We start from the raw sequence: 56,329 nt of genomic DNA, 5'->3' as shown, positions 1-56,329 counted from the left end.
TAGCCGCGGGCATTTGTGTACTCCCCCGTGCCGCCGGTGATGGCCGTTTTCCATGGCGGTGGAGTGCCCTGGCGCGAAACGGAGAGTGTGTTTTGCCAGGTAATCTGCCCCTTATCGAGGTTGTAAACGCCCGAACACAGCTGAGTGGCCGGATTCGCCTGGGTGGGATTCAAGGGGCCACCGACCTGGGTGCACATAACTGCGGAGAAGCCGGACTTGTGTCCGTCGCGCATGAGGTTCTCGGTGATCAGGACCTGATTGCCTACTCCGGTTGTGTGATCCCCATTGCTGAGCCTCTTGTTCTTCTGCATCTCGCCGTGCAGATGGATTACATCGTAGCTGCCCGATTCTTTATCGCTCTTGGGCTGGGACACTGAGGACATGGAGGCGTGGCATCCGATATCCGTCAGTGCGAGGACCGAAGCGGCCATGAGGCACCATCTTGAAACGCGCATGATTGTTTCCTTTTCTGGCGGCGATTGCTTACTGCGTGACGAGCGAGCATCACGGTATACGGTGGTCAATTCGTAAACGCAATGTGTGAGGGGGAGCTCTTCGTGTCGTAGTGGGCCGTCGGCACATCATGCGTCGCGGCATCACGCCGGGGTCGTGCGCTGTCCGCACGAGAGGCGGGCTGGCTGGTGAGGCGACAGCCTGTGCTTCAACACCAGAACCGGTCTCGGACGGAGTAATGACGTGACATCAACGTCCGCAGACAACGGACGTGCGCTGTTTTCCCCTCCGCGCCGGTGCTCGAACCGGACGGGGCCGGAGATCGCCTGAAAAGCGGAGGGTCGCTGCGTCCAGTCGAGGGCTCGACACGGAATTCTCGCGGAGGGGCGAACCTCGAAAGCGCCTCCACCCGGAACCCGGCTCGGTATTTCTGGGCTGTTTTCGGCCGGGGTGGGGTTCCGGTGGTCGCGGTGGCGGTGGATGCGCGCCTGAGTCAGGCTGAGAGGGTTACAGCCTCGCGGGACCGTCGGTACGCCTGAGAGAGGTGGGTCGGCGGGTCCGGGTGCCATGCCACCGATCTCTGAATCCTGCGGGGCAAATCCGGCGAAGAACGGGGGTAGTAGCTCATGCCCGCCCCAGAATCCCGATCCACCGGTGCGGAGATCACACCCGGGGCGCCCGCCTGGAAGACGGCGCTCACGTCCCTGTTGGACATCCAGCCGCCGTCCGTCCCGGAGCAGCCCCAGGTGATGACCGCGCTCGTGCAGTTCCCGCCGGGTGATCCCGGAACCCCTCCACACCGGCATTCGGGGCCGGTGTTCGGCTACATGGTGGAGGGGGAGATGCTTTTCGAACTGGAGGGTGAGCCCGAGCGCGTCATTCGCGCGGGAGAGGCGTTCTGGGAGCCTGGTGGCGACGTGATCCACTACCAGGACGGCAACAATCGCCAGGACATCTGGAGCCGCTTCGTGGTCGTGATGATGATGGTGCCGGGCCAGCCCATGCTCACGCTCGTGGACGAGGAGGAGCTGGCCGGCCGACGGCATCTGCGCGCGCCCCGTTCCGGCTGATGCCGACTCCCCTCACGCGTTGGTGTCCCTCGCGTGGCGAAGGAGCCACTTCATGAAGATCGTGGTCATCGGTGGCACTGGTTTCGTGGGGTCCCGGCTCGTGGACAGGCTGAGAGCCGCCGACCACGAGGTCGCCGCGCACGGCAGGTCCAGCGGACTCGACCTCCAGTCGGGAGAAGGACTGCAGGAGGCGCTCGGGTCGGCCGACGTCGTCGTGGACACCATTGACGCGCCCGGCTTCGACGGGACGGCGTCCGCGTTCTTCCGCGTCACCACGGAAAATCTCCTGCAAGCCGCCGAGCGGGCAGGCATCGGGCACATCGTCCTGCTGTCGATCGTCGGCATCGACCGTGTCCCCGACGTCGCGTACTACAGGGCCAAGGTCCTTCAGGAGGCCCTTGTGGTGGAAGGCCCCATTCCGTACTCGATCGTGCGCGCCACCCAGTTCATGGAGTTCATCGACAAGATCCTGGGGTGGACCAGCGACGGCAGCACCGTCCGCCTGCCCACCACCCGGCTGCAACCGGTCGCGGTGGCGGAGGCCGTCGACACGCTCGCCGATGTCGCCACCGGGCCGCCGCTGAACGGCACGATCAGCGTCGCGGGCCCCGATGTCTTTCCCCTCGACGAGCTCGGTCGACTGACCTTGCGAGTGCGGGACGACCGTCGCAGCGTCGTCACCGACGAGTCCGCGGGTCTGTTCGCAGCCGTCCCGACGGAAGCGATCATCGCTCCTGCCGATGCGCGCATCGGCAGCATCCGCTATACGGACTGGCTGGGGTGACGCCGCACGGAACAGGACTCAAGACGAGCGGTTCTCAGCGCTGCCCGGTCGCCATGCGCTGTCGCACGGCCTCGTAGGTGAAGAGGGCTGCCGACACCGCCACGTTGAGCGAGTCCACCTGACCGAACATCGGGATCTTGGCCTTGGTGTGACGGCCGGCGAGCCACTGGTCCGACAGTCCGTACTTCTCGCTGCCCATCAGGATCGCCGTGGGCCCGGTCATGTCGACGTCCGCCATCAGGACGTCGGTGTCCGGCGTCGTCGCGACGACGTTCACCGAGTGCTCGGCCAGCCAGTGCACGACCTCCTCGGAGTCGGCCGAGGCGATCGGGACGGCGAACACCGTGCCCTTGCTGGCCCGGATCACATTGGGATTGCCCCAGTCGGTCACGGGGTTGGCGGAGATGACGGCGGTCACTCCCGCCGCGTCCGCGGTGCGCAGCATCGAGCCCAGGTTGCCGGGCTTCTCGACGCTCTCGCAGATGAGGAACAGGGCCCGTTCGTCGACCGCGATGCGGGAGAGGTCGGTCTCGATGTCCGGGACGACGGCGAGCCAGCCGTCCGGGCCCTCCCGGTAGGCGGCCTTGTCGAAGGCCTGCCGGCTCAGGCTGAACAGGGCGGCCCCGCGTTCGGCCGCGCGAGCAAGGACGTTCCGCGGGTCGGATCCGCCGGTCAGTGCCGGGCAGTAGTACAGCTCGCGGGGACGGACGCCGGCCCGCAGGGCGAGATCCAGTTCCTCATAGCCCTCGACGAGGGTCACTCCGGAGCTCTGCCTGTTCCGTCGGCGACGGAGGGCGGCGAGTTCCTTCACATGAGGGTTGCTCGGGCTGGAGATTTCCTTGGGCGAACCAACCCGCGGGATGGACGGCATCGGCGGTGGGAATCACGGCGCCTTTCCGGCCCCGATCCTCCGCCCCCTTTCTCGTGTTTCTGTGCATTGCGCGCGGTCGTGGCCAGGTTACCCGGTCCGGGACGGCCGGCCGGGGGAGGAAGCGGGGGCTCAGGGGTGCGCGTGACGGGGCCTGGTGGGTGGTGTGGGGGTGCTGCCGGGTGGTGTTGGGACCGGTGGTGGGCGTGGGTGGCACGTCGGGGCAACCAGTCGGTAAATCATCCAGAGCACTGAGAACCAGAGACCCTCAGGCGTCCTCTTAGTGAACGGTTAGCATCGCGTCACTGTCGTCGGCCGGGATGGGGTGGGTGTCGTGTCGCAGGCGGAGCAGGAGCCCGGCCTCCGTATCGCTGTCGCCGTCGTGACCATGGGGAACCGGCCCGCCGAGATCGACGCCCTCCTCACCTCGGTCGCCAAGCAGGACCTCGCCCCCTCCCGCATCGTCGTCGTCGGGAACGGCTGCCCCCTGCCCGAGTTCGCCGAGCGTCTCGGACTGCCGGGGGAGGTGACGTGCGTCGAGGAGGAGGAGAACCTCGGCTGCCCGGGCGGCCGCAATGTGGCCCTCGCCCGGCTGCGAGAGTACGGGGACGTCGACGTCGTGGTGGAACTCGACGACGACGGGCTGCTGATCGACGCCGACGTGCTGCGGCGGGTGCGGGATCTGTACGCCGCCGATCCGGGGCTCGGCATCGTCGGATTCCGTATCGCCGACGAGCACGGCGAGACCCAGCAGCGCCACGTGCCAAGGGTCGGTGCGGCCGATCCGTTGCGCGGTGGACCGGTGACCGCCTTCCTCGGCGGCGCGCACGCGCTGTCCATGGCGATGCTCGCCGAGACCGGCGACTGGCCCGCGGAGTTCTTCTTCGCCCACGAGGAGACGGATCTCGCGTGGCGGGCCCTCGACTCCGGCTGGACCGTGCTCTACGCACCGCAGTTGCTGCTCCGGCACCCGAGGACCTCACCCGCCCGGCACGCCATCTACTACCGGGTGACGGCGCGCAACCGCGTGTGGCTCGTACGGCGCAGGCTGCCCCTTCCGCTCATCCCCGTCCACCTGGGCGTGTGGATCGCCGTCACCCTCCTGCGGACGCGATCGGTCGGCGGGCTGAAGGCCTGGTTCGGCGGGTTCGTCGAGGGGCTGCGGACCTCGCCCGGTGAGCGGCGGCCCATGCGGTGGCATACGGTGTGGCGACTCACCAGGCTCGGCCGACCGCCGGTCATCTAGCCCACGGCGCGGTCGGACGACGGGGTGCCCGGTCCATGGCGCGGTCGGACGGCGGGGCCGTGAATGTACTGGACGGCTGATTCGCGCACCCTTCGCGCATCCGGCCAACGACCGGTCATGAATGCGGCGTTCGCCGCGCTCGCGCTGTGGCGCGGAGCTCCGCTCAGCGGTCTGCCCTTGGAGACCGGCGGGCGCGCTCTTGTGCAGCGACTGGAGGAGACGCGGCTGCTTGTCCTGGAGTGGCGGTACGACGCCGAACTGCACCACGGAGGCTCCCGACTGGACGGACTCGGACCGGAGTTGGCCGCGTTGGTCGCCGAACACTCGTTGCGGGAGGGCTTCCATCGTCTGCTGATGCTCGTGCTGCACCGCACCGGACGCCCGCCGAGGCCCTGGCCGTCCACCTCGACCTGCGTGAACGCCTCATCGAGGAACTCGGCACCGACGGCGCGGCGCAGGCTCGGCCTGGTGCGGGTGCTGCCGGACCGGGGCGACGCCGGCCGGGTCGCGCAGGGGTGCGAACTGCTGTGCCTCGCCATCCGTCGCGGTGACCGGTACACCGAGGGTCTCGCCCGTCACCAGCGGGGGCTGCTCCACCGGGCGGAAGGCGACATCGAGGAGGCCCGTCGGCAGTGGGAGTCCGCCCTCTCGGCCCTGAAGGAACGGACAGCCCAGTAGCCGGTGAGCTGAGGGAGCTGCCGGCGCGGGGGTGAGCCGGGGACTGCGTCAGGAGTGCGGCGCGGGTCTCGTGCCCGCCCGACGGCCGCGTACGCACCGTCACTTGGCGTCCGCGTAGCACTCGACCACGGCCGTCGTGAACGGAATGCGCACCGGTGTCTCGCCGAACGTCAGCCGCATCGCCAGGTCCGAGGCCTCCTGGATCGCCGCGACCACCGTGTCCGCCTCCTGTGCCGGACAGTGCACGATCACTTCGTCGTGCTGGAAGAAGACCAGCTCGGCGGCGAGATCCGCACACGAGCGGCGCAGCGCGGCGAGCATCAGCAGGGCCCAGTCGGCCGCGCTGCCCTGCACGACGAAGTTGCGCGCGAAACGGCCCCGGGCGCGGGAGTTGGTGGAGGCGTAGCCGGGCATCCACGGGTGTCCTTCCCCGGACGTCTCCACCGGGCCGTCCTCCTGCGGAATGCCCGCCTCCTCCGTCGCGTCCTCCGACGTCCCGGCGGCGGGCGGGGATGTACGCCCGAGCCAGGTCCGCACCAGCCGGCCTTCCTCGCCCGCACGGGCCGCGTCGTCCACGTACGCCACGGCTCTGGGGAAGCGGCGGCGCAGCGCGGCCAGGTTCTTCAGGCCGTCGCCGGACGTCTGGCCGTAGATCGCGCCGAGCACGGCCAGCTTGGCCTGGCCCCGGTCGCCGGAGAACGCCCGGTCCGACACCGACTGGTAGAGGTCCGCCTCGCGACCGGCGACCTCCATGAACGCCGGGTCGCGCGAGATCGCGGCCAGGATGCGCGGTTCCATCTGGGCGGCGTCGGCGACGACCAGTCGCCAGCCGGGGTCGGCGACGACGGCACGCCGGATGACCTTGGGGATCTGCAGGGCCCCGCCGCCATTGGTGACCCAGCGGCCGGTGACCGTGCCGCCCGGCAGGTACTCGGGCCGGAAGCGGCCGTCGCGTACCCAGTCCTGCAGCCAGGACCAGCCGTGGGCGACCCAGATGCGGTACAGCTTCTTGTACTCCAGCAGGGGCTTCACGGCGGGGTGGTCGACGGACTCGATCTCCCATCGGCGGGTGGAGCGCACCTTGATCCCGGCCTGTGCGAACGCCTTGACGACGTCGGCGGGCAGGTCGGGTCTGACACGGCGGCCGAAGGCGGCCGACACCTCGTCGGCCAGCTCGGCCAGCCGCCGGGGTTCGCCGCCGCCCGCGTACCGCTCGCCGAGCAGTTCGTGCAGCAGGTCGCGGTGGACGTCCGCGCTCCACGGCAGCCCCGACCGGTTCATCTCGGAGGCCACCAGCATTCCGGCCGACTCGGCGGCGGTGAGCAGGCGCATCCGGTCCGGGTGCGCGGTGGCCTCGTGCCGGCGCTGCTGGTCCGCGTACACCTCGACGAGGTCGCGGAGCGGAACGTGGACGGGTCTCGGTTCGAACAGGGAGGACTGCGAGCCGGGCTCGGGCGAGCGCGACGGGGGATCGGGCGGTACGGGGCCGCCGCGCAGCCGGGCCAGCGCGGCGGCGGTGGACCGGGGCTCGCCGAGGCGTCCCTCGTGGCCCAGGAGGAGGGTCTCGGCGGCCTCGACGTCGTAACACCGGTCGACCCGCACCCCCGTGGCGAGCAGACGCGGCTGGACGTCGGCGGTGGACCGCCACACCCACCGGGTGACCTCGGGCCGTGCCCGGACGGCCTCCCCGAGATCCTCCTCCCTGACCACGGGCCCGGCGAGCAGCCCGTCCGGGCCGAGAGCGGCGACCTCCACGCCACCGTCCTCGGCCGGAGCGAGAGCCCAGCGCCCGGTCATACTGCGAGTCTGGCAGGGGGGTCTGACAACGGGCCGGGAGGAGCCGTCCGAGGGGCTCAGCTGTTCTCTTCGAGCTTCTTGCGGATCTTGTCGAGCTCCTTCACCACATGCGCTTCGGTCGCCGCCTTGCCGACGCCGAGGCCGCTCAGCGGGCCCACGCCGTTCTCCTGCTCGAGGAGCGCGAGGAGGATGTGCTCGGTGCCGATGTAGTTGTGGCCGAGGCGGAGCGCCTCGCGGAAGGTGAGCTCGAGGGCCTTCTTCGCGGCGGGGGAGTAGGGCAGGAGCTCCGGCGCGTTCTCGTGACGGGGCGGGAGCGCCGCGGCCGCCGCCTCGCGCACCGAGTCCAGGGAGACGCCCTGCGCGGTGATCGCCTTGGCCGCGAGCGCCTCCGGCTCGGTGAGCAGCCCGAGGACGATGTGGTCGGGGACGGTCTCCGCGTTGCCCGCGGCCTTCGCCGCGTTGTGCGCGGCCATCACCACATTGCGGGCGCGCGGGGTGTAGCGGCTGAACCCCTGGCCGGGGTCGAGGTCCGCGGACTCCTTGGGTACGAAGCGCTTCTGGGCCGCCTGCCGGGTCACGCCCATGCTCTTGCCGATGTCGGTCCAGGACGCGCCCGAACGCCGGGCCTGGTCCACGAAGTGGCCGATCAGATGGTCGGCCACGTCGCCGAGGTGCTCCGCCGCGATCACCGCGTCCTGGAGCTGGTCGAGTGCGTCGGTGTGGACCTTCTTGATGGCTTCGATCAGGTCGTCGAGACGCAGGTTCGCTGTGTAGGGCTTCTCCGTCATATGTCAACCGTAAGTTGACACTCAGGCACTGTCAACCCGAAGTTGACACCTTGCACCCGTGTCCGTGCCACGATCGGACGCGTGAGTACGACGACCACCGTGGACCGCGCCTTCCGGGCCGCCCTCTACGAAGACACCGACGCGGCGCTCGACACCGGCGCCTCGCTGCTCGCCGCCGACCCCGCGGCCGACGTCGAACTCGCCCGGCGAGGTGAGCAGTTCGTCGCCGCGGCCTGGCGTCGCGGCTGGCAGCCCGCCGACGTCGTACGCATCGTGCGCCGTGAACTGGACGACCTCCATGTGCACCTGGTGTCCGCGCTGATCGTCGAGGAGGCGGGCGAGCGGCCGGCCCCCGGTCCCCGCTGGGCCGCCCAGCTCCACGACCTCGACCCGGAACGTCCACGGGCCGCCGACCGCTTCTCGTACGCCACCGCCGTCCTCGAGCTCTACCGCCTGCTCCTGCGGCTGCCGGCCCTCGAATCCCTCGACCTGCCGCGGCAGCAGGCCGGACCGCAGCAGCCGGAGTCCCGCATGCTCACCCGGATCCGCGCCCTGCTCGCCAAGGCCGAGGCGACCGGCTATCCCGAGGAGGCGGAGGCGCTCAGTGCCAAGGCGCAGGAGCTGATGGCGCGGTACAGCATCGACGAGGCGCTGCTCGCCGCCCGTACGCACACCGGGGACGCGCCCGGCGCCTGCCGGATCGGCGTCGACGCGCCGTACGAGACGGCCAAGGCGGTCCTCCTGGACGCGGTGGCGACCGCGAACCGCTGCCGCGCGGTGTGGCACGAGGCCCTGGGCTTCTCCACGGTCATCGGCTTCGAACCCGACCTCGGGGCGGTCGAGCTCCTCTACACCTCGCTGCTGGTGCAGGCCACCACGGCGATGACGAAGGCCGAGGCGGCGCAGCGCAAGGGCGGGCGGAAGCGCACCAAGACGTTCCGGCAGTCGTTCCTGGCCGCGTACGCGCACCGCATCGGCGACCGCCTGCGGACCGTGGCCGAGGGGCAGGTCGCGCAGAGCGAGGGCGACCTGCTGCCGGTGCTCGCGGCCCGGGACGTGGCCGTCGCGGACCGCATGGAGCAGATGTTCCCCGCCACGGTATCCACCCGGCTGCGCGGGGCCGGTGACGTGGCCGGATGGGAGCAGGGGACCGCGGCCGCCGACCGGGCCCAGGTCACAGGGCGGCCCCGGCTCCCCTGAGCGAGGGGATCAGTCCCCCGCGACCTGGACGGGGCTCACGGAGGCGTCCGGGGTGTTCGGGCTCTTGAGCGCCACATCGCCGTACGACCACGGGTAGCTCCCGGCATCGGCGGCGCCCGGCACGGTGATCTTCACCGTCCTCATCGGAGCGCTGAGCGAGCCGCCGTCGCCGCGGACGTACGTGATGGTGAAGGTCGCCGCCTCACCCTTCTGCAGCGTCACCTTGGCCGGCTTGGCGCCCTGCTCCTCCGCGACGTCCCAGGCGGACTTGCCGTCCTTGAGCTCGATACCCGGGAAGCCCTCGAAGGTGCACTTCTCCGAGTCGTTGTTGGTGATGGTGACCGGGACGTTGCCGGTGTCGCCGGCGCTGGTGGCCGCGTTGCCGGGGCCGACCTTGACGGCGATCCGGCAGCCCGCGGTGTTTTTGCCGCCGTCGCCGCTCGCACTGTCGCAGGCGGTCAGGGCGAGGGCCGCGGTGAGGGCGGTGAGGGCGAGGGGGACGTGGAACGTGCGCATCAGGGTCCTCTGGCTCGTGACGGTGTCCATGGATCATCACGCAAGTGCGCGGCGGTGCGTCGCGCGCCCCCGTAAAGCCCCGGGCGCCATGGCCGCGGATGTCACGATCATCCGGCTTTGTCCCATGCGTGAAGGAGGGATCTGCCGGCTGCCGGCGCCGCAGGAGGCCTGTCGGGGTGCGGACATCGTGCGGCGTTCAGAGGAAACGGAGGAGCGTACGGACCGCGAGGGCGGGGCGTGCGTCGTGCGAAGGGTCCCAGGGCTGCCGGGCGAGGTCAGGAGCCCAGGCCCGCCGTCGGCAGTCCGCTCGGGAGGCTGCCGCCCTCGGCCTTGGCGTAGGTCTCCGTCCCGACGCCGCCCTCCCAGGTCACCTTCATACTCGCGGAGTTCACGGAGTCGACCATCCCGGTCCGGCGGTTCTTGCTGCCGTCCGTGCACGTGAGGTGGATCATCTGCGTTCCCGCCTTCTCGCCCGCGGTCCCGCTGCACACGGTGCCGCCCGTGGCGAAAAGCCCGGCCTGCTTGCCGGTGATCACCAGTGCCACCGCCTTGCCGCCGGTCGTGGCGAGCCAGCTGCCCTCCAGCTTGCCGGCCTTGGCGCCCGGCGTACCGGCGCTGCCGGTGTCCGCCGGGGACGCGGACGCGTTCGGCGTGGAGGTCGCACCGTTCGCCGAGTCGCTGCCCCCGGAGTCGCTGCTGCAGCCCGTCAGTGCGAGCGCGGCCACAAAACCCGCGGCGGCCACCGCGATGCGCGGCTGCGGACGTGTGACATGGGTCGCTGTCACTGAAGTCTCCCAAGGTTGCCGATGAGGTCGTCATGGAGACGGCCGCAGCAAGCTACCAGGAGGTCTTGTGAAGGCCCGGGAGGCGAGCGGCGTGCGCTTGCTCACCCGGACCGGCGCGCAAGAGGCCGAAGGTACGGAAGTGACCGTGCGCCGGGCAGCCCACGCTGTCCCGGTCGCGGGCACGGGTGGCACGCGGGTCGTGCGGCTGCCTGCGCAGTTCCCGCCGGGCCGCGGATGATGTTCTCCGGTTCGGTTCGCCGCTCCGGGCACCGCGTGATGACCTCTCGGCGCCTCTCGTTCTTCGCGATCTCTGCCTTTCTTCGCCGAATCGACCCCTCGCCCCCCTCGGGTCTTCACGTCACGGGTGCGCACGCTCCGCAATACACGTAGGAGATTCCCTACGCTTGACGAGTAGGGAATCTCCTACCTATCGTGGCCGCATGACCGTCACACACGCCTCATTCGTCACCCTTCCCGTCACCGACCAGGACCGTGCGCTGCGCTTCTACACGGACGTCCTCGGCTTCGAGGTCACCGCGGATCTGGACCTGCCGCAGGGGCGGTGGCTCCAGGTCGCGCCCAAGGGCGCACAGACCGTCTTCACGCTCTCCGGCCCCGGGATGGGCGATTTCGAACCCGGCTCGACCCGGGGGATCATGTTGGTCACGACCGATGTCGATGCCGACTGCGCGCGGCTGGCCGAGGCGGGGGTGTCCGTGCAGGGCCCGGACGGCCTCCCCTGGGGCCGGATGGCGTCCTTCCAGGACCCCGACGGCAACGGTCTGATGCTGCTGACGGAGGCTCACGGATAGGAAGAACCGGTATGACCACGACCGGGGCCGGGGCGGACACCGCCGCCGAGGACCGCGTCTTCGCCGCGCTCGCCAACGGCACGCGCCGCGAGGTACTGCGCCTGCTGCGCGAGGACGGGCCGCAGCCGGTCCAGGCCCTGGCCGACCGTTTCGACATGCGCCGCCCGAGCCTCTCGGAGCACCTCAGGGTGCTCCGGGAGGCCGGACTCGTCTCGGAGCAGCGTTCCGGCCGGCAGCGCATCTACCGTCTCGAGGCGGCGCCGCTGGCCGAGGTGCAGGACTGGCTCCATCCGTACGAGCGGTTCTGGCGGCAGCGACTGCGCGGGCTCGGCGAGCTGCTCGACCGCATGCCCGACGATGACCGGCCATGAGCACCGCACCCGACGACGACCTCACCACGATCCGCGTCGACCAGTTCCTGCCGCATCCGCCGGGCAAGGTCTGGCGCACCCTGACCGAGCCCGAGTTGCTCGCCCAGTGGCAGATGCCCGGCTCCGAGAACTTCCGGCTCGAGGTCGGCCACCGCTACACGATGACCTCGGTTCCCCGGCCGAACACCAACTTCTCCGGCACCGTCGACGTGCAGGTTCTCGCGTTCGAGCCCGAGCGGATGCTGCGCGTCCGGTGGGCCGACGCCGATCCCGCCAATCCCGCGGACTGGACCATCACATGGACGTTGGAACAGGAAGGCCGCGGTACGCGTCTCTTCCTAGTGCATGAAGGGTTCGACCCGGACGACCCGGCACAGATGAGGGCGCGGACGATCATGGACGGGGGCTGGAGGTCGCATGTTGTGCGAGCTCTGGGGCAGACGCTTGACCGGCTGTAGTCAGTCGGCGGTCAGGCTGTAGTCAAGGGACTGTAAAAGCTGTAATCGCAGGAACACCCCGCGTGCACGTGCATCTGCCCAAGCATCTGCATGTGAACGGAGTTATGATCCGGAGCAGTTGACCACTGCATCAATGGCCACACCAGCCAATGCACGACCGGGGAGCGACCTGTGGACCACGACGTGTACGACGTGGACGACGTGTACAACGGCATGGCTGCGACCGAGCTGCATCATGTGGCCTGGCAGAAGAGCCGGCACAGCAACTCGCAGGGGTCATGCGTGGAGTTCGCCCGACTTCCGGGCGGGGAAGTGGCGGTGCGCAACTCCCGCTTCCCCGACGGGCCCGCGCTGGTCTACACCCGCGCGGAGATCGAGGCGATGCTCCTGGGCATCAAGGACGGCGAGTTCGACCATCTGATCGCCTGACCCACGCGGTCGGGGTCAAGGTCGGGCTCCGCCGGCCGCCGACTACCCGCGGCCCGCGGTGCGTTGACGCACCGCGGGTTGCGACACGCGTAGATCGGTGACCCAAAAAAAGCCGTACGGTGTCATTCCGCGCGCGCGGACACGGACGGCAGCCGGAACAGCGCCCAGACCACCTTCCCGCTCAGCGTGCCCGCCAGCGGGTGCCAGCCCCAGCTGTCGGCGAACGAGTCGACCAGGAACAGCCCGCGGCCCGACTCCGCCGAGAAGTCCTCGGAGTCACCCGCGACAGGGCTGTCGTGGCTGGGGTCGCGCACGGCGCAGACCAGGCGGGAGGTCCAGCGCATCAGATGCAGCCGCACGGCCGCTTCCTGGTCGCACGTGCGCGAGGCGGGCGAGGGCAGCGCATGCCGCAGGGCGTTGGTCACGAGCTCGGAGACCACCAGGCAGACGTCGTCGAGGTGTTCGGCGACATCCCACTGGCCGAGAGTTCTGCGGGTGAACTGCCGTGCCTCACGGACCGCTTCGAGACGGGCCGGCAGGGCGCAGGAGGCGGCGCTGGACACGGCCGCGGGGTCGAGCGGCGGAAGTCCCTGCCGTAAGGGCTCGAGCATGGTCGATCCATTCGTCCCCATGCGAGGCACTCCCGGGTGTTCGCGGTCGTGGCAATGCAGCGGTGGCGCGGGACCATGGTTTCGGATGAGCCAGGCAGATGCAAGGGCAGATGCACGTGCACGCGCCAGAATTGGACGTCCCCGTACCGCTTTCTGCTTATTTCTTCTGTCACTTTCTTCCCGCTTGCTTGCCTCTTCCTGATCTCTCTCGGTGTCTCGGCTTTGACTGCTTTCCATTTCTGTAACCGTACGAGTACTGCTCGAAGTGTTTTAGTGGCAGACTGCGCGGTCGGAAGGACGGTTGGGGAGGCTGACGAACGTGAGCGCTGGGGACTCGAGTGGGTCGGTGGTGCGGCGCATTCTGCTGGGATCCCATCTCAGGCGCCTGCGGGAGGCGCGCGGCATCACCAGGGAGCAAGCCGGCTACTCGATCCGGGCCTCGGAGTCGAAGATCAGCCGCATGGAGTTGGGACGGGTGAGCTTCAAGACACGGGATGTCGAGGATCTGCTGACGTTGTACGGGATCACCGACGAGGCCGAGCGCACATCCCTGCTCTCCCTGGCGAAGGAGGCCAATGTCGCCGGGTGGTGGCACAGCTACTCCGACGTCCTGCCCAGCTGGTTCCCCACCTACGTCGGGCTGGAGGGGGCGGCGCACCTGATCCGCTCGTACGAGGTCCAGTTCGTGCACGGGCTGCTGCAGACCGAGGCGTACGCGCACGCGGTCGTCGCCCGGGGCATGAAGGGTGCGAGCGCCGCGGACATCGACCGGCGGGTGGCGCTGCGCCTGGAGCGGCAGAAGTACCTCGTGGCGGAGAACGCCCCGGAGTTCCATGTCGTGCTCGACGAGGCGGCCCTGCGGCGCCCGTACGGGAACCGGCAGGTGATGCGCGACCAGCTCCAGCATCTGATCGAGATCTCGGAGCGCCCCAACGTACGGCTTCAGGTCATGCCGTTCAGCTTCGGCGGGCACTCCGGCGAGAGCGGTTCGTTCACCATCCTGAGCTTCCCCGAGTCCGACCTGTCGGACGTCGTGTATCTGGAGCAGCTCACCAGCGCCCTGTACCTGGACAAACGCGAGGACGTCGCCCAGTACGAGGGCGCGATGAAGCAGCTGCAGCAGGACAGCCCGGGACCCGGCGAGAGCCGGGATCTGCTGCGGGGGCTGCTCCAGCTTTCCTGAGAGTCCTCGTGGAGTATCCCGGGGCGTCCCCCAACTCCCTTTAAACACAAGTACGATGACGCGTGATCAAAGAACGACGTGATCGCACGTGCGAACGGGTGTCTGCTTCGACTGCAAGGGATTGAGGGGTCATATGTCGTCCTACTTCACCGATCTGTCCCAGCAGTACATCGGCGGGGAGTGGCGTCCGGGCACCGGCTCCTGGGACATCATCGACTTCGACCCGTACGACGGCGAGAAGCTGGCGTCGATCACGATCGCCACGGTCGGCGAGGTGGACGAGGCCTACCGGGCCGCCGCGGCCGCCCAGCGGGAGTGGGCCGCCACCAACCCCTACACCCGCCGCGCGGTGTTCGAGAAGGCGCTCAGGCTCATAGAGGGCCGCGAGACCGAGATCAGCGACGCGATCATCGCGGAGCTGGGCGGCACGCGCCTGAAGGCCGCCTTCGAGCTGCACCTCGCCAAGGAGTTCCTGCGCGAGTCGATCCAGCTGGCGCTGCGTCCCGAGGGCAAGATCCTGCCGTCGCCGATCGACGGCAAGGAGAACCGGCTCTACCGCGTGCCGGTCGGCGTCGTCGGTGTGATCAGCCCCTTCAACTTCCCGTTCCTGCTGTCGATCAAGTCCGTCGCCCCGGCGCTCGCGCTCGGCAACGGTGTCGTTCTCAAGCCGCACCAGAACACACCGATCGTCGGTGGCTCCCTGGTCGCGAAGATCTTCGAGGAGGCGGGCCTCCCGGGTGGTCTGCTGAACGTCGTGATCACGGACATAGCGGAGATAGGCGACGCCTTCATCGAGCACCCGATCCCGAAGGTCATCTCCTTCACCGGTTCCGACAAGGTGGGCCGGCACGTCGCGACCGTCTGTGCGTCGCTGTTCAAGCGCTCCGTCCTCGAACTCGGCGGCAACAGCGCGCTCGTGGTCCTGGACGACGCGGACGTCGACTACGCCGTCGACGCGGCCGTCTTCAGCCGGTACGTGCACCAGGGCCAGGTCTGCATGGCCGCCAACCGCGTCCTGGTGGACCGCTCGCTGCAGGCGGAGTTCACCGAGAAGTTCGTCGCCAAGGTGAAGTCCCTCAAGGTCGGCGACCCGCGCGACCCGCAGACCGTCATCGGCCCGGTGATCAACTCCTCCCAGGCGGAGGCCCTCTCGGGCGCGGTCGAGCAGGCCATCGCCGAGGGCGCGACCGCGCTGGTGCACGGCGCGACCACCGACAACCTCGTCGAGCCGTCCGTCCTGACGGACGTCCCCGCCGACTCGGCCCTCCTCCAGCAGGAGATCTTCGGCCCGGTCGCCTTCCTGATCCCGTTCGACGGTGAGGAGGAGGCCGTGCGCATGGTCAACGACACCCCGTACGGCCTCAGCGGCGCGGTCCACACCGGCGACATCGAGCGCGGCGTCAACTTCGCCAAGCAGATCGACACGGGCATGTTCCATGTGAACGACGGCACCGTCCACGACGAGCCGCTCGTCCCGTTCGGCGGCGAGAAGCACTCGGGCATCGGCCGCCTGAACGGCGAGACGACCCTGGAGTCGTTCACCACGCTGAAGTGGATCTCGGTCCAGCACGGCCGCAGCGGTTTCCCGTTCTGATTTTCGTCCGCTCCTCCCGGCCCTTGCGGACAGAAACTGACCGCAAGGGTCCGTAGCTTCGTGGGTGTCAGGCAGGGACGAACTGCCGGAACCCACGAAAGGCGGACGGTCATGGTCACTCACGTGCGCGCCGAGGCGCAGGGCGACGAGCGCGGAGCGCTGCTCTCCTTCCTCGAGGAGCAGCGCGGCGGCGTCCGCCGGGCCCTGCTCGGTCTGACCGAGGAACAGGCGGCGAGCCGGCCGAGCGCCAGTGAGCTGTCGCTCTCGGGCCTGCTCAAGCATGTCGCCGAGGTCGAGCAGAGCTGGATCGCACGGGCCAAGGGCGAGGAGCCGGCGGTCAAGCGGACGGAGGCCAACTGGCACGAGTGCTTCCGCCTCATCGGTGACGAGACGGTCGAGTCGCAGCTCGCGTACTGGCAGAAGGTCGCGGACGAGACCGAGGTCTTCATCCGTTCGGCGCCGAGCCTCGACGACACGTTCCCGCTGCCGGACGAACCGTGGTTCCCGCCGGACGAGCGGGTCTCGACACGCTGGGTACTGCTCCACCTGATCCGCGAGACCGCCCGGCACGCCGGCCACGCCGACATCATCCGGGAGTCCCTGGACGGCAAGACGGCCTTCGAGCTGGTGGCCGTGGAACAGGGCACGTCCTGGGGCTGACCCCGAACACCGTGCGCCGTGTCCCCGTCCCATGACACCACCGGCCGTCCTCGCCCCGCGCGGGGACGGCCGGTGCCGGACGTCAGTGGTGGAAGCTGGTGGCCTTCTGCTTGTCCCGGGTCAACGGGTGCGGCTGCCGCCGCAGCCCGGGCAGCAGGCGGCTGAGGTCCTCCAGGAACAGATCGGCGAGGTCCGTCGAGAAGCCGTTGCGGCACACGATCCGCAGGACGGAGAGGTCCTCGCGGTTGGCGGGGAAGGTGTACGCGGGCACCAGCCAGCCGGACTCACGCAGGCGCCGGGAGACGTCGAAGACGTCGTACTCCTGGACATCCGGCGCGGTGGTGAAGGCGAAGACCGGCAACTGGTTTCCCCGGGTGAGGAGGCGGAAGTCGCCGAGCGCCTCCACCCGCTCGGCAAGTCCCTCCGCCACGGTCCGGGTGGCCTGCTGGACCGCTCGGTATCCGTCCTGGCCGAGCCGCAGGAACGTGTAGTACTGGGCGACGACCTGGGCCCCGGGCCGGGAGAAGTTGAGCGCGAAGGTCGGCATGTCGCCGCCCAGGTAGTTGACCCGGAAGACGAGTTCCTCGGGGAGCGCGTCCGTGTCGCGCCACAGCGCCCAGCCCACGCCCGGGTAGACCAGCCCGTACTTGTGCCCGGAGGTGTTGATCGACGCCACCCGCGGCAGCCGGAAGTCCCACACCAGATCCTCGTCGAGGAAGGGCGCGATCATCCCCCCGGACGCGCCGTCCACGTGCACCGGGATGTCCAGTCCCGTGCGCTCCTGAAGGTCGTCCAGAGCCGCGCACAGCTCGGCGATCGGCTCGTAGGACCCGTCGAAGGTGGACCCGAGGATGCCCACGACCCCGATCGTGTTCTCGTCACACAGTTCGGCGGCAGCCTGCGGGTCCAGGTGATACCGGTCGCCCTCCATGGGTACCTGGCGTGCCTCGACCTCCCAGAAGTTGCAGAACTTCTCCCAGCAGACCTGCACGTTCACGCCCATGACCAGGTTCGGGCGCGCGTCCCTGGAGGGGTAGCGGTCCGCGTTGCGCTGGGCCCAGCGCCGCTTCAGGGCCATTCCGGCGAGCATGCACGCCTCGCTCGAACCGGTCGTCGAACAGCCCACAGCGGACTCCGGGTTCGGCGCGTGCCACAGCTGGGCGAGCATGGCCACGCAGCGGCGCTCCAGCTCCGCGGTGCGCGGGTACTCGTCCTTGTCGATCATGTTCTTGTCGCGGCACTCCGCCATCAGCCGGTCGGCCTGGTCCTCCATCCACGTGGTGACGAACGTGGCGAGGTTGAGCCGGGAGTTGCCGTCCAGCATCAGTTCGTCGTGGACCAGTTGATAGGCGACCGAGGGCGGCAGGGGCCCGTCGGGCAGCCGGTGCCGGGGCGGTGCCTGGGTCATCTCGACGACCGGGTTCGCCTCCCCGAAGAAGGGGTTCAACGACATGGGGCGTTCGTCGGGCTTCCCCGGGCCGGTGTGGAGCGGCATGGTGTCTCGTCTCCCATCGCGAAGTTGGCGCGCGTCTACTGGTTCATCGGGTGTGGAGGTGCTGCTGGTTCCTCGGAACGGCGAAGTTTGCCGATCCATGGGTTCCCCGGCCCGGGCCGCTTCAAGGATCACCTCGCCCGTTCATCGGATCGGACCGGCTCGGCGGTTCACCGGATCGCGGTCCCGTCCGCCCGCCCGCGGCGGCCGCGATCAGCGGTCGGAACACGTTGTCCCACGGCAGCCCCTTGATCTGCTGCCCGGCCGGCGCCTCGCAGAGCAGCAGCGCGACCGCCACCGGCGTACCGAACAGCGCGCCGATGGTGGCAGCCTCGGCCGGCGCCACCCACAGTCCGCTCGGCAGCCGGGGCGCCGGCCTGCGGCCCAGCCAGAACGCCGGCGCGGCGTTCGTCGCGACGACCGGGTTCCCCGGACCGAGGCTCGGGCCGCCGGCCGGCATCAGCATGGCCGCCACCAGCAGACCGGGCCCGACGCCGGGCGGCAGCGGCGTGGTCATGGCCGGCCCCAGAGGTCGCCGGGTCGGGACCGGCGTGCCCCGGTGCCTTCCGGACGACCAGACCGACCAGGACGCCGGTCGCGGTGAGCACGACGAGCATCCAGCGTGCCGAGTAGCGGCCGATGCCCGGGGCGTCCGGCAGGTTCCGCCACGGGAGGTGCTGGAGTCCTACGGCGAGCCCGCGCACCCCCAGGTAGAGCAGACTGACGCCGACGGCCGGCGCCGGGAGGACCAGCGGCAGCAGGCCCCGCGCGGGGGTCGCCGGCGTGCCGCGCTCCCGCTGCGCGGTGTGCTGGGCCACGGGCTCACCATAAGCGGGCAAAACCGGCACGACGTGCCTGGCGCGCGGACATCCGGAGGCACGCCGCGGCCCGCGGAGGAATGCCGCTTGCACCTCACGCGACGTGAGGCCGCAGCCTGAGGTGCGTACCCAGAAGGGAGCGGAAGTGAGCTACTCGGTGGGCCAGGTGGCCGGTTTCGCCGGCGTGACCGTGCGCACGCTGCACCACTACGACGAGATCGGGCTGCTCGTGCCCAGTGAGCGCACGCATGCCGGTCACCGGCGCTACGACGACGCGGACCTCGACCGGCTGCAGCAGATCCTGTTCTACCGGGAACTCGGCTTTCCGCTCGACGAGGTCGCCGCCCTGCTCGACGACCCGGACGCGGACCCGCGTGCGCATCTGCGCCGCCAGCACGAACTGCTGACCGCCCGGATCGAGAAGCTGCGGAAGATGGCGGCGGCCGTGGAGCACGCCATGGAGGCACGAAAGATGGGCATCAATCTCACGCCCGAGGAGAGGTTCGAGGTGTTCGGGGACAAGGACCCCGAGCAGTACGCCGAGGAGGCGGAGCAGCGCTGGGGCGGCACCGAGGCTTACGCCGAGTCGCAGCGTCGCGCCGCCCGCTACACCAAGGACGACTGGAAGCGCATGCAGGCCGAGGTCACCGCCTGGGGCGAGCGTTACGGCGCCCTGATGGCCGCCGGTGAACCGCCGACCGGGGAGGCGGCCATGGATCTGGCCGAGGAGCACCGGCAGCACATCTGCACGTGCTTCTACGAGTGCCCGTACGAGATGCACCGGGGTCTCGCCGAGATGTACGTGGCCGACGAGCGTTTCAAGGCGTTCTACGAATCCATGCGTCCAGGGCTCGCCGAGCACCTCAAGGAGGCGATTCTCGCGAACGCCGCCCGGCACTCCTCCTAGGGTCCTGGCCCGGGCGCGCTACACCCGGGCCAGGACCACCGCGGTCCCGTAGGCGCACACCTCGGTGCCGGCGTCCGCGGCCTCCGTCACGTCGAAGCGGAAGGCCAGGACACCGTTCGCGCCACGCGCGCGTGCCTGCTCGATGAGCCGTTCCATGGCCTGGTTGCGGGTCTGTACCAGCGTCTTGGTGAGCCCTTTCAGCTCGCCGCCGATCATGGACTTCAGGCCCGCGCCGATCTGGCTGCCCAGATGGCGCGAGCGGACGGTGAGGCCGAAGACCTCGCCGACCACCCGCTCGACGCGGTAGCCGGGTACGTCGTTCGTCGTCACGACCAGCACGTCGGGCTCGGGGCCCTGGCCGCCGCCGTACTCTTCGATGCCCATGGCTCACAGCTTCGCCCCGGTCCACACACCGTGCACCCCGGGGGCACCGGTGGAACCCGATGACGACATCGTGCGTTGATAGCTTTGTCCGGCCCATGTCGTGGGGACCGCCCCACAGGACGCCGCACCCCTCTCACCTCTCAGGAGCCCGGAACCGTGACGACGCTTGCCATCGGACCGAGCTGGATGGATCCGAATCAGCTGCTGGACACCTTCGGGATCTGGGGCCTGCTCCTCGTCGTCTTCGCGGAGTCGGGCCTGCTCATCGGCTTCTTCCTGCCGGGTGACTCGCTGCTGTTCACCTGCGGCCTGCTGATCACGTCGAACCAGCTGGACTTCCCCCTGTGGGGCGCCATCGCCCTGATCTGCCTCGCCGCGGTCGTGGGCGACCAGGTGGGCTACATGTTCGGCAAGAAGGTCGGTCCCTCGCTCTTCAACCGCGCCGACTCCCGCCTCTTCAAGCAGGAGAACGTCACCAAGGCACACGAGTTCTTCGAGAAGTACGGCCCGAAGTCCCTGGTCCTGGCCCGCTTCGTGCCGGTCGTGCGCACCTTCACGCCGATCATCGCCGGCGTCAGCGGGATGAAGTACCGCTCGTTCGTCGTCTTCAACGTCATCGGCGGCGTCCTGTGGGGCGCGGGTGTCACGCTGCTCGGCTCCTGGCTGGGCAACATCGACTTCGTCAAGAACAACATCGAGGCGATCCTCATCCTGATCGTCCTCGTCTCGGTGATCCCGATCGCCATCGAGTTCCTGCGGGTGCGTTCCAAGGCCAGGAAGAACCCCGCGCAGGACATGGACGCCCAGTTCCAGCAGCAGCCCCCGGTCATGGACGACGCGACGACGCGGCTGCGGCCCGTGGCTCCCGCGTACCAGGACCGGAACCACAACCAGGCCTACGGCAACCAGGGCCAGCCCTACGGCAGCCAGGGCCAGCCCTACGGCGACCAGAGCCAGGCCTACGGCGACCAGAGCCAGGCCTACGGCAACCAGGGCCAGCCTTACGGCGACCAGAACCAGGCGTACGGCAACCAGGGCCAGGGCTACCCGCAGGGCCAGGGCTACCCGCAGGGCCAGGGCTACCCGCAGGGCCAGGGGTATCCGCAGGGTCAGGGGTATCCGCAGGGTCAGGGGTATCCGCAGGGTCAGGGCTATCCGCAGGGCCGGCCGCAGCAGCGGCCTCATGGAACGGACCAGGGCCACGGCGGCCAGTACTACGGCCAGGCCCCGCAGCAGCAGCCCCAGGGGCACCCGCAGCAGGCGTACGGCTCGCCGCAGGGTTATCAGCAGGGCGAGCAGCCCTACGACCAGGGCTACCGCGCCCAGTAAGGGCTCAGAAACCGCGCGTCCGCTTGGCCGCCCGCCGCCCCTTCGCGGAGCCCACCCGCAGGAACAGCCGGGAGATCTCCGACCCCAGGTTCACGCCGATGGCGATGGCCATGGCGAGCGAGGCGGCCTTGGCCAGCGACACCAGGCCTTTGTCGACGTGGGCCTGGGCGATCGACAGCAGCCCGAAGTACGTCGCGGAGCCGGGCAGCAGCGGCCCGATCGCGGCCGTCGTGTACGGCAGCGCGGAGGCGAACCGGTACCGGGCCAGCAACTGCCCGAACAGGCCCACCAGACCCGCGGCCACGGCCGTGGAGGCGACCGGCGAGAGGCCGCCCGGGTAGTGCATGGCGCCGTACACGCTCCAGGCGACGCCCCCGTTGAGGGTCACCCACAGCACGGTGGACCGCTCCTGCTGGAGCAGTACCGCGAAGGTCAGGCACAGCAGCATGGACGCGAGGATCTGCACGACCGGCCGCTCGGAGACGTTCAGCGCCGCGTCCGGGTTCAGCTGGGCGCCCAGCTTGACGCCGAAGTAGAGCACCACCAGGACGCCGATCACGATGCCCACGAAGAAGTACATGACCTCCAGCAGGCGCGCGGCCGCGGTGATGTAGAAACCGGTCAGCCCGTCCTGTACGCCCGCCACCAGGGCCCGTCCGGGCAGCAGCGCGAACAGACCACCGGTGACCACCGCGGACGCGTTGACGTGCACTTGGGCGACCGTGAGCGCCACGCCGATCGCGGCGGGAGGCGTCGCGGCCACCGTGAACTGGTAGAACTCCGGCAGTCCGCGCCCGGCGCACAGCCAGGCCAGCCGGTCGCCGAGCATCGCGCCGAGCGCGGCCGCGATGAACACGATCACGTCGCCGCCGACGAGTACGGAGGCCGCACCGGCGAGCAGCCCACTCGCCCCGGTCAGCGCCCACCCGGGGTAGGGGTGCCGGTTGCGCCGGAGCTCAGCGAGCCGGCGGTAGGCCTCCTCCAGGGAGATCGTCGTGTCCGGGTCGCTGAGGTCCGCCACGAGCCGGAACACGGCCGACAGGCGGGTGTAGTCGGTGCCGCGGCGGCGTACGGTGCGCGAGGCCGTCACCGGGTCGTCGACCAGGGACGGCTGGTACGAGATCGACAGCAGCGTGAAGGTGACGGTCGGCTCGCAGCGGTCCAGGCCGTAGGACCGGCAGACCGCGAACATCGCGGCTTCGACGTCCTCGGCGCCCTCGCCGCCCGCCAGCAGCAGTTCGCCGATACGCAGGGTCAGGTCGAGCACACGCGGCACGGCGGGGGCGGACTCGCCGGTCTTGTGCACGGGTTCCGGCGCGGGCCGCTCGGCCACCGGCATGCGCAGCATCGTGCGCATCCGGTCCTGCCAGGGCGCCTCCTTGGTCAGACGCACCGCGGGGATCCCGGAGGGCGGGGTGAACGCGGGTGGTGCCTGCCCGGCGGTGTACGTGTTCGGCGGGCTGAACGCCGACCCCTCCGGTTCGGCGGCGTGCGGCCGACGGGCCTCGAGCCCCTGCGGGAGGGCGAACTCGGACGTCGTCTCCGGCTCGGCAGCCGGCGCCGACGGCACATCGAGCCCCGCCGGGACGGCGAACTCGGACGTCGTGGACGAGTCGGTGCCGGGCACCGGGGGAACGCGAACGGCCGTGGGACTCAAGAACTCGGACGTCGCGGCGGAATCGCCCTCGTCCCGCCCCTGGGGCGCGAACGCGCTCCTCGCCTCGTCCGACTGCGGCTTGCGGTCCTCCGCGTCAGGCTCCGCCACCAGTTCCCGCCTCCGCCTTTCGTACCCGTGCTTCCCTCGCATACCTCCCGTACGTCTCAGTATGCGTATGAACACCGGCGTACGAACGGGCCGCGTCACCCCGAAAGGGGTCACGCGGCCCGCTGGACGACAGGAGGTCAGTGACCGCCGTGCTCCTTGAACCGCTTGTACGAACGCTCGATCTCGACCTCCGCGTCGGAACGGCCCACCCAGTTGGCACCCTCGACCGACTTGCCGGGCTCCAGGTCCTTGTAGACCTCGAAGAAGTGCTGGATCTCCAGGCGGTCGAACTCGGAGACGTGGTGGATGTCCCGGAGGTGCTCCACGCGCGGGTCGGACGCCGGCACGCACAGCAGCTTGTCGTCGCCGCCGGCCTCGTCCGTCATGCGGAACATGCCGATGGCGCGGCACTTGATGAGGCAGCCGGGGAAGGTCGGCTCCTCCAGGATGACCAGGGCGTCCAGCGGGTCGCCGTCCTCGCCGAGGGTGTTCTCGACGAAGCCGTAGTCGGCCGGGTAGCTGGTCGAGGTGAAGAGTCGACGGTCCAGGCGGATACGACCGGTCTCGTGGTCCACCTCGTACTTGTTCCGCGAACCCTTCGGAATCTCGATCGTGACGTCGAACTCCACCGGTGGCTCCTCCATGATCAACACATAGTTCTGGTGATTAAGTGTCCCTCACGCAGGTGTGTGATCGCGAAAGGGGCTGGTGGTCGTGCCGGAGCTGAGGGCTTGGCGGGCCGCGCGACCGCATCTCGCGCGGGTCGCCCGGGCCGTGAGACCGCGCCTCGCGCGCATGGGCCAGGTCGTGGGACCCCGTGCGCAGCGGATCGGCGAGGCCGTGCGGCCGCGTGCTACCCGGCTCCCCGGAGCGGTGAAACCGCACGTCACGCGGGTCGCGCGCGCCGTGGGCCCGGGCTCTGGGGGGCTTACGGCCCCACAGCTGGCGGCCGTCGCCGCCACCGTGGGCCTCGCGCTCGCGGCCGGGGCCGCGACCGCTGCCGGTCCCTGGGACTCCTCGGGTCAGCGTACGGCCGAGCGTGACCGCGCCGCGGCGTGGGGTCGCCGGGGTGGCGCAGATCACGCACGTAATTCCGGTACGGCGGCCGACGCACCCGCTCCCGCGCCGAGTGCCGCGCCCGTCCTTGCCGGTCTCGGCACCGCCGCGAACACCACCAAGTCCGCCCCGTTCGCGACGAACCTGATCGCGGTCCTCGACAAGCTCCTGGACGACCACTCCCTCGGCAGCCGGCGCACCGCCGTCGTGCTCGACGTGGCCACCGGCAAACGCCTGTACGGCAAGGGCGCGGACGACGCGCTGACCCCCGCGTCCACCACGAAGATCGCCACGGCCGTCGCCGTCCTCTCCGCGGCGGGCCCCGACCACCGTCTGACCACCCGCACCGTGCTGGAGCCGGGCAAGGACACCGTGGTGCTGGTGGGCGGTGGCGATCCGACCCTGACCGCCCGCAAGGACGACGCGGGCGGCTGGGCGAGCCTGCGCACGCTCGCCGACGCGACGGCCGCCGCGCTGAAGAAGCGCCACCTGGCCTCGGTGACCCTTTCCTATGACGCCTCCCTGTTCACCGGCGAGGCGGTGCACGAGATCGGGGCCAACCCCAATCTCGCGCCGGTCACCGCCCTGACGGCGGACGAGGGCCGCGCGGACAACTCCACCAGCGGGCCGGCGCCGCGAGGCACGGACCCGGCGGGTGACGCGGCACGCACGTTCGCCGGTCTGCTGCGCGACCGCGGCATTCGCACGTCTGGCCCCGGTGCCTCCCAGGCGAAGGCCACGTCCCGCGCGCAGCCCCTCGCCTCGGTGCAGTCGCCCCCGCTGTCGGCCGTGGTCGAGCGGATGCTCACCAACAGCGACAACGACATCGCCGAGGCCCTCGCCCGGCAGACGGCCCTCGCCACCGGGGGCAGGCCGAGCTTCGACGGGGGCGCGGCCGCGATCGCCGCCCAGCTGAAGAAGCTGGCACTGCCGCTCAAGGGCGCGCAGTTCCACGACGGCAGCGGCCTGAACCGCGCGGACAAGCTCTCGGCGGACCTGCTGACGGCCCTCCTGGCGACTGCCGGCTCCGCCTCCCACCCCGAGCTGCGCACTGTCCTGACGGGGCTGCCGGTGGCCGGCTTCACGGGCACCCTGAGCGACCGCTACGAGGACGCCGCGCAACGGTCGGGAATCGGCGTCGTACGCGCCAAGACGGGCTCCCTGACCGGCGTCAACACGCTCGCCGGGACGCTGGTCGACGTCGACGGCCGGCTGCTGGCGTTCGCGTTCCTGACGGACGGCTCGATGGACCAGACGGCGGCGAGGGCGGCACTCGACCGCGCGGCCGCTGCACTGGCGGGTTGCGGCTGCCGGTAACAGCGGCATCAGCGGCCCCACCGACCCCGCACCGGACCTATGTCGGGGCCGTGGCCTCACCGCACTCGCGCACGAGCACGTACCGTTGACGCATGACGAGCATCGGTGGTGCCGAGATGGTCGACTGGAATCTCGCGGTGGCGACCGCGACCCGGCTCGTGCGGCCGGGCCCCGAGGTGAGCCGTGACGAGGCCCGTGCCGTCGTCGCGGAGCTGCGCCGACATGCGAAGGCCTCGGAGGAACATGTCCGGGGCTTTACTCGTATGGGCGAGGAGGGCACGCACGACACTCCCGTCCTCGTCGTCGACCGCCCCGGGTGGGTCCGGGCGAACGTCGCCGGGTTCAGGGAGATCCTCAAACCCCTTCTGGACAAGATGCAGGAGCGCCGCGGCAACACCCCCGGCGGAGCCGTCCTGGGCGCCGTCGGAGGCAAGGTCACCGGCGTGGAGCTGGGCATGCTCCTGTCGTTCCTGTCGTCCCGTGTCCTCGGCCAGTACGAGACGTTCGCCCCCGACACCCGCGATCTGCCCGCGGGTGAGAACGGCGGCGGCCGCCTCCTGCTGGTCGCGCCGAACATCGTGCACGTGGAGCGCGAACTCGACGTGCACCCCCACGACTTCCGGCTCTGGGTCTGCCTGCACGAGGAGACGCACCGCACCCAGTTCACCGCCGTGCCCTGGCTGCGCGATCACCTCGAGGGTGAAATCCAGTCTTTCCTGGAGCAGACCGAGATCGACCCCATGACGGTCCTGGAGCGCGTCAGGGAGGCTGCCCAGTCCCTGGCCGGGGGCCGCCCGGAGGGCGAGGAGGACGACGACGGGCACTCCTTCGTGGAACTCGTGCAGACGCCCGCCCAGCGGGAGATCCTCGGCCGGCTGACCGCCGTCATGTCCCTCCTGGAGGGCCACGCCGACTTCGTGATGGACGGCGTCGGACCGGACGTCGTCCCGTCCGTCGCCGAGATCCGCGAGAAGTTCCAGCAGCGCCGCGCCAAAGGCGCCTCCCGTCTCGACCTGGCCCTGCGCAAACTGCTGGGTCTGGACGCCAAGTTGAGGCAGTACCGCGACGGCGAGCGGTTCGTGCGGGCGGTCGTCGAGCAGGTCGGCATGGACGGGTTCAACCGTGTGTGGACCTCTCCAAACACGCTTCCGACCAAGGCGGAGATCTCCACACCGGCGGACTGGGTCGCGCGGGTGCACCGCAAGGCGGAGTCGTGAGGCCGACACGAGGGTAGTGAGACGAATCCGGCCTTCGGCAGGTGAACGCCTCGCCAATCACCCGTCCGAGGGACCGTGAGGCATGCGTAGGCGTGCAATGCTCGGGGAACCGCCCGCTTCTGTCACCATCGACACACTCTGAGTGACCGGCTCGGGCTCATCCCCCGAAAATTTCAGAAGGGAACCGGACATGGGTCCCCATCCTGCGGTCGCGGCGATACGCCTGGCGGTCCGCCGCGTCCTACACGACGTCCTCACCGAACTGAACAGCGGCGACCGGCCGCACCACGAGCGCCGTGCGCCGCTCGTGCTCGTCGCGTGCTCGGGCGGCGCCGACTCCATGGCGCTCGCCTCCGCCCTCGCCTTCGAGGCCCCCAAGCTCGGCGTCCGCGCCGGTGGCATCACCGTCGACCACGGTCTGCAGCCGGGCTCCGACCTGCGCGCGGACGAGGTCGTCCTGCGCCTGCGCGAACTCGGTCTGGCCCCGGTCGAGTCCATCGCCGTCAGCGTCGGCCGCGAAGGCGGCCCCGAAGCGGCCGCCCGCGACGCCCGCTACGCCGCCCTGGACGCCGCCGCCGCGCGCCACCGCGCCGCCGCGATCCTCCTCGGACACACCCGCGACGACCAGGCCGAGACCGTGCTGCTCGGCCTCGCGCGGGGCTCCGGCATCCGCTCACTGTCCGGAATGGCCGCGGTCTCGGGGGCCGACGGCCGCTACCGCCGCCCCTTCCTGCACCTCGACCGGCAGACCGCCCGCAAGGCCTGCATGGCCCAGTCGCTGCCCGTGTGGGACGACCCGCACAACACCGACCCCACGTACACGCGTTCCCGCCTCCGCCACGAAGGCCTGCCGGCTCTCGAGAAGGCGCTCGGCAAGGGTGTCGTCGAAGCTCTCGCCCGGACGGCTCAGCTCTCCCGCGACGACGCCGACGCCCTCGACGCCTGGGCCCGCCAGGTCGAGACCTCCGTGCGTGACGCCTCCGGCCTCCTGGAGTGCGCCAAGCTCTACGCGCTGCCCCCCGCCGTACGCCGCCGGATCCTGCGCCGCGCCGCCATCGAGGCAGGCGCGCCGGCCGGCTCCCTCTTCGCCCGCCACATCGAGGAGGTCGACCGCCTGATCACCGGCTGGCGCGGCCAAGGGGCCATCAATCTCCCGGGCAAAGTGGTCGCTCAGCGGCAGGGTGGCAGACTGGTGATTCGGCAAGGCTGAGAACACGCCTCCTGCGGGAGGCGCCCGGTCGCCCCTTCGGGGCGGTTCCGGTCAGCCGCGCGAGCGAGCCGAAGGGGCGCGCCGCTGTCGAATGGGAGAGCTCGCCCAGACCGCGCGGGCCGCAGCCGACAGGCTGCTGCCGCGGCGCGGACGCCCGGTAACGGCCGGCCGCCGACGGCGGCAGCCGCACCCCGGAGGCGGGCTGGCGACAAGTGCGGGACGACCGAAAGTGATGCGGGTGGACGCGAAAGACATGGGTGCCGACCTCCAGCAGGTGCTCATCACCAAGGAAGAGATCGACGCGAAGCTGGCCGAGCTGGCCGCGAAGATCGACGCGGAGTACGCGGGCAAGGACCTGCTGATCGTCGGTGTCCTCAAGGGCGCGGTGATGGTCATGGCCGACCTCGCCCGGGCGCTGTCCACCCCCCTCACCATGGACTGGATGGCGGTGTCCTCCTACGGCGCGGGCACCCAGTCCTCCGGCGTCGTACGGATCCTCAAGGACCTCGACACCGACATCAAGGGCAGGCATGTCCTGATCGTCGAGGACATCATCGACTCCGGTCTGACCTTGTCCTGGCTGATCTCCAACCTCGGCTCGCGCGAGCCCGCCTCCCTCAAGGTGTGCACGCTGCTGCGCAAGCCGGATGCCGCCAAGGTCGCCATCGAAGTCGAGTGGGTCGGATTCGACATCCCGAACGAATTCGTCGTGGGATACGGACTCGACTACGCCGAGAAGTACCGCAATCTTCCATTCGTCGGTACGCTCGCGCCCCACGTATACGGCGGCTGAGCTTCCGGGGCCCGGCCTCCTCGCGGTGACCGCGACCCCCGGGTCGCGGTCGTTCGGGGACGTTCGGGAACCCCAGCGGCTCTCTCGCCGTTGGAGCATGCGTGGACGGTATGCCAGAGGTCCCCTGCGGCTTCGGGTGACAATCCTGGGGTACCGTCAGAAGAACTGTCTTTATCAAACTCACTATGGCAGGAGGGACGGGGCGGCACCGCTCCGTATGGATGGACGTGAAGCGATACTTCCGTGGGCCGGTCATGTGGATCGTGCTGGCCGTCCTTGCCGTGGTCGTGTTGATGCAAGTCGTCGGCTCCTCTGGCGGCTACAAGACGGTGGACACCGGCCAAGTTGTGGCGGCGATCAATCAGAACAAGGTCCAGTCGGCCAAGCTGACCACCGGCGACGAGCAGATCATCAAGGTCTCGCTCAAGGACGGCGTGAAAGTCGATGGCAGCTCCAAGATCCAGTCGAGCTACATCGGCGACCAGGGCGTGAACCTGGCCAACTCCCTGCAGGACAAGTACGAGCACAAGCAGATCCCGGACGGCTACACGGTCGCTCCGTCCAAGCAGAACCCCTTCGTCGGGATCCTGCTCTCCCTGCTGCCCTTCGTCCTCATCGTGGTCGTCTTCCTGTTCCTGATGAACCAGATGCAGGGCGGCGGCTCCCGGGTCATGAACTTCGGGAAGTCCAAGGCGAAGCTCATCACCAAGGACACCCCGAAGACGACCTTCGCGGACGTCGCGGGCGCGGACGAGGCCGTCGAGGAGCTCCAGGAGATCAAGGAGTTCCTCCAGGAGCCGGCCAAGTTCCAGGCCGTCGGCGCCAAGATCCCCAAGGGTGTGCTCCTGTACGGGCCTCCCGGTACCGGTAAGACGCTGCTCGCACGTGCCGTGGCCGGTGAGGCGGGTGTCCCCTTCTACTCGATCTCGGGTTCCGACTTCGTCGAGATGTTCGTCGGTGTCGGTGCCTCCCGGGTCCGTGACCTGTTCGAGCAGGCCAAGGCGAACGCCCCGGCGATCGTCTTCGTCGACGAGATCGACGCGGTCGGCCGCCACCGCGGCGCCGGCCTCGGCGGCGGTCACGACGAGCGCGAGCAGACCCTGAACCAGCTGCTCGTCGAGATGGACGGCTTCGACGTGAAGGGCGGCGTGATCCTCATCGCCGCCACGAACCGCCCCGACATCCTCGACCCGGCGCTGCTGCGCCCCGGCCGCTTCGACCGGCAGATCGCCGTCGACCGCCCGGACATGCAGGGCCGGCTGGAGATCCTCAAGGTCCACCAGAAGGGCAAGCCGGTCGCTCCGGACGTCGACCTGTCGGCCGTCTCCCGCCGCACCCCGGGCTTCACCGGCGCGGACCTGTCGAACGTGCTGAACGAGGCGGCGCTGCTGACGGCCCGCAGCGACCGCAAGCTGATCGACAATCAGATGCTGGACGAGGCGATCGACCGCGTGGTCGCGGGCCCGCAGAAGCGGACCCGGATCATGTCGGACAAGGAGAAGAAGATCACCGCGTACCACGAGGGCGGCCACGCCCTGGTCGCGGCGGCCTCGCCGAACTCCGACCCGGTCCACAAGATCACGATCCTGTCCCGGGGCCGTGCGCTCGGCTACACGATGGTGCTCCCGGACGAGGACAAGTACTCCACGACCCGCAACGAGATGCTGGACCAGCTGGCCTACATGCTGGGCGGCCGCGCGGCCGAGGAGCTCGTCTTCCACGACCCCACCACCGGTGCCGCGAACGACATCGAGAAGGCCACGTCCACGGCCCGCTCGATGGTCACTCAGTACGGCATGACCGAGCGTCTCGGCGCGATCAAGTTCGGTGGCGACAACACCGAGCCGTTCCTGGGACGTGAGATGGCTCACCAGCGCGACTACTCGGAAGAGGTCGCCGCGCTGGTGGACGAGGAAGTCAAGAAGCTCATCGAGAACGCGCACAACGAGGCCTGGGAGATCCTGGTCGAGAACCGCGACGTCCTCGACAACCTCGTCCTCGCCCTGCTGGAGAAGGAGACGCTGGGCAAGGAGGAGATCGCCGAGATCTTCGCCCCGATCGTCAAGCGCCCGCCGCGGCCTGCCTGGACGGGTTCCTCGCGCCGCACGCCGTCCACCCGCCCGCCGGTGCTCTCCCCGAGGGAGCTCGCACTGACGAACGGGGCCAACGGCGCCACCCCGGCGATCACCGCGTCGGAGCCGCTCTCCACGGAGAAGGCCCCGGAGGACCGCCGAGAGAGCTGACCCACAGCCCTCCGACGGGCTCACAGGCCCGGAATTTCAGCCGCGCCCCCCAGGGTTCTAGCCTGGGGGGCGCGGCATTTCCCCAAGGTCGCACATGAGACGCGTGATCCGTGCGCGTCACAGTCGCAGGAACGAGGCACCACATGACCGACCCGGTGACGCTGGACGGCGAAGGCACGATCGGTGAGTTCGACGAGAAGCGCGCGGAGAACGCCGTCCGCGAATTGCTCATCTCGGTCGGGGAGGACCCGGACCGAGAAGGACTGCGGGAGACGCCGGGCAGGGTGGCCCGGGCGTACCGGGAGATATTCGCGGGACTGTGGCAGAAGCCCGAGGACGTCCTGACGACGACGTTCGACCTCGGTCACGACGAGATGGTGCTCGTGAAGGACATCGAGGTGTTCTCCACGTGTGAGCACCATCTCGTACCGTTCAGGGGCGTCGCGCATGTCGGGTACATCCCGGCCACCAGCGGCAAGATCACGGGTCTGTCCAAGCTGGCCCGGCTCGTGGACGTGTTCGCGCGCCGGCCCCAGGTGCAGGAGCGGCTGACGACGCAGATCGCCGACTCCCTGATGGAGATACTCGAGCCGCGCGGTGTGATCGTCGTGGTCGAGTGCGAGCACATGTGCATGTCGATGCGCGGCATCCGCAAGCCCGGTGCGAAGACGATCACTTCGGCCGTACGCGGTCAACTCCGCGATGCGGCGACCCGGAACGAGGCGATGAGCCTCATCATGGCGCGCTGACCGTCGCCGTCGCGCCGCGGCTCAGGTGACCGACGCCGTTCCTCCGTCGTGTTCGTCGTCCTCCGGGAGTTTGCAGACCCGTTCGAGGAAGAAGGCCGCCGCTATGACGGCGATTCCGGCCACGACCGAGAAGCCGGCGTAGATGGCCTGGTCGCGGCGGGTGGGGAGGTCGAGGGACTCCAGCAGGAAGACGCCCGTACCGCCGTACATGCCGGCGACCAGGGACGCCACGAGGGCGCTCGCCTGACCGAAGACGACGGCCCGGGCCGCCATCAGCGGCTCGACGCCCTTGGCTCCCGGGCGGCGCTCCCGCTGGGCCTTGAGGCGGCTGCGGAGCGAAAGCGCCGTGGCCAGCAGGACCACGGCGATCAGGGCGAGGACGATCGGCGCGGCCAGGGGGACCCGGGGCAGCGTTCCCACCGCGTTCCACAGGCGGGCGGCCGCCCAGGACAGCACTCCGGCCACCACGAACACCGCTGCCAGCGTCCTGATGCGCAGCTCTCTCACGATGTCCCTTCGTCAGCCCGGCACTATGCCGTACTCGGTCGGGGCGCGGAGAGAAATCCCCGCCCGGTAGACCTTAACGACTACTCGGGCAGCCGGAGTTCCAGGTCGGCGCGGGGGATGACGCTCTCGCGGGTGACGAAGGCGAGCAGGTCGGCCACCGGACCGCGGCCGGGCAGCTGCGCCCCGGGGTCGAGGTCGTGCCAGGGGGCGAGGACGAACGCCCGCTCGTGGGCGCGCGGGTGGGGGAGCGTCAGCACCGGGTCGTCGGAGACGTGCTCCGCATACGCGATGATGTCCACGTCCAGGGTCCGTGCGCCCCAGCGCTCGTCGCGGACCCGGTGGAACGCCTCCTCCACGGCGTGTGCGCGCTCGAGGAGAGAGGAGGGCGGCAGGGTTGTCTTCACGACGACCACCGCGTTGAAGTACGCCGGCTGGCTGCCCGGCGCCACGCCCCACGGCTCCGTCTCGTACACCGGCGAGACCGCCTTGACGCGGACGCCCGGGGTGTCCTCGAGGGCGTCGATGGCGCCTTGGAGGGTCTCCAAGCGGTTGCCCAGGTTGGACCCCAGCGAGATCACGGCGCGCTTGGGGTTCTGCAGGGTGGTGTCGGCGGCGTCCACGCGCTGCACCACGGAGGCGGGTACCGGCTGGACGGTCGGGTCGCTCTGACCCCAGGTGAAGAACGCGGTCATACTCGGCTCCTGGTGATGGTCACGGTCACGTCGTCGAAGGGGACCGCGATCGGTGCGTCCGGTTTGTGGACGCAGACCTCGACCTCCAGTACCGGGGCGTGCTTGAGGCAGGAGAAGGCGATGCGCTCGGCCAGCGTCTCGATCAGGTCGACGGGCTCTCCCTCGACCAGGGCGACGACCTCTTCCGCCACGACGCCGTAGTGCACGGTCTTGGTCAGGTCGTCGTCGGCCGCTGCCGGCCGGGCGTCCAGGCCGAGGACGAGGTCCACGATGAAGGTCTGGCCCTCCTCGCGTTCCTTGGGGAAGACGCCGTGGTGCCCGCGGGCCTTCAGGCCGCGCAGCGCGACACGATCCACGCGAATCACTCCTGCAATCGTCGGTAGCGGCAGGTGCTCACCGGGTGGGGTCGGAACACCGGCCTGGAAGGAATCTACCTGCGGACACTGTCAGCTCCGGCTCCCGGAGCGCGCGCCCCGGCGACTGGGAGGAGGGTTCATCCGGTGTTTCCCCTGGGGAACGCGGTGGCTTACGGGTTGGTAGCCACGAATACCCAGGAGTAGGTGATTCCCGCCACTATCTGCCGCCTACCCACTCCGGCGTGGCAGCCACCCCCTCAGGAAGGGGACTCGTCCTCATCTTCCTCGGCGGATTCGGTCAGGACGGGCGAGGCGTGGTGCGACCAGAGTTTCCAGCCGTCGGGTGTGCGGTGGAACACATTGGTCGCGACGACCAGCTGGCCGACGAGCGGTCCGAGCTCGTCGCCGTCCTCCGGGGCCGGGCCTCCGCTGAGGATGTTCTCGGTGCAGGTCACCAGGGCGGTGTCGCCGGTGACGGAGACATGGACGTCCGTGAGGAAGAACTGGATGTAGTCGGTGTTCGCCATGATCAGCGCGTACGACCTCAGGACCTCGCCGCGACCGGTCAGAACCGGCCAGCCGGGGTGCACGCAGGAGATCACTCCGGTGTCCGCCGGATCGTGGTACGCCTCGTCGACTCCCAGGTCGGAGGGCGAGAGCCAGAGCGAGGACACCTCTTCGAAGTCGCCTCGCTCCATCGCCTCGTAGAAGGCGGTGTTGGCCTGCTCGACCTGCTCGATATCCGTGTGGGCTGTGCTCACCGGGCTCCTTCGATGGCGCGTGCGACGCGCACGGCGTCCGCCGTCGCGCGCACCTCGTGCACGCGCACGGCCCATGCGCCGGCGTGTGCGGCGAGCGCGGAGACCGCGGCCGTGGCGGCGTCACGCTCGCGCGCAGGTGGCGGGGCGCCTTCGGGGCCGGCCAGTACCCGGCCGAGGAAGCGCTTGCGGGAGGCGGCCACCAGCAGGGGGTGGCCGAGGCCGTGCAGACGGTCCAGGTGGGCGATCAGGGTCAGGTCGTGCCCGGCGTCCTTGGAGAAGCCGAGGCCGGGGTCGACGACGATCCGGTCGGGGGCGATGCCGCCCTCCAGGACTGCCTCCACGCGCGCGTGCAGCTCGTCGACGACTTCGGCGACCACGTCCTCGTAGACGCCCCTGACGTTGCCGCCCTCCAGGAAGCCGCGCCAGTGCATGACCACGAAGGGGGCGCCGGCGGCGGCGACGACCTCGATCATGGCGGGGTCGGCGAGGCCGCCGCTGACGTCGTTGACGAGTGCGGCACCGGCGGCGAGGGCCTTTTCGGCGACCGAGGCGCGCATGGTGTCGACGGAGACCGTGACGCCCTCGGAGGCGAGTCCGCGGACGACGGGGATGACGCGCCTGAGCTCCTCGGCCTCGTCGACGCGGGTGGCGCCCGGGCGGGTGGACTCGCCGCCTACGTCTATGAGGTCTGCTCCCTCGGTGACCAGGTCGAGGCCGCGCTTGACGGCGGCGGTGGTGTCGAACCAGCGTCCGCCGTCGGAGAAGGAGTCGGGGGTGACGTTGACGACCCCCATGACCGCGCAGCGGTCCCATGTCGGAAGGCCCGCCACGTGGCCCCGCCCGGTCTTCGTGCTCATACGTTCAGCGTAGGCCCCCGGGGCCTCCCGCTCGGCTCACCGACCGGTCACGGGCCCCGCGGACCGGCGGGCAAGCACGGGCGGGTCCGTCGGACGGAGGGCCTGGCGGGGCGGGCCGGGGTCGAGATGTCGCGGCCCGAGCGGGGGACTCGGGCCTGGGGGTTGAGGACTCGGCTCGGGCTGGTCGGCCTTGGACACCGGACGGGCCGGACCGGGACGGGGCCGGTCGGTGGGCGGGTTCCGTCAGGCGCGGCTTGCGGAGGCGACTCGGTGCGGTGGGGCCGGGCCCGCCGGCGGCGGTGCCTTTGCTCGGTTCGGCCGGGTGTTGCTCGCGGGGTCGGTTCGGCCCGGTTCGGTCAGGTCCGGCTGCGGTGGCGGCTCCGCCTGATTCGGTCAGGCGCGGGCAGCGGTGGCGGTTTCTGCCTGGTTCGGTCAGGTGCCGCTTGTGGCGGCCGGCTTTACCCGGCTCGGCTGGAGGCTTGAGCGAGATGGGGGCCGCCACTCGTGGCCCGGTTGGGCCGGGTGTTGCTCGTGGCGCCGGCTCGGCCCGCTTCGGCAAGGCGCGGCTCGCGGTGACGGCTTCTGCCTGGTTCGGTCGGGCGCCGCCTGCGGTGGCGGCTTGCCCAGTCCGGCTGGGAGGCCGGACCCGGACGGGGCCGGTCGGTGGGCGGGTTCCGTCAGGCGCTGGCGGCACCTCTGCCCTGTTCGGGCCGTCGCTGATTGCGGTGCCCGGTCGGTGTGGTTCTGTCAGGCGCGGCTTGTGGCGCCGACTCCGTGTTCGGCGACGTGGTGGGCGCAGGGGCGCGGAGCCGGGGCCGTACGGCGCAGCAGGCGGGGCAGGGCCAGGTTCACGAAGCCCTCCGCCTGCATGGCCGCGAGGCCGATGCGGGGCAGGTCGCCGGAGGAGGCGTACACCACGAAGCGCGGCTCCCAGCGGGGCTGGAACTTGGCGTTGAACTTGTACAGGGACTCGATCTGGAACCAGCGGGAGAGGAAGACCAGCAGCCCCCGCCACGCCCGCAGCACCGGACCCGCGCCGATCTTCTCGCCGCGGGCCAGTGCCGAGCGGAACATCGCGAAGTTCAGGGAGACACGGGCGATGCCCAGCTTGGGGGCGGCGTGGAGCGCGGCCACGATCAGCAGTTCGTTCATGCCCGGGTCCGCCGAGCGGTCGCGGCGCATCAGGTCCAGGGAGACCCCGTCCGTGCCCCACGGGACGAAGTGCAGGACGGCCTTCAGATCACCGTGCGGGCCCGCCTCCGCGTCGGCCTTGTGGGCCGTGGCGATCAGGCAGTCGCCGTCGGACGGGTCGCCGATGCGGCCGAGCGCCATCGAGAAGCCGCGCTCGGTGTCCGTGCCGCGCCAGTCCTCGGCGGCCCGCCGTATGCGCTCCAGTTCACCCTCGCCGAGGTCACGGATGCGCCGTACCCGGGTTTCGTAACCGGCGCGCTCGATGCGCTTCACCATCTGGCGCACGTTGCGCATCGCGCGGCCGGAGAGGGAGAAATCCGCGACGTCCACCACCGCCTCGTCACCCAGTTCGAGGGCGTCCAGGCCGGTCTCGCGGGTCCACACCTCGCCGCCCGTCTCCGAGCAGCCCATGACGGCCGGGGTCCAGGAGTGGGCCTTGGCCTCGTCCATGAAGCGCTCGATGGCGCCGGGCCAGGCCTCCACGTCGCCGATCGGGTCGCCGCTGGCCAGCATCACGCCCGACACGACCCGGTAGGTCACCGCCGCCTTGCCGCTCGGCGAGAAGACGACCGCCTTGTCGCGGCGGAGCGCGAAGTGGCCGAGCGAGTCGCGTCCGCCGTGCTTCTCGAGCAGGGCGCGCAGCTGTACCTCGTCCTCCTCGGTGAGCCGGGCGGCCGGATGCTCGGGACGGAAGGCCAGGTAGATCGTGGTGACCGCGGTCAGCAGTCCCAGCGCGCCGAGCGAGAAGCCCACCGTCCAGGAGGTGTTGCCGGTGTAGTCGACCGGGCCCTCGAAGCCGAACATGCCGTACAGGACGTGCTCGATGCGGTCGGCCAGGCTGGGGTTGCCCACCATGCGGTGCGGGTGGGCGCTGACGATGATCAGGCCGAGGCTCAGGGAACCGGCGCCCATGAGGACGAAGTTGGCGAGCGCCCGCCAGCGGCTGCGCGGGTCGGGCAGCGCCGCGAACTCGTCCCGGTGGCGCACCAGCGGCAGCAGCAGCAACAGCGAGATGACCACGCCGATGACCGAGTGGCGATAGACGTACTCGGCCACGGCACCCGCCGGAAGGAGCCCCACGGCCGCACGCCAGGCGCGGCGTTTGCGGCGCCGCAGTCCGTGTGCGAGGAGCAGCAGGAGGACTCCGGCGCTCAGCGACAGGGCAGCCGCGAAGGGACCGAGCGAGCCCGGCAGGACCTCGGCCATGCGGTGCATGCGGCTGTGCCGGAAGCGCGGGAAGACGCCCGCGGCGACGTCCAGGACTCCCACGAGTGCGCAGGCCCTGGCGATCAGCGCGGGAACGGCTTCCGGGCGAGGGCCGCGCACTATGCGCCGCACCAGGGACCGCTTCGGAACCTCACCCGACTTTTCCCCATCTATCCTGACAGACATCGCATCCCGTAGTTCTGCGAGAGACCTTGAGTCCGGTGCCGATCGGGGCATCCGGCGACATTGCGCCCTCTAGGACGGTGTCTTGGGGAGAGAGGTTCACTCCCCATCACAAAGCCGGTTCAAAGCCGAAGGAAAGTCCCGGGCAAGCCCGCGCGAAGGCGTAGCGAAACCCGAGCGGACGGAAAGCGCGCGCAAGGAAAGGCTCATGGGTCTCACGAGCAACAAAGTGCTGGCACTGGCGGTCGTACTCGCCGTGCTGCTGTTCGCCGGCACGGTCTGGTACTGGCCGCGGCTGGCGCACCGGAACTGGCGGGCCGTCACCGGACGGGTCGGTCTGCTGTTCGCCACCCAGCTGATGGTCTTCGCGTCGGTCGGGCTGGGCGCCAATCAGGCCTTCGGGTTCTACGCGGGCTGGGCGGATCTGTTCGGGCAGGAGAACGAGCAGGGTGTGGTGGTCGACCACGGCGCGTCGGGGGCGAGCGGTGGTCCTCTCCGGGTGATCGACACACGGCAGGTGGCCGTGCCGGGCGGGGCGCGGACGCAGGACGGCGGTGAGGTCCAGCAGGTGGACATCGTGGGCCGTACGACCCGTATCGCCTCGTCTGCCTTCGTGTACCTGCCGCCCGAGTACTTCCAGCCGCAGTACCGCACCCGGACCTTTCCCGCCGCGGTGGTGCTCACCGGTTACCCGGGTACGGCGGAGGCGCTCATCAAGGGGCTGCACTACCCGCAGACGGCGCACGAGCTGGCCAAGAACGGCAGGATGCAGCCGATGATCCTGGTGATGATGCGGCCGACGGTGGCGCCGCCCAGGGACACGGAGTGCGTGGACGTCCCGGGGGGACCGCAGACCGAGACCTTCTTCGCCAAGGACCTCCCCGACGCGGTCGCGGCCCACTACAGGGTGGGCAGGCGGCCCGGCAGTTGGGGCGTCATCGGCGACTCCACGGGCGGCTACTGCGCGCTGAAGCTCGCGATGCACCACCCGGACGCGTACGCCGCCGGGGCGGGGCTGTCGCCGTACTACAAGGCCCCGATCGACCCGACAACGGGCGACCTCTTCCACGGCAACGACGACCTGCGCAACCGCGCCGACCTGTTCTGGTGCCTCAAGCACCTGCCGGCCCCCGACACCTCACTGCTCGTCACCAGCAGCAAGGCCGGGGAGAAGGACTACAGGTCCACGGTCAGGTTCATACAGCAGGTGCAGGCCAGGAAGCCGACCCGGATCTCGTCGATCATCCTCGACAGCGGCGGCCACAACTTCAACACCTGGCGGCGGGAGATCCCGGCGGCGCTGCAGTGGCTGAGCGGGCGGCTCAGTGACCGGTAGCAGCTGAACGGCCCGGCCGCGCCGCCCGGATTTCGCGGCAATCCGAAGGGGACCGGTACCGCCGGGGAGCGGTGCCCTTCGATGTCGCCCGGGGCGGGCGCTTTTCCGGGCGGGGGCCGTCGAGTTCCTTTACCCGGCGGCGGAAGCCGGGACGGAGATCGTGATAAGCGTCCGGCAAGAAATGATCTTGCAGGGCCGCTGCCCCGTATCAGGGCCGCTTCCCTGTATTCGGAGGGCACGACCAGAGTGCCGAAGGAGGCCCGGCGGGCCTGGTAGGGCGAGCGGTGCCGGTCGCCGGCCGTTCCGTGCCCGGGCCCGAAGGGGATGCGCGGGATTGGCTTTCTACCGGATTCGGCGACCGCCGATGCCTTTCCGGAGGCCGTGGGACGGCGTGAAGAGTTCGCAGTGGCCGTGTTTTTACCACGCGGGCCACCATCATTCCCCTACGCGCGGTAAGTTTCTGGCCATGCCACGTGGACGTCACCGCCATTCTCCGCCCTTGCACAGGCTCCTGCCTCCTTCGGTGATCGCCGGTGTCTCGGTCGTCTGCGCCGTCGGGCCCTGGCTGTTCACGGAGCCGCTGGTGCTCCGTGGGCTGGCCGCGGGTGCCGCGGCGACGACGGCCGTGGGCTCGGTCGTCATGCGCCGCTGGGATCTGGCCGCGGGCAAACGCGTCGCCGACCTCACGCGCGCGCGGGCGAGCGACGAGTGGCGCCATGAGGAGCGGGTCGCCGAACTGGAGACCGACCTCGACGAATCGCGTGAGCTGCGCACCAAGCTGGAGCAGAAGCTGCGGGCCAAGCGCACGGAACTGGCCAATCTGCGCAACGAGCACGCCTCACTGCTGCGCCGGTACGCCACCGCGGAGACGGAGCGCGCCAGCGCCCTGGAGGGCCGCCGGCTGCTGGCCATCGAGACGACGAGCCCCGCGAAGGCGCTGCCCGCGGCGGAGCCGAAGCCCCCTGCCGAGCAGGAGACGCCCGACGAAGCCGAGGACCTGGTCGCCGCGGGTGCCGGGGACGCCGCCGCGGTGGCGACCGCGGAGGACGCCGAGCCGTCGGCCGCGGTGGCCGAGGACGCCGAGCCGTCGGCCGCCCGGGTGTTCTCGCCGGAGGGCTCCTCGCTCTTCATGCGGGCCGACTCGGCGCTGGTGCGTCTGATCAAGGACAAGGCCGAGGCGCAGGAGGAGTCCGGCGCTTCCGAGCCCGACGCCTCCGGGTCCGACGCCGAAGAGGACGAGACGCAGGCTGCCGGCACCGATCCGGCGGGCGACGACGAGGCACAGGCGGACGGCGCCGCGCAGGACGGCGAAGCGGCCGAGCCGGCCGCCGTCACCGGCGACGCCCAGCCCGGCCGGACGCCGGAGTCCGCCCCGCGGAGTGCCGGCCGCAAGGCGACCGCCAAGGCATCTCCCCCGGAGGACGGGCCCGGCAACGGAGGCGGCAGGAAGCCGAACGCCGCCCCCGAAGCCCCCGAGTCCGCCGCCAAGGAGGGCGGTTCCGCGGAGGCGGTCGAGGCCGAGGGGGAGCCCACGGCCGTCGCCGGCCCGGAGCACGCCGCCGCCCCGACCGCGCAGCAGCCCCAGCCTGCCAGGCCCCCGCACGCCTCCGGCCACTTCACGGTGCCGACCGCCGTGGCCGTCGTACCGGCAGCCCCGCGGCGGCGCCCGGCCGTCGAGGGCGGATTCGACTTCTTCGGCACGCAGAAGTCGCGGGAGTCGCTGGAGTCCGTGCAGAACGAGGACCTGGCGGACGTGGTCGGCCAGGAGGCGCTCGCGATGCACAAGGCGGAGTCCGAGTCCGGCTTCAAGGCCGTGGACCCGCAGGCCCGCGGCATCGGCCAGGTCATCGATCTGACGGCGCACGACGAGACGGAGCAGATCGACGTCCAGGGGCTGCGCACCGCGGCTTCCTGACACCGGTCTCACACACGCCAGGGGCGGCGGCACTCCATGTGCCGCCGCCCCTCGTCGTGCGAGCCCTCGCCTACGAGGCCATCCACCGGTCCGGGCGGGCGTCACGGCGCCCCGTGCGCGACCGGTCGGCCTGCGCGGACAGCAGCGCCGCGGCCTCCCCGGCGTCCCGCAGACGGGCCGTGACCGTCTGGCCGGCGCCGGTGTCCACATGGACGTCTGCGACCCTCCTGAACCGTTCCCACGGCCCCTGGGTCAGCCGCACGCTCTGCACCTTGGCATGCGGTACGAGGGCGAGATGCCGGCGCAGCAGTCCGTGCCGGGCGGCGAAGACCGTGTCGGTGACGGCGAGCCCGTGGCCCCGCCACCACAGCGGAACGCACCAGCGCGCCCGGCGCGGCGGCCGGGACAGCGACGCGGGCACGGTCACCCCGGGCAGCACCTGGGCGATCACCGCCTCCGCGATCGGGCGCGGGGTCACCGGCACGAGAACCGAGTTGGAGGAGCCCGCCACGTCCAGTCTGACCTCGACCCAGCCGCGCCGCCGCCACAGCAGCGGCTCCACGATGCGTACGGTCTGCACCCGTCCCGGTGGCACGGTCTCATGGGCGCGGTCGAGCAGACCGTGGTCGATACGGAGCCCGTCCGGCGATTCGCTCACCGTCCAGTCATAGGCCTGGGCGAACCGTCCCGCGCTCCGGGTGGCCGCCGTGCCGAGCAGGGGCAGCCCGACGGCGAACACCGTCCACAGGCTGTGGGTGACGAACCACAGCACCGGAGGCACGACGAGCGCGACGAACAGCGATACCCAGGTCGCACCGGAGAGCACCAGGGAGACGGCCAGCACGCGCGGTGGTACGTGCACCAGCACCCGGGACGGCGCCTCGCCGACCTCGTGTGCCGTCTCGGGTGCGAAACCGGCAGCGCGGGCGAGGAGTTCGGCCCGCAGCGCACGCGCCTCGCCTTGACTGAGATACGCCAGTTCGTCCTTCTTGTCCGTGCCGATGACGTCGAGCTTGAGCTTGGCGACGCCCGCGATCCGGGCCAGCAGCGGCTGTGTGACGTCGACGGCCTGCAGCCGCTCCAGCCGGATATGGGCCGTGCGGCGGAACAACAGGCCCGTGCGGATGCGCAGTTCGGTGTCGGTCACCGCGAAGTGGGTGAACCACCAGCTCAGGAAGCCGTACAGGGCGGCGGCCAGGACGAGTGTCGCGAGGCCTATGAGGACGGTGGTCCCGGTCAGCCTCGTCAGCTGCTGCCGGGTCTGGCCGGGATCGTGCGCGGCCCAGCCGGCGACCACGGTGACCGGCGCCCAGGCGCGCCGCAGCGGGGTCACCGGGTGCAGCCGCCGCTCGGCGACCTCCCGGCCGCCGGGTATGGCGGGGCCGGCCGCGGTCCCGCTCACAGCCCGGCCGATCGGGCCTCGCCCAGCTCGGTCAGCCGGTCCCGCAGCCGTTCCGCCTCCGCCGGGTCGAGACCCGGGATGCTGGCGTCCGTCGCGGCGGCGGCCGTGTGCAGCTGCACGCTCGCCAGCCCGAAGTGGCGCTCCACCGGCCCGGAGGTGACCTCGACCAGCTGCATGCGCCCGTACGGCACCACGGTCTGCTCGCGCCACAGCACGCCCCGGCTGATCAGCAGGTCGTCGGCCCGCTCGGCGTAGCGCCAGGAGCGCCAGTTGCGGCCCAGCAGCACCCAGCCCCAGCACAGCGCGGCGAGCGGCACGAGCGCGAACAGCGCCCAGAGGGGCCCGGCGAACAGACCGAGGAGCAGCCCCACGGCCGGCGTCAGCAGTCCCAGCCACACCACCAGCAGCAGTCGCCGCATCCGCAGCAGTCCCGGCGGCAGCCCCGTCCAGACGGGCTCGCCGCCCCTCCCCGCAGTCCCCGTTTCCATGCCGCAAGCGTACGTACGAGAGACTGTGTCCATGACTCCTACGACGGAGACCATGGTCGGGATCGGCGGTGCCGCGGAGAGCACCGACATGGTGCTCAACATCGGGCCTCAGCACCCGTCCACACACGGGGTGCTGCGGCTGAAGCTCGTGCTGGACGGCGAGCGCATCCTGCGCGCGGAGCCGGTGGTCGGCTATATGCACCGCGGCGCGGAGAAGCTGTTCGAGGCGCGTGACTACCGCCAGATCATCGTCCTCGCCAACCGCCACGACTGGCTCTCCGCCTTCTCGAACGAGCTGGGCGTGGTCCTCGCCGTCGAGCGCATGCTCGGGATGGAGGTCCCCGAGCGCGCGGTGTGGATGCGCACGCTCCTCGCGGAGCTGAACCGGGTCCTGAACCATCTGATGTTCCTCGGCTCGTACCCGCTGGAGCTGGGCGGCATCACACCGGTGTTCTACGCCTTCCAGGAGCGCGAGGAACTCCAGGGCGTCATGGAGGAGATCTCCGGCGGGCGCATGCACTACATGTTCAACCGCGTGGGCGGCCTCAAGGAGGACCTGCCCGCGGGCTGGACGGCACGCGCGCGTGCCGCCGTCTCGGCGGTGCGCTCGCGCATGGACCGGTTCGACGACCTGGTGCTCGGCAACGAGATCTTCCGGGGGCGCACCCGGGGCGTGGGTGTCCTGTCGCCTCGGGCCGTGCACGCGTACGGCGTGAGCGGTCCGATCGCACGAGCCTCCGGCGTGGACTTCGACCTGCGCCGCGACGAGCCGTACCTGGCCTATCCGGAGCTCCAGGACACGCTGAAGGTCGTCACCCGCCAGGAGGGGGACTGCCTGGCCCGCTTCGAGTGCCTCCTGGAGCAGACGCACAACGCGCTCGACCTGGCCGACGCCTGCCTGGACCGGCTGGCGGACCTGCCGCCCGGGCCGGTCAACCAGCGTCTGCCGAAGGTGCTCAAGGCGCCCGAGGGCCACACCTACGCCTGGACCGAGAACCCGCTCGGCATCAACGGCTACTACCTGGTCAGCAAGGGCGACAAGACCCCGTACCGGCTCAAGCTGCGCTCCGCCTCGTACAACAACATCCAGGTGCTGACCGAGCTGCTGCCGGGGACGCTGGTGGCCGACATGGTGGCCATTCTCGGCTCAATGTTCTTCGTGGTCGGGGACATCGACAAATAGCTCCCCGAGACAGGCGGCCGGGACGCCGGCCGGCTGGAGCAGCCAGCCGAAGTCGCCGAGGCCTCCGGGCGCGATCAGTTCCGCGGCGGTTCCGGCCTGTGCGAGGGCGTGCACATAGGCCGCCGGGTGGGTGGACGCGAGGGCCAGCGGGGGACGTGCGCCACTGACACCCAGAGCGCGCAGGGCGGCGCGCTGGGTCATGAGGCGTGCGCCCGGCAGGGCGCACGCGTCCAGTGCCACATGCGCGGTGATGTCGCAGGATCCATCGGGTACGGGCGCGCACTCCCGGCCGGCGCGGAATCCGGTGAGCGTCCCGAAGGGCGGCCGGGCCTGTGCGCGGTGCGCGTAGTCGACGGCGACGGCGAGCCCCCGGCTCAGGGTGGCGACGGCCTCGGCCCAGGCGGTGTCCCTGGGGAGGCCGATCTCGGCGCGGCACCCCTCGGCGGACAGCGGCCACCAGCGCTCCAGCCACTGCGCCTCCGCCCCCGCGACCGGCTCCCCGAGGCGCTCGCTGCCGTCCTGACGTACCAGGACCAGCCGGGGCACGCCGTCGGCGCCGGCCTCCGCCACCTCGACCGGCACGTTGTCCAGCCACTCGTTCGCGAACAGCAGCCCCTCGATCCGCGCCGGGGGCTCGCCGAGCCATTCGATGCGGGAATCGACGCCCTCGGGGCGCTCGGCGATCTCGACGGCACACGCGCGAGTGCGGTCCGCGACCTCGCGGGGCAGCGCGTCGAGGACGCCGGCGACCAGCTCGCCCCGGCCGGCCGCCATGTCCACGAAGGCGAGCTCCTCGGGCCGTCCCAGCGCCTCGTCGACCCGGCACAGCAGCCGGGCCACGGCGGCGGCGAAGAGCGGTGAGGCGTGCACGGACGTACGGAAGTGCCCCGCGGGTCCCTCGGGCCGCCGGTAGAACCCGTCCGCCCCGTACAGCGCCTCCTCGGCCGCCGCCCGCCATCCGCGCCACTCGCCGTCGCCTCTGTCTGCCACGCGTTCAGGCTAGGCGGGGTGCGGACGGGCCATGCGCGGGGAGCGTGCGGTCCGGGCACGCGCCGGGAGCCCGGGAGGCATGCCGCGCGCCCGGAGCGTGCGGCACGCGTCCGGAGCGCACCCCGCGCGCCCGGCGCCCAAAGCCGCTCCTAAGCGACCGGAATCACAAGACATCCACCTTGCGGAGTACGCGTGTCCGCCCCGGATCGGCCCTCCGGTTGACCCCGCACACGCTGGGCTTCCCTACGCTGGGTTACGTGCAGGGCCTCTATGACTTCCTCCGCAGACACCCCACGTGGGTCGACGGCTTCTGGGCCGTGGTCCTGTTCGGGCTTTCCTGCGTGAGCCTGACGAACCTCGACGGGGCGCGGAACTACCACGGGTCGCTCCCGGTGGGGCTCGCGATCTCGGCCGTCCTGTGCGTGGTCGTCGCGCTCCGCCGCCGGATGCCCGAGAAGATGCTCATCGTGGCGGCGGCCATGGGGGTGGCCCAGCTGGCCCTGGACCAGGAGTCGATGGTCGCCGACTTCGCCATGCTCGTGATCATCTACACGGTCGCCGCGGACGGCGCAGGCTGGGCCTCGCGCGTCGGGCTCATCGGCGGTCTGCTCGCCGGGCCCCTGGCACAGGCGCGCTGGGCGCAGCACCACTCCAGTCCCCTGAGCAATGTGGCGATCGCCATCTTCCAGAGCGTGCCGTTCGCGCTCGCCTGGGTCCTCGGCGACTCCGTGCGCACCCGCCGCGCCTATCTCGCCCAGCTGGAGGAGCGCGCCGCCCGGCTGGAGAAGGAGCGCGAGGCGCAGGCCAAGGTGGCCGTCGCCGCCGAGCGTGCGCGGATCGCCCGCGAGCTGCACGACGTGGTCGCTCACAACGTCTCGGTGATGGTGGTCCAGGCGGACGGCGCCGCCTACGTCCTCGACACCGCCCCCGAGCAGGCGAAGAAGGCCTTGGAGACGATCTCGGGAACGGGCCGCCAGGCTCTCGCGGAGATGCGCCGCCTGCTCGGCGTGCTGCGCACCGGCGAGCACAAGGAAGCCGGCGAGTACGTTCCCCAGCCCGACGTCGGGCAGATCGACGAGCTCGTCGAGCAGTGCCGCAGCGCGGGGCTGCCCGTCGACTTCAAGGTGGAGGGGACCCCGCGCCCGCTGCCCAGCGGCGTGGAGCTCACGGCGTACCGCATCGTCCAGGAGGCGCTCACCAACACGCGCAAGCACGGGGGTCCCAACACGGGTGCGAGCGTGCGCCTGGTGTACTTCGACGACGGCCTCGGCCTGCTCGTCGAGGACGACGGCAAGGGCGCCCCGCACGAGCTGTACGAGGAGGGCGGCATCGACGGCCAGGGCCATGGGCTGATCGGCATGCGCGAGCGTGTGGGCATGGTCGGCGGCACCCTGGACGCGGGCCCCCGCCCCGGAGGAGGCTTCCGCATCAGCGCCCTGCTGCCGCTGAAACCGGCTCACTGACACGTGCGCGCCAGACCGCCAGCCGCCCGCCACACGATCCAGCCCATCGACCGAAGGCCGACCGGAGGACCCCCCATGCCGATCCGCGTGATGCTCGTCGACGACCAGGTGCTGCTGCGCACCGGGTTCCGGATGGTGCTCGCCGCCCAGCCGGACATGGAGGTCGTCGCGGAGGCGGGCGACGGCGTCGAGGCCCTTCAGGTGCTGCGCTCCACCGAGGTGGACGTGGTCCTCATGGACGTCCGTATGCCGAAGCTGGACGGGGTGGAGACCACCCGCCGCATCTGCTCCGAGCCCAACCCGCCGAAGGTGCTGATCCTGACCACCTTCGACCTCGACGAGTACGCGTTCTCCGGGCTGAAGGCGGGCGCCTCCGGCTTCATGCTCAAGGACGTACCGCCCGGTGAACTGCTCGCCGCCATCCGCTCCGTGCACAGCGGCGACGCCGTGGTCGCGCCGTCCACCACCCGCCGGCTCCTGGACCGGTTCGCGCCGATGCTGCCGGGCGCCACGACGGAACCACGGCACAAGGAGCTCGAACGGCTCACCGACCGCGAGCGCGAGGTCATGGTGCTGGTCGCCCAGGGGCTCTCGAACGGCGAGATCGCGGCGCGACTGGTGCTCTCCGAGGCGACCGTGAAGACCCACGTCGGCCGCATCCTGACGAAACTGGGCCTCCGGGACCGCGTACAGGTGGTCGTCCTCGCCTACGAGACCGGTCTCGTACGGGCGGGCGGACACGGCTGAGCCACCGCGTTCCCCGGAGGTGAAGGGCACCCACTAGGGTCGGCGCATGCTCCTGTGGATCAACGGCCCCTTCGGGGGCGGCAAGACACAGACCGCACACGAGATACAGCGTCGCCTGCCGGGCAGCGTCATCTGCGATCCAGAACACGCCGGCTTCGGGCTGCGCCGTATGCTGCCGCCCGATCTGCGTGGGGACTTCCAGGATTTGGCGTCCTGGCGGCAGGGCGTGGTCGAGGTCCTCGACCTGGCGCTGAGCAAGCACGACGGCGATGTCATCGTCCCCATGACCGTCACGGATCCGGACTACTTCGCGCAGACGATCGGCAGGCTGCGCGAACTGGACCATGACGTACGGCACTTCGCGCTGCTCGCCGACCGCGAGACCGTACTGCGCAGGCTGCGGGAGCGCGGTCTCGGCCACCTCATGCAGTACGTCGGCGGCAAGGACGCCCCGCTGCGCAGGGAGAGCTGGGCCGTCCAGCAGCTCGACCACTGCCTCGAGCGGCTGCGGGAGCCCGAGTTCGCCGAACACCTGTGGACGGACCACTCCACGGTGCCCAAGACGGCGGACCGGATCGCGGTGCTCGCCGGACTGACCCTCACACCCAACACGGGCGGCGCCCTACGGACCCGGCTGCGGCAGGCGAAGGTGGGGCTGAAGCACATCCGGTTCGACTGACAGGGGCCGGCTACCGGGGCCGGTGCGCCGAGGGACGGGAGGCCGTTGCGGCCAGGAGCCGGGTGCCGGCGAGGTCCGGTCGCGGACGGGAGCCCGTCGCGGACGAGGGGCCGATCGTGGCCGGGAGCCGGGAGCCGGGAGCCGGGAGCCGGGAGCCGGGAGCCGCGAGGGCCCATCGCCCACGGGAGTCCGATCGGCCGGTGGCCGTCCACGGATCCGTGACCGTCCCGGGACCGGTGGGTCCCACTGGTGCCACGTCTACCGGAGGATGCCCTCCAGGAAGTCGCTGCCCAGCCGGGCCACCGCCGTCACGTCCAGCTGGTGCAGGACGTACCGGCCGCGGCGCCGGGTGGCGAGCAGGCCCGCCTTCTTCAGGACGCTCAGATGCCGGGATATCTCCGGTGCCGTCATCCCGTGGACCTGGGCCAGCTCCCCGGTGGTGAAGGCGCTGCGGGCCAGACTGCGGCACATGCGCATCCGCACCGGGTGGGACAGGGCCGCCATCCGCAGCGTCAGCTGCTCCAGCGACGGCGGAGCCGCCGGTTCCGGAGAGCTCACCGGGTAGTGCAGCACCGGCTGCCAGCCGTACCGGTGCAGCACCATCAGATGCGGCCGGCCCAGGCTGGTCGGGACGAGCAGCAGTCCTCCGCCCACCGTGGCGGTGCGGCCGTCACCGAGTTTGTCGACGGTGATCCGGGCCGCCTCCTCGTCGAGCGTCACCACGGGCGACACCGATGCGAGGGCCTCGGCAAGGCCCTTGCGTCGCAGGAGGTCCGTCTTGTGGCGGGCGTCCGCCGCCAGTTGATGGCGCAGCCGGGACCAGGTGTCCGCGAAGAACGCGGCGTCGCAGTCCTCCAGGAACTGCCGCAGCCAGGCCCGGATCCGCGGCGGGTCGGCCAGCAGCCGCTCGCTGAACCGCAGCTGCCGGGGCCCGCGCGCGGCGGCCAGCTCCAGGGCGCGCCGGCGCACCTCGGTGTCCGAGAGCACGCTCGGCCCGCGCGTGCTGTAGCAGACGGCGCAGGTGAACTCCAGGGCCGCGTCCACGAACTGCTCGTCGCTGAGCTTGTCCAGAATGTCGAGGTCCTCGGCGAGCGTCGCGCCGGGCAGCGTCGCGCCGCCAGGGACGCCCGCGTAGGGCAGGAAGAGGTCCGAGAACGTCGACCGCCACAGGAAGTCGGCGTCGCACATCCGGTCCGCCAGATGGGGGTCGAGTCCGGCGGTGACGCTTGTCACCCAGCCCTGCAGGCCCGGGTGGTGTCCCGGCTCGGACAGCGCGTGCAGCGCCATGCTGAGCTCGGCCAGGGGCGAGGGGACGACGGAGACCCTCTCCGGCCGCAGCCCGGTGATGTCGATGTCCACGCTCATGACCACATGGTGCACCGGACCACCGACAACGCGGGCACCGGTTGACGGCGGCCGTCAATCGGGGCGGAACGTGCCCTGAGCGGCGGCCCTCCCCGCCCGTGCCCGGAGCCGGGGCTTCACGGCACGCAGAACGCGACGCCGGCGGGCACCCGCGTCCGGGGTGCCCCGCCGGCGGACGGGTTCAGTTCACGCCGTCGAGCTTGGCGCGCTGCTCGGGGGTCAGCGTGAGGTCGACGGCGGCCAGGCTGTCGTCGAGCTGCTCGACCGAGGACGCACCGACCAGCGGCAGGATCGGGATGTCGCCGTCCATCAGCCAGGACAGGACGACCTGGTTCGCGCTCGCACCGGTCTCGTCGGCCACCTCGCGCACGGCCTGGAGGCGGGCGGGCGTGGCCGCGTGCTCGAAGCCCGGGCCCAGCGGCTTGTCGTCGCGCACATACGCCCCGGACAGCAGCGGGGAGTAGGCGACCTGGGTGAGGGACGGGTTGGCCCGTACATAGCTGAGCAGGTCCGCGCTGACCAGGCCCTGGTTGCCGTCGGGCGAGCGCAGGCTCGGGATGTCGGTGCGCTGGCGCAGGTAGCTGTGGTGATGCTGGAGGACCTCGTAGCCGGGCAGCCCGGCGGCCTTGGCGATGCCGCGGGCGGCCTCCACCCGCCAGGCCCAGTGGTTGCTCGCGCCGAGCAGGCCCGCGACGCCGTCGGCCACGACCTCGGCGAAGCCGGTGACGGTCTCCTCGAGGGGGGTCTTCTCGTCCATGATGTGCGCGTACAGGAGATGGATGCGCTCGACACCGAGGCGCTCCCTGCTGCGCTCGGCGGATTCCCGAATGGTTTTGGCCGAAAGTCCCTCGACGTCGAGGCTGAAACCGGTCGCCGGTGCGTTCGGGCGAGCGCCGAGTTTGGTGGCGATGGTGATCTCGTCGCCGATGCCCCGGCTGCGGATCCAGCGGCCGAGCAGTTCCTCGCTTTCCCCGCCCTGCGTTCCGTTGACCCAGAACGCATAGTTGTTTGACGTGTCGATGAAGGTTCCGCCCGCCTCGACGAAACGATCGAGAATGGCCAAAGACGTCGCTTCGTCGGTCACCGTCCCGAAGAGCATCGAGCCGAGGCTCAGGACGCTCACCTCGCGGCGGGTTGCCGGGTCGCTGCCGATGACGCGGTATTTCATGGAGAATCCTCTTCAGGGCTTCGGACGTTCATGGCGGAGGCCGGAATCATTAACTCCGGGTGAATGCTTGAGGGTCGCCTGTCGTGTCGAGAACCGTTGCGACACTCTCCACGACGGAAGCGAGATGCGGTACGAGAAAGAAGTGACCCCCGCCGAATACACGCAGCTGGAACTCTTCCGTCGTGTGCGCGGCCCAGGCCCGGGCCATGGGGGCGTCCACGCGGGGATCGGCGTCCCCGATGAACGCGGCGACGGGGCAGTCGAGCCGGGGCGCCCCCCGGTAGCGGTACGTCTCCGTGGCGACGTAGTCGCTGCGTATCGCGGGCAGGATCGCCGCCAGCAGCTCGGGGTTGTCCAGCATCCGGGTGTCCGTGCCGCCCAGGAGCTTCATGTCGGCGATCAGCTCGTCGTCGCTCGCCCGGTGCACCGAGCCGGGCGCGGGCACCGAGGGGGCGCGCCGTCCGGACACGAACAGGGCGCTCGGGCGGGCCCCGGCGGCGTGCAGCCGGCTGCCCACCTCGAACGCCAGCGTGGCTCCCATGCTGTGTCCGAACAGGGCGAACGGCTCGCCGGCCCACGTGGTGAGCTCGGCGGCCACGGTGTCGGCCAGTATGTGCAGGTCCTCGATGCAGGGCTCGTCGAACCGCTCCTGACGTCCCGGATACTGCACGACCAGTACCTCGGCCCGCGGTGCGAGCCGCGCCGAGAACGGGTGGAAGAACGAGGCGTTGCCACCGGCGTGCGGGAAGCAGAACAGCCGCATCGCGCCGGGTTCGGAGGTGTGGAAGCGGCGCAGCCACGGGGTGGACGGCGCGGTCACGGCCATCGTCGCGTCACCCGGTCTTGCCGGCGCCGCGGCGCGGCCGGGCGGTGATGGGGACGTGCTTCCAGCCGGAGACGAAGTTCGAGGCGAGGCGTTCCGGCTTGCCGGCCGGCTGGAAGTCCTCGAAGCGGGTGAGCAGTTCCTCGAAGAGGATGCGTAAGGTGACACGGGCCACACTGTGCCCGATGCAGTAGTGCGGGCCGATGCCGAAGGCCACGTGCTTGTTGGGCTTGCGGCGGATGTCGAAGGTCTGCGCGTCGGGGAACACGGCCTCGTCGCGGTTGGCCGAACCGAGCCAGACGACGACCGCGTCGCCCGCGCCGACCTTGGTGTTCCTGATCTCCACGTCGCGGGTGGCGTAGCGCAGGAAGTGGTTGACGGGCGAGGCCCAGCGCAGCGCCTCCTCGGTGGCCGAGGTGGTGACGTCCGGGTGCGCGGCCCAGTCCTGGAGCACGCCCTTGTCGATGAACTCCGCCATCACGTAGTTGGGGGAGTGCGGGGTGGTGACGTTCGCGCCGAGCAGCAGGCTGTAGCAGTTGGCCACGATCTCACCGGGGTCCATGTGGCGGCCCTCGAACTCGGTGGAGATCAGCACGCTCAGCAGGTCGTCGCCGAGGTTGTGGCGGCGGAAGCGCATCAGGTCCTGGAAGTACGCGAACAGGTCCCGGTGGGCCCGCGCCAGGGTGGCCGCCTTGCCGCCGGGGTCCTGGTACTCCGGGTCGTCCGCGGCGATGCAGATGGTCGTCAGACGGCTCAGCCACGGCCAGTCCGCCTTGGGCAGACCCATCATGGTGCCGGTCACGGACATCGGCATCGCCAGCATCGCCTCGGCGAAGTCGAAGGTGCCGCCGTCGCCGAGCGGTGCGATCAGGTCGACGACCAGCGGTCTGATCATGTCCTTCTGCCGCTCGACGGCCTTCACCGCAAGTGCTTTCTTCAGGCGCGTCTGCATCTCGGTGTGGCGCGGCGGGTCGGTGACGGCGAGCTGCTTGCCGCCGGCCGGGTCGTCCGTGCCGAGGAGGTCGAGCATGGTGCCGCGCTCCGAGGTGAAGGTCTCGGTGTCACGCAGGACGCGTTCGGCGTCGTCGAACCCCACGATGTTCCAGAAGCCGCGCTCCTCGTCGACCTCCTGGCGCGTGAGGGTCTCCTGTGCGCGCATCCAGCGCCATACGGCGTGTGCGTCGCCGCCGCTGTACAGCCAGGGGTCGACGAGATCGGCCGTCGCACCAGGGTGCACGGGGCATCCGGAAATCGCGGCGTTGGTTATGGCGGCGTCATGGACTTTCAAGGCGGTTGTCCTTTCGTCCGGGCGCTGAGCCCCTCCTCCTGGTGCGGTGGAAGCCGGCGGGGGCGGGGACGCCGCGAGACAACGTACACGATCAGTGTCGGTCAAAGCTCAATGATTTGACCATGTACTCTCGAGCCACGTGAGCGTGCAATGAATTGGACATGTTCCGCGTGTCGGAATTGCTTTGAGCCAGGTGGCCGAAAAGCAATGCATAACGGTTGATCGGCAGGTCCGGGGGCGTTGAATTCCGCCGAGTCCGACCGCCCTTGACATGTTCATCGGGTGCTGCCTAGGGTCATTCAGCCATTGGACGTCGGTGCCGCCCTGCTTAGATTCACACCCCCTTCTGCGCCTTGCGGCGAAAACATGCCGCGCGGGGGTCGTTGTGTTCCGTGTGTCGTCGACTGTATTTGCGCTTCCAGTAAGCGGTTCCATTGCTGTATGAGTTTCGGGGGAATCTCACTTGTTGTCCGATTCGTCGTTACACGTGCCGGAAGAGTCTCTTTGGTACCCGGCCACTCGGATGCAGCAGGGTCTGTGGGTCCTCGATCGCGACGAACTGCAGAGACCCACCCAACTCGTCCCGTCCGTCGTCGAGTTCACCGGTGAGGTGGACCACGGGCAGCTCGTCGAGGCCGCCCGGCTGGCCATCGCCCGGCATCCGTCGCTCCGGGCCCGCTTCCGGTTCAACGCCAGGCTCCGCCGCGTCGAGTACAGCACCCACGGTGAACCGGGCGAGGCGGTGCTGCGCGACGCCGAGGCCGAGGGGCTCGGCGCCCCGGACGTCGACGCGTTCGTGCGGCAGCTGTGCGGCACCCCGTTCGACCTGGGTGCCGACGCGCCCGCGCGGGCCGTGGTCGTCCGGCTCGACGCCCGGCGCACCCTGCTGGTCCTCGTCTCGCACCACATCGTGGTCGACGGCCTGTCGCGCACGATGCTCCTGGAGGAGATCTTCGCCGTCTACCGGGCCCGGCTCGCCGGCACCCGGCCGAAGCTGAGCGATCCCCCGCACCCCGCCTCGGTCGTCGCCGACCGCTCGCCCGAGGAGGTGGCCGCCCAGGTCGCCGAGGTCGTCGAGCGGCTGCGCGGCGCACCCGTCGACGTACGCCTTCCCTTCGAGCGCGGCGCCGGAGACGACCTGGAGGCCGCCCGGCTCGGCGCCACCGTCACCACCCGCCTGGATGCCGAGCGCACCGCGAAGGCCCTGGCGGTCGCCTCCGAGGAGGGGTGCACGACCTTCATGCTCGGCGTCGCCCTGCTCGCCGGCACGCTGGCCCGCGGCAGCGGACAGCGGGACTTCCTGATCGCCTTCGCCTGGCCGGGCCGCGACCATCCGGACGCCGCCGATGTCATCGGCATGTTCATCACCACCGTGGTGCTGCGCATCTCGCTGGAGCCGGACACCAGCTGGCGCGAACTGCTGCGCGCCGCCCGGGTCGCGAGCATGGAGGCGTTCATGGACGCCGATGTGCCGCTGGACGCGCTCGCCGCCGAACTCAACCCCGACCGGACCCGGCTCTGGCCGCCCCTGACCCCGGTCCTGCTCAATCTCGACGACGCCCCGCACACTCCTGTGCTCGCCCCCGGCGTCACCGGCCGGCTGCGCCCGCTCGACCCCCTCTACGTCAAGTACGACCTCGCGGTGTTCGTCCGGATCGCCGACGACGTCGACGGCCGGCAACTGGAGCTGTCCCTCGACCACCCGGCGGACGTCACCGATCACTCCGCCGTGTCCGCCTTCCTGACGGATCTGCGGCACAGCGCCGCGGACCTTGCCACCTCACCGGAGGAACCCGTGCTCGAACAGCCCGTCGAGACGATCAACCTGGACGACCCCGAGGAGCGGCTCGAACTCGTACGGTCCATCTGGCGCGAGATCCTCGGCATCGACACTGCCGACGACATCGACGACGACGTCAGCTTCTTCGAGGCCGGCGGCGACTCGCTGCTTCTCGTGGTCCTGGTGGAGCGCCTCAGTCAGACCTCCGGGCGGACCCTGCGCACCATCGACCTGTTCCGCTCCGCCACCGTCAGCGGCCAGGCCGATCTCCTCGCGAGCCCCGCCGAGGCCGTCTGATGGCGCCGACCCGCGAAGCGCTGGCCGCCGCCGTCCTCGGCGGGACGGACCCGGCGAGCTTCGCCACGGAGACGTTCCTCTCCCTCGGCGGCGACTCGCTGCGGGCCATGCGCCTGGCCGCCCAGGTCCAGGAGCGGCTCGGTCTGCGCATCGCCGTGAAGGAGCTGCTCGGCGGCCGGCCGCTCGCCGAGGTCCTCGCCGGGGCGCGGGCCGAGGAGACGACCGAGGTCACCGCCGAGGTGGGCCCTCACGGGGACACGGCCCTCTCGCCGGCCCAGCGTGGTATGTGGCTCATCGAACGGGTGGCCGGTGGATCCCCGTACAACCTCGTCTTCACCTGCCACGCCGAGGACGGCGGTCGCATCGACCGCGGCGCCCTCGCCAAGGCGCTCGCCGAGACCGCCGCCCGCCACGAGGGGCTGCGCACGGTCTTCCGGGAGAGCCCGGGCGACGGCGAGGACGACGTCGTACGGGAGGTACTGCCCTCCCACGCACCGCAGCTGACGGAGATCGTGCACGAGGGGCCCGTCGAGGACTTCGACGCGTTCGTCCGCCGTGAGGGCGCCGAACAGGGGCGCCGTCCCTTCGACCTGTCGGCCGCGCCCGCCTGGCGGCTGCTGTACTTCTCGCACCCGGCGGGCCGCGACGCCGTCGTCCTGTCCGCGCACCACATGGTGCTCGACGGCTGGGCGGTCGGGCTGCTGTTACGTGAGCTGTTCGCACGGCACGCCGCACTCACCGGCACCGGCACCGGCACCGGCACCGGCACCGGCACCGGCACCGGCACCGGCCTCGAGCCGGGGGCCGGACCCGCCGTCCCCGTACGGGTGCTGAGCGAGCGTCAGGAAGTCCTGCGGGCACGCGGTGTGTGGGACGCCCAGGCCGCGTTCTGGAAGAGCCACCTCGACGGCGTGCCCACGGCCCTGGAACTGCCCGCGGACCGGCAGCACCCCGCCGTCCAGGACGCCGACGGCGAGCGCACCGCACTGGACCTCGGGCCCGCCGTGACCGCCGCCGTCGCCGAGCGGGCCCGCGCGCTCGGCATCACCCCGTACGCCTTCCTGCTCGGCGCCTTCGCCCTGGCCGTCGGCCGCCGTACCGGGGCCCGCAGCCTGCTCGTCGGTGTGCCGCTGCTCGGGCGCGGGAGCAGCGATCTGGAGCGGCTGATCGTCGTCGCGGGCAATCTCGTCCCGGTCCGCGTCGACATCGACGACGAGCTGAGCCCCGCCGACTACCTGCTCTCCGTGCACTCCTCGCTCGCACAGAGCATCGACGCGGGAGACCTGCCCTTCGAGGAACTGGTCTCCCGGCTCGGGGTCGAACGCAGCCTCGGCTGCCACCCGCTGGTCCAGGTCTGCTTCGGCATGCACGACCAGCTGGTGCCGCAGTCCCTCGACGCGGGTACCGCACGGCTGCGGGTCGAGGAGGGCCACGGGGGCGGCTCGCAGTTCGACCTGACGATGCTCATCGGGCACTCCGACCCGGCCTATGCGGGCCACGTCGAATACGCCACCGGTGTCTGGACCGAGGCCGAGACCCGGGCGTTCGTCGCCGACTTCGTGGCCGGCGCCGGGGAACTGGCCACCGGTGCCGCCGAGCGCCTGGAGGACGTGCGCTGCATGTCCGCCGACGCTCACGCCCGGCTCGCCGAACTCAACGACACCCGCCGGGAGTTCCCCGGCACCTCCCTCGACGCGCTCTTCCGCGCGGCCGCCGCCCGCACTCCGGACGCTGTCGCCGTACGCGACGGGTCCGCCCGGCTCACATACGCGGAACTGGCGGGTGCCGCACGCGAACAGGCGCGGCTGCTGCGCGCCGCCGGGGTCCGTCCCGGCGACCGGGTGCTGGTCGGTGTCGAGCGTTCGGTCGCCGAGGCCGTCGCCGTCCTGGGAGTGCTGTGGTCGGGCGCCGCTTACGTGGGCGTGGAGCAGAGCGCGACGGACGCCCATCTGGCGAGGATCGTGGCCCGAGCCCGGCCGTCGGCCGCGCTCGTCGGACCGGTCGCCGGGGACGCCGGGCGCCGTTTCCGCGCGCTGGGCACCGAGCCGGTCGCGGTGTGGGAGCCCAGC

General features: G+C 70.7%; 51 protein-coding genes and 3 pseudogenes (2 of these 54 only partly in view). 28 read left to right on the top strand and 26 right to left on the bottom strand.

Annotated elements, in window-relative coordinates; all coding sequences use genetic code 11:
* Window positions 1-431, bottom strand: partial view of a hypothetical protein gene (locus ABZ904_RS23235; protein WP_359394670.1) — the 5' portion only. It extends 64 nt beyond the left edge of the window; only the first 431 of its 495 coding nucleotides appear in the window; its start codon is at window positions 429-431; its stop codon lies off the left edge, out of view.
* 648 nt (window positions 432-1,079) lie between these two features.
* On the opposite strand from ABZ904_RS23235, the gene ABZ904_RS23230 reads away from it, so the two are divergent.
* Window positions 1,080-1,523: a cupin domain-containing protein gene (locus tag ABZ904_RS23230; RefSeq protein WP_359394672.1), complete on the top strand. Its 444-nt coding sequence runs from the start codon at window positions 1,080-1,082 to the stop codon at window positions 1,521-1,523.
* Window positions 1,524-1,575: 52 nt separating this feature from the next.
* Window positions 1,576-2,307, top strand: a complete 732-nt coding sequence (locus ABZ904_RS23225) for an NAD(P)H-binding protein (RefSeq protein ID WP_359394674.1) — start codon at window positions 1,576-1,578, stop codon at window positions 2,305-2,307.
* A gap of 34 nt (window positions 2,308-2,341) precedes the next feature.
* On the opposite strand, the gene ABZ904_RS23220 is transcribed toward ABZ904_RS23225, so the two are convergent.
* Entirely contained in the window at window positions 2,342-3,067 is a 726-nt protein-coding gene (locus tag ABZ904_RS23220; RefSeq protein WP_359394676.1) for an RNA methyltransferase, read from the bottom strand.
* A gap of 433 nt (window positions 3,068-3,500) precedes the next feature.
* Between ABZ904_RS23220 and ABZ904_RS23215 the strand changes: the two genes are divergently transcribed.
* Together ABZ904_RS23215 and ABZ904_RS23210 are read left to right on the top strand one after the other, a co-directional pair.
* Entirely contained in the window at window positions 3,501-4,421 is a 921-nt protein-coding gene (locus ABZ904_RS23215; RefSeq protein ID WP_359394678.1) for a glycosyltransferase, read from the top strand.
* A gap of 132 nt (window positions 4,422-4,553) precedes the next feature.
* Window positions 4,554-4,867: pseudogene (locus ABZ904_RS23210) on the top strand (AfsR/SARP family transcriptional regulator); the annotation flags it as partial.
* Window positions 4,868-5,198: 331 nt separating this feature from the next.
* On the opposite strand, the gene ABZ904_RS23205 reads toward ABZ904_RS23210, so the two are convergent.
* Together ABZ904_RS23205 and ABZ904_RS23200 are read right to left on the bottom strand one after the other, a co-directional pair.
* Entirely contained in the window at window positions 5,199-6,896 is a 1,698-nt protein-coding gene (locus tag ABZ904_RS23205) for a bifunctional 3'-5' exonuclease/DNA polymerase (RefSeq protein WP_359394680.1), read from the bottom strand.
* 56 nt (window positions 6,897-6,952) lie between these two features.
* Entirely contained in the window at window positions 6,953-7,684 is a 732-nt protein-coding gene (locus tag ABZ904_RS23200; protein ID WP_359394682.1) for a Clp protease N-terminal domain-containing protein, read from the bottom strand.
* Window positions 7,685-7,765: 81 nt separating this feature from the next.
* Between ABZ904_RS23200 and ABZ904_RS23195 the strand changes: the two genes are divergently transcribed.
* A complete protein-coding gene (locus ABZ904_RS23195; RefSeq protein ID WP_359394684.1) occupies window positions 7,766-8,884 on the top strand; it encodes a DUF2786 domain-containing protein in 1,119 nt (372 codons plus the stop codon).
* Window positions 8,885-8,893: 9 nt separating this feature from the next.
* Here ABZ904_RS23195 and ABZ904_RS23190 read toward each other — a convergent pair whose 3' ends face one another.
* The 3 genes and pseudogenes from ABZ904_RS23190 to ABZ904_RS23180 form a co-directional block, all read right to left on the bottom strand.
* Window positions 8,894-9,430, bottom strand: coding sequence for a DUF4232 domain-containing protein (locus ABZ904_RS23190; protein WP_361825332.1), 537 nt, complete (start codon window positions 9,428-9,430; stop codon window positions 8,894-8,896).
* A gap of 245 nt (window positions 9,431-9,675) precedes the next feature.
* On the bottom strand, window positions 9,676-10,185 hold the full coding sequence (locus ABZ904_RS23185; protein ID WP_361825330.1) for a hypothetical protein: 510 nt from the start codon (window positions 10,183-10,185) through the stop codon (window positions 9,676-9,678).
* Between the two features lie 52 nt (window positions 10,186-10,237).
* A pseudogene (locus tag ABZ904_RS23180) lies at window positions 10,238-10,514 on the bottom strand (30S ribosomal protein S14).
* Window positions 10,515-10,625: 111 nt separating this feature from the next.
* On the opposite strand from ABZ904_RS23180, the gene ABZ904_RS23175 reads away from it, so the two are divergent.
* The 4 genes from ABZ904_RS23175 (at window position 10,626) to ABZ904_RS23160 (ending at window position 12,255) form a co-directional block, all read left to right on the top strand.
* On the top strand, window positions 10,626-10,997 hold the full coding sequence (locus ABZ904_RS23175; protein ID WP_360997165.1) for a VOC family protein: 372 nt from the start codon (window positions 10,626-10,628) through the stop codon (window positions 10,995-10,997).
* Window positions 10,998-11,008: 11 nt separating this feature from the next.
* Complete coding sequence (locus tag ABZ904_RS23170) at window positions 11,009-11,368, top strand: metalloregulator ArsR/SmtB family transcription factor (protein WP_359394692.1); 360 nt, start codon at window positions 11,009-11,011, stop codon at window positions 11,366-11,368.
* On the top strand, window positions 11,365-11,826 hold the full coding sequence (locus ABZ904_RS23165) for an SRPBCC domain-containing protein (RefSeq protein WP_360997168.1): 462 nt from the start codon (window positions 11,365-11,367) through the stop codon (window positions 11,824-11,826). Before ABZ904_RS23170 ends, ABZ904_RS23165 begins: the two co-directional genes overlap by 4 nt.
* Window positions 11,827-11,997: 171 nt before the next feature.
* Window positions 11,998-12,255: a DUF397 domain-containing protein gene (locus ABZ904_RS23160; RefSeq protein WP_359394696.1), complete on the top strand. Its 258-nt coding sequence runs from the start codon at window positions 11,998-12,000 to the stop codon at window positions 12,253-12,255.
* Window positions 12,256-12,377: 122 nt separating this feature from the next.
* Here ABZ904_RS23160 and ABZ904_RS23155 read toward each other — a convergent pair whose 3' ends face one another.
* Window positions 12,378-12,866, bottom strand: coding sequence for an ATP-binding protein (locus ABZ904_RS23155; RefSeq protein WP_360997170.1), 489 nt, complete (start codon window positions 12,864-12,866; stop codon window positions 12,378-12,380).
* A gap of 346 nt (window positions 12,867-13,212) precedes the next feature.
* Between ABZ904_RS23155 and ABZ904_RS23150 the strand changes: the two genes are divergently transcribed.
* The 3 genes from ABZ904_RS23150 to ABZ904_RS23140 all read left to right on the top strand — a co-directional run bounded on the left by ABZ904_RS23150 (window position 13,213) and on the right by ABZ904_RS23140 (window position 16,303).
* Window positions 13,213-14,049 carry a helix-turn-helix transcriptional regulator gene (locus tag ABZ904_RS23150; protein ID WP_360997281.1) on the top strand — a complete coding sequence of 279 codons (837 nt, stop codon included), beginning with the start codon at window positions 13,213-13,215 and terminating at the stop codon, window positions 14,047-14,049.
* Window positions 14,050-14,182: 133 nt separating this feature from the next.
* The gene (locus ABZ904_RS23145; RefSeq protein WP_359394700.1) at window positions 14,183-15,643 is read left to right on the top strand and encodes an aldehyde dehydrogenase family protein; all 1,461 of its coding nucleotides are present in this window, start codon (window positions 14,183-14,185) and stop codon (window positions 15,641-15,643) included.
* Between the two features lie 111 nt (window positions 15,644-15,754).
* The gene (locus ABZ904_RS23140) at window positions 15,755-16,303 is read left to right on the top strand and encodes a DinB family protein (protein ID WP_360997172.1); all 549 of its coding nucleotides are present in this window, start codon (window positions 15,755-15,757) and stop codon (window positions 16,301-16,303) included.
* Between the two features lie 82 nt (window positions 16,304-16,385).
* Here ABZ904_RS23140 and ABZ904_RS23135 read toward each other — a convergent pair whose 3' ends face one another.
* Entirely contained in the window at window positions 16,386-17,798 is a 1,413-nt protein-coding gene (locus ABZ904_RS23135; protein ID WP_359394704.1) for a glutamate decarboxylase, read from the bottom strand.
* 193 nt (window positions 17,799-17,991) lie between these two features.
* A pseudogene (locus tag ABZ904_RS23130) lies at window positions 17,992-18,613 on the bottom strand (ion channel protein); the annotation flags it as partial.
* 145 nt (window positions 18,614-18,758) lie between these two features.
* Here ABZ904_RS23130 and ABZ904_RS23125 point away from each other — a divergent pair.
* Window positions 18,759-19,520 (top strand): MerR family transcriptional regulator, encoded by a 762-nt coding sequence (locus ABZ904_RS23125; RefSeq protein WP_360997176.1) that lies wholly within the window; start codon window positions 18,759-18,761, stop codon window positions 19,518-19,520.
* Window positions 19,521-19,538: 18 nt separating this feature from the next.
* Here ABZ904_RS23125 and ABZ904_RS23120 read toward each other — a convergent pair whose 3' ends face one another.
* Window positions 19,539-19,904 (bottom strand): YbjQ family protein, encoded by a 366-nt coding sequence (locus ABZ904_RS23120; protein WP_359394708.1) that lies wholly within the window; start codon window positions 19,902-19,904, stop codon window positions 19,539-19,541.
* A gap of 156 nt (window positions 19,905-20,060) precedes the next feature.
* On the opposite strand from ABZ904_RS23120, the gene ABZ904_RS23115 reads away from it, so the two are divergent.
* A complete protein-coding gene (locus ABZ904_RS23115; protein WP_361825326.1) occupies window positions 20,061-21,233 on the top strand; it encodes a VTT domain-containing protein in 1,173 nt (390 codons plus the stop codon).
* 4 nt (window positions 21,234-21,237) lie between these two features.
* Here ABZ904_RS23115 and ABZ904_RS23110 read toward each other — a convergent pair whose 3' ends face one another.
* Together ABZ904_RS23110 and ABZ904_RS23105 are read right to left on the bottom strand one after the other, a co-directional pair.
* Complete coding sequence (locus ABZ904_RS23110; RefSeq protein ID WP_360997180.1) at window positions 21,238-23,040, bottom strand: threonine/serine exporter family protein; 1,803 nt, start codon at window positions 23,038-23,040, stop codon at window positions 21,238-21,240.
* A gap of 95 nt (window positions 23,041-23,135) precedes the next feature.
* Window positions 23,136-23,627: an inorganic diphosphatase gene (locus ABZ904_RS23105; RefSeq protein WP_359394714.1), complete on the bottom strand. Its 492-nt coding sequence runs from the start codon at window positions 23,625-23,627 to the stop codon at window positions 23,136-23,138.
* Between the two features lie 166 nt (window positions 23,628-23,793).
* Here ABZ904_RS23105 and dacB point away from each other — a divergent pair, with 166 nt between their 5' ends.
* The 6 genes from dacB (at window position 23,794) to folE (ending at window position 31,583) form a co-directional block, all read left to right on the top strand.
* Entirely contained in the window at window positions 23,794-25,371 is a 1,578-nt protein-coding gene (dacB, locus tag ABZ904_RS23100) for a D-alanyl-D-alanine carboxypeptidase/D-alanyl-D-alanine-endopeptidase (RefSeq protein ID WP_361825323.1), read from the top strand.
* A 92-nt stretch (window positions 25,372-25,463) separates the two neighbouring features.
* Entirely contained in the window at window positions 25,464-26,588 is a 1,125-nt protein-coding gene (locus ABZ904_RS23095) for a zinc-dependent metalloprotease (RefSeq protein ID WP_360997184.1), read from the top strand.
* Between the two features lie 190 nt (window positions 26,589-26,778).
* Window positions 26,779-27,798 (top strand): tRNA lysidine(34) synthetase TilS, encoded by a 1,020-nt coding sequence (gene tilS / locus ABZ904_RS23090; protein WP_359394720.1) that lies wholly within the window; start codon window positions 26,779-26,781, stop codon window positions 27,796-27,798.
* Window positions 27,799-28,030: 232 nt separating this feature from the next.
* Entirely contained in the window at window positions 28,031-28,591 is a 561-nt protein-coding gene (hpt, locus tag ABZ904_RS23085) for a hypoxanthine phosphoribosyltransferase (protein ID WP_359394722.1), read from the top strand.
* Between the two features lie 221 nt (window positions 28,592-28,812).
* A complete protein-coding gene (ftsH, locus tag ABZ904_RS23080) occupies window positions 28,813-30,834 on the top strand; it encodes an ATP-dependent zinc metalloprotease FtsH (RefSeq protein WP_359394891.1) in 2,022 nt (673 codons plus the stop codon).
* Between the two features lie 143 nt (window positions 30,835-30,977).
* Window positions 30,978-31,583: a GTP cyclohydrolase I FolE gene (folE, locus tag ABZ904_RS23075; protein WP_359394724.1), complete on the top strand. Its 606-nt coding sequence runs from the start codon at window positions 30,978-30,980 to the stop codon at window positions 31,581-31,583.
* Window positions 31,584-31,604: 21 nt separating this feature from the next.
* Here folE and ABZ904_RS23070 read toward each other — a convergent pair whose 3' ends face one another.
* The 6 genes from ABZ904_RS23070 to ABZ904_RS23045 all read right to left on the bottom strand — a co-directional run bounded on the left by ABZ904_RS23070 (window position 31,605) and on the right by ABZ904_RS23045 (window position 37,339).
* Window positions 31,605-32,090, bottom strand: a complete 486-nt coding sequence (locus tag ABZ904_RS23070; RefSeq protein ID WP_359394726.1) for a DUF3180 domain-containing protein — start codon at window positions 32,088-32,090, stop codon at window positions 31,605-31,607.
* Between the two features lie 80 nt (window positions 32,091-32,170).
* On the bottom strand, window positions 32,171-32,782 hold the full coding sequence (gene folK, locus ABZ904_RS23065; protein ID WP_359394728.1) for a 2-amino-4-hydroxy-6-hydroxymethyldihydropteridine diphosphokinase: 612 nt from the start codon (window positions 32,780-32,782) through the stop codon (window positions 32,171-32,173).
* Window positions 32,779-33,138: a dihydroneopterin aldolase gene (gene folB, locus ABZ904_RS23060; protein ID WP_359394730.1), complete on the bottom strand. Its 360-nt coding sequence runs from the start codon at window positions 33,136-33,138 to the stop codon at window positions 32,779-32,781. Before folB ends, folK begins: the two co-directional genes overlap by 4 nt.
* 257 nt (window positions 33,139-33,395) lie before the next feature.
* Window positions 33,396-33,899, bottom strand: coding sequence for a nuclear transport factor 2 family protein (locus ABZ904_RS23055; protein WP_360997188.1), 504 nt, complete (start codon window positions 33,897-33,899; stop codon window positions 33,396-33,398).
* Window positions 33,896-34,756 (bottom strand): dihydropteroate synthase, encoded by an 861-nt coding sequence (gene folP, locus ABZ904_RS23050; RefSeq protein ID WP_359394734.1) that lies wholly within the window; start codon window positions 34,754-34,756, stop codon window positions 33,896-33,898. The genes ABZ904_RS23055 and folP overlap by 4 nt, the downstream gene beginning before the upstream one ends.
* 747 nt (window positions 34,757-35,503) lie before the next feature.
* The gene (locus tag ABZ904_RS23045) at window positions 35,504-37,339 is read right to left on the bottom strand and encodes a phosphatidylglycerol lysyltransferase domain-containing protein (protein WP_360997190.1); all 1,836 of its coding nucleotides are present in this window, start codon (window positions 37,337-37,339) and stop codon (window positions 35,504-35,506) included.
* Between the two features lie 205 nt (window positions 37,340-37,544).
* Here ABZ904_RS23045 and ABZ904_RS23040 point away from each other — a divergent pair, with 205 nt between their 5' ends.
* Together ABZ904_RS23040 and ABZ904_RS23035 are read left to right on the top strand one after the other, a co-directional pair.
* Window positions 37,545-38,672, top strand: a complete 1,128-nt coding sequence (locus ABZ904_RS23040; RefSeq protein ID WP_360997192.1) for an alpha/beta hydrolase-fold protein — start codon at window positions 37,545-37,547, stop codon at window positions 38,670-38,672.
* Window positions 38,673-39,138: 466 nt separating this feature from the next.
* Window positions 39,139-40,587, top strand: coding sequence for a hypothetical protein (locus ABZ904_RS23035; protein ID WP_360997194.1), 1,449 nt, complete (start codon window positions 39,139-39,141; stop codon window positions 40,585-40,587).
* Between the two features lie 70 nt (window positions 40,588-40,657).
* On the opposite strand, the gene ABZ904_RS23030 is transcribed toward ABZ904_RS23035, so the two are convergent.
* Window positions 40,658-41,989, bottom strand: coding sequence for a PH domain-containing protein (locus tag ABZ904_RS23030; protein WP_359394742.1), 1,332 nt, complete (start codon window positions 41,987-41,989; stop codon window positions 40,658-40,660).
* Window positions 41,986-42,477, bottom strand: a complete 492-nt coding sequence (locus ABZ904_RS23025; RefSeq protein WP_360997196.1) for a PH domain-containing protein — start codon at window positions 42,475-42,477, stop codon at window positions 41,986-41,988. The genes ABZ904_RS23030 and ABZ904_RS23025 overlap by 4 nt, the downstream gene beginning before the upstream one ends.
* A 31-nt stretch (window positions 42,478-42,508) precedes the next feature.
* On the opposite strand from ABZ904_RS23025, the gene ABZ904_RS23020 reads away from it, so the two are divergent.
* Complete coding sequence (locus ABZ904_RS23020; protein WP_359394746.1) at window positions 42,509-43,660, top strand: NADH-quinone oxidoreductase subunit D; 1,152 nt, start codon at window positions 42,509-42,511, stop codon at window positions 43,658-43,660.
* Here ABZ904_RS23020 and ABZ904_RS23015 read toward each other — a convergent pair.
* Window positions 43,625-44,650, bottom strand: coding sequence for an SAM-dependent methyltransferase (locus ABZ904_RS23015; protein WP_360997199.1), 1,026 nt, complete (start codon window positions 44,648-44,650; stop codon window positions 43,625-43,627). The genes ABZ904_RS23020 and ABZ904_RS23015 overlap by 36 nt on opposite strands.
* Window positions 44,651-44,907: 257 nt before the next feature.
* Between ABZ904_RS23015 and ABZ904_RS23010 the strand changes: the two genes are divergently transcribed.
* The 3 genes from ABZ904_RS23010 (at window position 44,908) to ABZ904_RS23000 (ending at window position 47,539) form a co-directional block, all read left to right on the top strand.
* Entirely contained in the window at window positions 44,908-46,113 is a 1,206-nt protein-coding gene (locus ABZ904_RS23010) for a sensor histidine kinase (protein ID WP_360997201.1), read from the top strand.
* A gap of 75 nt (window positions 46,114-46,188) precedes the next feature.
* Window positions 46,189-46,860, top strand: coding sequence for a response regulator transcription factor (locus ABZ904_RS23005; RefSeq protein WP_359394753.1), 672 nt, complete (start codon window positions 46,189-46,191; stop codon window positions 46,858-46,860).
* Window positions 46,861-46,906: 46 nt separating this feature from the next.
* The gene (locus tag ABZ904_RS23000) at window positions 46,907-47,539 is read left to right on the top strand and encodes an AAA family ATPase (RefSeq protein ID WP_360997204.1); all 633 of its coding nucleotides are present in this window, start codon (window positions 46,907-46,909) and stop codon (window positions 47,537-47,539) included.
* A gap of 258 nt (window positions 47,540-47,797) precedes the next feature.
* Here the strand turns inward: ABZ904_RS23000 and ABZ904_RS22995 are convergent, their stop codons facing one another.
* The 4 genes from ABZ904_RS22995 to ABZ904_RS22980 all read right to left on the bottom strand — a co-directional run bounded on the left by ABZ904_RS22995 (window position 47,798) and on the right by ABZ904_RS22980 (window position 52,183).
* Window positions 47,798-48,904, bottom strand: coding sequence for a DUF5937 family protein (locus ABZ904_RS22995; RefSeq protein ID WP_359394759.1), 1,107 nt, complete (start codon window positions 48,902-48,904; stop codon window positions 47,798-47,800).
* Between the two features lie 181 nt (window positions 48,905-49,085).
* Window positions 49,086-50,072, bottom strand: coding sequence for an aldo/keto reductase (locus ABZ904_RS22990; protein ID WP_360997206.1), 987 nt, complete (start codon window positions 50,070-50,072; stop codon window positions 49,086-49,088).
* Between the two features lie 49 nt (window positions 50,073-50,121).
* The gene (locus ABZ904_RS22985; protein WP_359394763.1) at window positions 50,122-50,898 is read right to left on the bottom strand and encodes an alpha/beta fold hydrolase; all 777 of its coding nucleotides are present in this window, start codon (window positions 50,896-50,898) and stop codon (window positions 50,122-50,124) included.
* 7 nt (window positions 50,899-50,905) lie between these two features.
* The gene (locus ABZ904_RS22980) at window positions 50,906-52,183 is read right to left on the bottom strand and encodes a cytochrome P450 (RefSeq protein ID WP_359394765.1); all 1,278 of its coding nucleotides are present in this window, start codon (window positions 52,181-52,183) and stop codon (window positions 50,906-50,908) included.
* A gap of 487 nt (window positions 52,184-52,670) precedes the next feature.
* On the opposite strand from ABZ904_RS22980, the gene ABZ904_RS22975 reads away from it, so the two are divergent.
* The gene (locus tag ABZ904_RS22975) at window positions 52,671-54,260 is read left to right on the top strand and encodes a condensation domain-containing protein (RefSeq protein ID WP_360997209.1); all 1,590 of its coding nucleotides are present in this window, start codon (window positions 52,671-52,673) and stop codon (window positions 54,258-54,260) included.
* Window positions 54,260-56,329: the 5' portion of an amino acid adenylation domain-containing protein gene (locus ABZ904_RS22970; RefSeq protein ID WP_361825314.1), read on the top strand. The gene runs 1,392 nt beyond the window's last position; only the first 2,070 of its 3,462 coding nucleotides appear in the window; the start codon lies at window positions 54,260-54,262; its stop codon lies beyond the right edge, outside the window. Before ABZ904_RS22975 ends, ABZ904_RS22970 begins: the two co-directional genes overlap by 1 nt.

The organism is Streptomyces sp. NPDC046900 (assembly GCF_040644975.1).
Classification (GTDB): Bacteria; Actinomycetota; Actinomycetes; order Streptomycetales; family Streptomycetaceae; genus Streptomyces.
Note: the sequence above shows the minus strand (reverse complement) of the source record. Positions and strands in the feature narration are given on the sequence as shown.

Bases quoted from the DNA above. Each gene is read 5' to 3' on its own strand.
- ABZ904_RS23230 (WP_359394672.1), top strand. From the start codon at position 1,080: ATGCCCGCCCCAGAATCCCGATCCACCGGTGCGGAGATCACACCCGGG.
- ABZ904_RS23225 (WP_359394674.1), top strand. From the start codon at position 1,576: ATGAAGATCGTGGTCATCGGTGGCACTGGTTTCGTGGGGTCCCGGCTC.
- ABZ904_RS23205 (WP_359394680.1), bottom strand. From the start codon at position 6,896: ATGACCGGGCGCTGGGCTCTCGCTCCGGCCGAGGACGGTGGCGTGGAG.
- ABZ904_RS23200 (WP_359394682.1), bottom strand. From the start codon at position 7,684: ATGACGGAGAAGCCCTACACAGCGAACCTGCGTCTCGACGACCTGATC.
- ABZ904_RS23190 (WP_361825332.1), bottom strand. From the start codon at position 9,430: ATGGACACCGTCACGAGCCAGAGGACCCTGATGCGCACGTTCCACGTC.
- ABZ904_RS23175 (WP_360997165.1), top strand. From the start codon at position 10,626: ATGACCGTCACACACGCCTCATTCGTCACCCTTCCCGTCACCGACCAG.
- ABZ904_RS23170 (WP_359394692.1), top strand. From the start codon at position 11,009: ATGACCACGACCGGGGCCGGGGCGGACACCGCCGCCGAGGACCGCGTC.
- ABZ904_RS23165 (WP_360997168.1), top strand. From the start codon at position 11,365: ATGAGCACCGCACCCGACGACGACCTCACCACGATCCGCGTCGACCAG.
- ABZ904_RS23155 (WP_360997170.1), bottom strand. From the start codon at position 12,866: ATGCTCGAGCCCTTACGGCAGGGACTTCCGCCGCTCGACCCCGCGGCC.
- ABZ904_RS23145 (WP_359394700.1), top strand. From the start codon at position 14,183: ATGTCGTCCTACTTCACCGATCTGTCCCAGCAGTACATCGGCGGGGAG.
- ABZ904_RS23140 (WP_360997172.1), top strand. From the start codon at position 15,755: ATGGTCACTCACGTGCGCGCCGAGGCGCAGGGCGACGAGCGCGGAGCG.
- ABZ904_RS23135 (WP_359394704.1), bottom strand. From the start codon at position 17,798: ATGCCGCTCCACACCGGCCCGGGGAAGCCCGACGAACGCCCCATGTCG.
- ABZ904_RS23120 (WP_359394708.1), bottom strand. From the start codon at position 19,904: ATGGGCATCGAAGAGTACGGCGGCGGCCAGGGCCCCGAGCCCGACGTG.
- ABZ904_RS23110 (WP_360997180.1), bottom strand. From the start codon at position 23,040: ATGCGAGGGAAGCACGGGTACGAAAGGCGGAGGCGGGAACTGGTGGCG.
- dacB (WP_361825323.1), top strand. From the start codon at position 23,794: ATGGGCCAGGTCGTGGGACCCCGTGCGCAGCGGATCGGCGAGGCCGTG.
- ABZ904_RS23095 (WP_360997184.1), top strand. From the start codon at position 25,464: ATGACGAGCATCGGTGGTGCCGAGATGGTCGACTGGAATCTCGCGGTG.
- tilS (WP_359394720.1), top strand. From the start codon at position 26,779: ATGGGTCCCCATCCTGCGGTCGCGGCGATACGCCTGGCGGTCCGCCGC.
- hpt (WP_359394722.1), top strand. From the start codon at position 28,031: ATGCGGGTGGACGCGAAAGACATGGGTGCCGACCTCCAGCAGGTGCTC.
- ftsH (WP_359394891.1), top strand. From the start codon at position 28,813: ATGGACGTGAAGCGATACTTCCGTGGGCCGGTCATGTGGATCGTGCTG.
- folE (WP_359394724.1), top strand. From the start codon at position 30,978: ATGACCGACCCGGTGACGCTGGACGGCGAAGGCACGATCGGTGAGTTC.
- folK (WP_359394728.1), bottom strand. From the start codon at position 32,782: ATGACCGCGTTCTTCACCTGGGGTCAGAGCGACCCGACCGTCCAGCCG.
- folP (WP_359394734.1), bottom strand. From the start codon at position 34,756: ATGAGCACGAAGACCGGGCGGGGCCACGTGGCGGGCCTTCCGACATGG.
- ABZ904_RS23045 (WP_360997190.1), bottom strand. From the start codon at position 37,339: ATGTCTGTCAGGATAGATGGGGAAAAGTCGGGTGAGGTTCCGAAGCGG.
- ABZ904_RS23040 (WP_360997192.1), top strand. From the start codon at position 37,545: ATGGGTCTCACGAGCAACAAAGTGCTGGCACTGGCGGTCGTACTCGCC.
- ABZ904_RS23035 (WP_360997194.1), top strand. From the start codon at position 39,139: ATGCCACGTGGACGTCACCGCCATTCTCCGCCCTTGCACAGGCTCCTG.
- ABZ904_RS23025 (WP_360997196.1), bottom strand. From the start codon at position 42,477: ATGGAAACGGGGACTGCGGGGAGGGGCGGCGAGCCCGTCTGGACGGGG.
- ABZ904_RS23020 (WP_359394746.1), top strand. From the start codon at position 42,509: ATGACTCCTACGACGGAGACCATGGTCGGGATCGGCGGTGCCGCGGAG.
- ABZ904_RS23005 (WP_359394753.1), top strand. From the start codon at position 46,189: ATGCCGATCCGCGTGATGCTCGTCGACGACCAGGTGCTGCTGCGCACC.
- ABZ904_RS23000 (WP_360997204.1), top strand. From the start codon at position 46,907: ATGCTCCTGTGGATCAACGGCCCCTTCGGGGGCGGCAAGACACAGACC.
- ABZ904_RS22995 (WP_359394759.1), bottom strand. From the start codon at position 48,904: ATGAGCGTGGACATCGACATCACCGGGCTGCGGCCGGAGAGGGTCTCC.
- ABZ904_RS22990 (WP_360997206.1), bottom strand. From the start codon at position 50,072: ATGAAATACCGCGTCATCGGCAGCGACCCGGCAACCCGCCGCGAGGTG.
- ABZ904_RS22985 (WP_359394763.1), bottom strand. From the start codon at position 50,898: ATGGCCGTGACCGCGCCGTCCACCCCGTGGCTGCGCCGCTTCCACACC.